A 56,554-nucleotide genomic window follows, 5' to 3' on the forward strand; every position below is an offset into this window, starting at 1 on the left:
GTCCCCAGCGCCGCTTGGTGGACGCGGAAGCCGAAAAGTGCTGGTCAGGCCAGCGGCCCACCTCCGCCCCCGGTGTCGTCGGCCGAGCCGTCTCCGGGCGAACCGGCGTCGGCCGCGCCGGCGTCGGCCGTACCCTCCGCCCGCGCGGCCCGGCCCGGGAAGGCCGGCAGCGGGAAGCCGGGCCTCGGGAGCACCCCGGGCGGGAAGGGCACGCCCCGCTCGACCGTGTCGGCCAGCTCGTCGAACACCTCGTGCGCGCTCATCGGCCGCAGCCGCCCGCCCACCAGCGCCCAGCCCCGCACCGGCGGCCCCTCGGGCCCGGCATCGCCGTGCAGCAGCAACGCACCGTCGCCGCCGACGGCCACGCCCGCCGCCAGCGTCACGCAGAACGCCTCGGTGTCCCGGCCGCCCGGGAACAGCGCGCCCGCCTCGACGCACAGCTCCGCCGCCGCGGTGAGCTGCTCGCCGTCCTCCGGGCCGTGGAAGCGCAGGGTGAGGAGGTGGTATCCCTCCCCCGCGCCCCCGGCCAGCGCCATGTACACCGTCGTGACGTACTCCATCACCGCCAGCAGCCGCCGCCCCGCGAGGTCGTCGCCGACCGCCTCCAGGAGGACGGCGCAGGCGAAGGACATCCGCACCCGGGCCCGGTGGTCCTCCAGCAGCAGCGGGGCCAGCTCGGCCAGCGGCTCGCCCGCGTAGACGAAGGGTTCCCCGGCCAGCTCGGGGTCGCCCGCGTACGCCACCCGGGCGGCGGCCGTGCCCGGATCGAGGCCGAAGGCGTCGCAGTAGTCCGCGTAGTCCGCGGCCTCCATGACCCGCAGGTGCACCTCCACCCCCTGCCCGCGCAGGCCCCTCAGCAGGTCCTCCGTCAGCCGCAGGTACTCCCGGTGCGCGAGCCCGCCGAACAGCCCGTACCCGGCCAGCCCGGCGAAGTCGGCGGCCCCCACCGCGACCGCCAGGGCCACCGGCACCGGCGGCGGCGCCCCGCGCGCCCGGCCGCGCTGTCGCCTCCCCCGGGCCCCGGCACCGCCGTCGGCCCCACCGCCCGGCGGCCGCCCGCCGCCAGGCCCGGCGCCAACGCGCCCGGGCGCGTTGGCGCGAGGCCCGTTCACACGGGACCCGTTCGCGTGAGGTCCGTTCCCACCGGGCCGGGTCCACCGCGCCGCGGACGGGCGCGCCCGCGACTGCCCGCGCGCCCGCCACGCCCCACGCGCTCCCGAGAGCATCTCCGCGAGCGCCCCCGAGCACCGCCCGCGGAGCATCCCCGACACCAACACCCGCACCGACATGCCGAACTCCTCTCTCCGACCGATCACGGACACGACCGTCCGCGACGAGGAACATACACACCGTCACTGACAATCGGCCGTGCGCGATCGGTCACACCCGCCCCGGGGCGCCCGGGTCCCCAGTTCCGGCCGGGATTGTCGGTGCCGGAGGTTAGGGTCGGGGACCATGCGACTGCTGCATACCTCCGACTGGCACCTCGGGCGCTCGTTCCACCGGGAGAGCCTCCACGACGCCCAGCGCGCGTTCCTCGACCACCTCGTGGCGGTCGTCGAGGAGCAGCGCGTCGACGCCGTGCTGGTCGCCGGGGACGTGTACGACCGGGCGCTGCCCGGCCTGGAGGCGGTCGCGCTGTTCGACGACGTGCTGCACCGGCTGGCCGCACTCGGGGTACCGACGGTGTTCGTCAGCGGCAACCACGACTCGGCGCGCCGCCTGGGGGTCGGCGCGGGGCTGATCGGGCGGGCCGGGATCCACCTGCGCACCGATCCGGGCGAGTGCGCCGTCCCGGTGCTGCTGACGGACGAGCACGGCCCGGTGGCCGTCTACGGGCTGCCCTACCTGGAGCCGACGCTCGTGCGCGAGAGCTTCGGACTGGAGCGCGGCGGGCACGCGGCGGTGCTCGGCGCCGCGATGGACCGGGTGCGGGAGGACCTCGCCGCCCGGCCGGAGGGAACGCGCGCGGTGGTCCTGGCGCACGCCTTCGTCACGGGCGGCGCGCCGAGCGACAGCGAGCGGGACATCGCGGTCGGCGGCGTCGCGGCCGTGCCGGCCTCGGTGTTCGACGGCGTGCACTACGCCGCGCTGGGCCACCTGCACGGCTGCCAGACCCTCGCCCCGCACCTGCGCTACAGCGGCTCCCCCCTCGCCTACTCCTTCTCCGAGGCCGGGCAGCGCAAGAGCATGTGGCTGGTCGACCTCGGCGCCGACGGCTCCGTCGCCGCCGAGCGCGTCGACTGCCCGCGGCCGCGCCCGCTGGCCACCCTGCGCGACACTCTCGACGCGCTGCTCACTGAGGAGAAGTACGCGGAACACGAGCAGTCCTGGGTGCAGGCCACCCTGACCGACGCGTCCCGCCCGAGCGAGCCGATGGAACGCCTGCGCCGCCGCTTCCCGCACACCCTGCAGCTGCTGTTCGACCCCGAGGAGACGCCGGCGGAGCCCTCGCAGTCGTACGCGGCCCGGGTCGGCGGGCGGGCCGACCTGGAGATCGCGGAGGGCTTCCTGCGGCACGTGCGCCCCGGCGCCGAGCCGGACGGGGACGAACTCGGCTGGCTGCAGGCCGGCTTCGAGAGCGTGCGGGAGAGCGCCGAGCGGAAGGCGGACCTGCCCCGATGAGGCTGCACCGGCTCACCGTCACCGCCTTCGGCCCCTTCGCGGGCACCGAGACGGTGGACTTCGACGCGCTCGCCGCCGGCGGGCTGTTCCTCCTGCGCGGCGCGACCGGCGCGGGCAAGAGCAGCGTGCTGGACGCGGTCTGCTTCGCGCTCTACGGCGACGTGCCCGGCACCCGCCGGGCCAACCGGCTGCGCAGCGACCACGCCGACCCGCACCGCCTCACCGAGGTGCGGCTGGAGCTGACGATCGGCGGGCGGCGGCTGCAGATCACCCGGCTGCCGGAGCAGCGGCGGCCGAAGAAGGTCGGCACCGGGACGACCGTCGAGCGGGCACAGACCCTGCTGCGCGAGTGGGTGGCGGACGCCGGGGACGGCACCCCGGGCTGGCGGGCGCTCAGCAAGTCGCACCAGGAGGCCGGGGAGGAGATCCACCGGCTCGTCGGCATGAACCGCGACCAGTTCTGCCAGGTCGTCCTGCTGCCGCAGGGCGACTTCGCGCGCTTCCTCAGGGCGGACTCGGAGGAGCGCGGCAAGCTGCTGCGGCGGCTGTTCGACACCGAGCGGTTCCAGCACGTCGAGGCGTGGCTGGCGGAGCAGCGGCGCGCCCAGGAGGCCGCCGTCCAGGCCGGCCGGCGCCGGCTGCGCGACCTCGCCAGCAAGGCCGAGCAGGCGGCCGGCCCGGGCGCCGAGCCCGCCGACGGCTGGGTGCCCGCCGACGACGAGCGCGCCGACCTCACGGCGGGCGTTCTCGGGTGGGCCGCGATCCTGCGGGCCGGCGCGGCCGAGCAGCAGGGCATCGCGGATGCCGCCCTCGCGGGCGCCGAGGCGGCCCACCAGGAGGCCCAGCGGGAGCGCGAGGCCGCCGAGGAGCTGGCCGGGCGCCAGCACCGCCACCGGCAGGCCCGCCAACAGGCTGATCGGCTGGCCGAGTTCGAGCCGGCGGCGGCGCGCGACCGGAAGCGGCTCGCGGCGGCGCAGGCGGCCGTCGGCGTGGAGTCGGCGCTGCGGCTGCGCGCGCACGCCGCCGAGGCGCACGAACGCGCGCAGGACGCCGAGCGACGACAGCGGGCCGCGCTGGCCGGGGAGGTCCACGGAACCACCATCGTCGACCTGGGCGAGGCCGGCACCGCCGAACTGGCCGAGGCCGAAGGGCGGTTGCGGGCCGAGGTGGTCCGTCTGGAGGCAGCCCGGGCCGACGAACGGCGCTGCGCCGAACTCGCCCGCGAGCAGCGGGCCGCCGACGAGGAGCGGGTCCGCACCGAGGATCTCGCCGAGGAGGCCGAGGACTGGCTGGCCGACTTCGACGGCTGGCTGGTCCGCCTCCAGGAGGAGCGGACGGCAGCACGGGAGGCCGGCGCCCGGGTCGAACAACTGGACCGCGAGAGGGCCGAGTTGGCCACCCGACTGAAGGCGGCCCGGGAGCGCGACGGCCTGCGGGCCGAGATCGCCGCCGCCGAACCGCGCACGCACGCGCTGCGCGCCGCCGCGCTGGACGCCCGCGAGCACAGCCAGGACCTCCGCGAGCGCCGACTCGTCGGCATGGCCGCCGAGCTGGCCGAGCAGCTGCAGACCGGCGAGGCCTGCCGCGTCTGCGGCTCGCCCGAGCACCCTGCGCCCGCCCGGACCACCCCCGGTGACCGGGTCAGCGCGGCCGACGAGGACCGGGCGCGCACTGCCCAGAACACCGCCGAGCACGCCGCGGCCGATGCCGAGCAGGCCCTCACCGCGCTGCGGGTCCGCGAGGCGACGGCCTCCGGAGCCGCCGGACCGGACGACGTCGGCACCGTCGCGGACGCCCTCGCGACACTGGACCGGGAACACCACGAGGCGCTGCGGGCGGCCGAGGCGCTCGGCCAAATCGAGCAGGAGATCAGCCGGCTCTCCGACGACCGCGCGCGCCGACACGACGAACTGCGCGAGGCCCGCGAGCGCGGCGCCGTCCTCACCGACCGCCTCCACGCCCTCGACTCCGAGCAGCGGGACCTCGCCGCCCGGGTGGCCGCCGCCCGGGGCGAGGCGGCCTCCGTCGCCGAACGGGCCGCGGCCCTCACCCGGCTCGCCGACGGCGTCGCCGCCACCACCGCCGCCGTCCGGGCCCGCGCGGAATCGGCGGCCCGGCTCGCCGACGCCGAGGACGAACTCGCCAAGGCCGCCGTCGCGGCCGGTTTTCCGAGCGCCGACGACGCGCTCGCCGTCCTGCTCCCCCGCGAGCAGCGCGAGCAGCTGGAGGCCCGGCTGGACCGGCACCGCGCCGAACTCGCCGCCGTCCAGCGCGAACTCGCGCTGCCCGATCTCGTTACCGCCGCGGAGCACCCCGCCGCCGACCTGCCCGCCACCCAGGCCGCGCTCGACGCGGCCACCGGGCGGCTGCGCCGCGCCCACGCCGCCCAGGCCGCGGCCGGCGATCGCCGCGCGGCGCTGGCCGCGATCGGCGCGCAACTCGCCGCCCTGGCCGAGGAACTGGCGCCCGCCCTGGTCCACTACGAGCGGATCAACCGGCTCGCCGCGCTCGCCGCCGGCACCTCCACCGAGAACCGGCTGCGGATGCGCCTGGAGTCGTACGTCCTGGCGGCCCGGCTGGAGCAGGTCGCGGCAGCGGCCAGCGACCGGCTGGTCCGGATGTCCGGGGGCCGGTACACCCTCGTCCACAGCGACGACCGCGGCACCGGCAACAAGCGCTCGGGGCTCGCCCTGCGCGTCGTCGACGCCTGGACCGGCACCGAACGCGACACCGCCTCCCTCTCCGGTGGCGAGAGCTTCTTCGCCTCGCTCGCGCTCGCCCTCGGCCTCGCCGACGTCGTCACCGACGAGGCTGGCGGCATGCCGCTGGACACGCTCTTCATCGACGAGGGCTTCGGCACGCTGGACGAGCAGACGTTGGAGGAGGTCATGGACGTGCTCGACGGACTGCGCGAACGCGACCGGGCCGTCGGCATCGTCAGCCACGTCGCCGACCTGCGCACGCGCATCCCGGCCCAGTTGCTGGTCCACAAGGGGCGGCACGGCTCGACCCTCGTCGCGGCCGGGCGAGAGGACTCCTGAGGCCCGCCCGGGAGGCGGGAAGCGGCCTCAGCCCGAGCAGGCGATCCGCTGGGCCTGCTGCCAGGCACAGACGGGGCAGAGCGTGGCGCCCGAGTGGTCGGCGGGCAGCTCGGTCGGTTCGCCGCACAGGACGCAGTCGGCACGCGGGCCGGTGAGCGCCGGGTCGTGTGCCAGAGCCGCCTCGGCACCCTCTGCAGGGGCCAGCGCACAGACGGCCGCGTCCCTGTTCGTCTTCGTATCGGTCATGCCGCCTTCCTACTCCTCACGCCCGAGGCGCGGCAAGGCGGGACAGCTGACAGACGGCGGCGAACAGATGACAGAAGACAGAAGACAGAAGTTGAAATCTGTCATCCGTTTGCTGCCACATGTTCCTCGCCCCCTCCGGCCGGCGCCTGCCCTCACCCTCACCCTCCCCCACCATCCCCCGCCGCCCTCTGCCCCGACCACCCCCGCTACGGTGACGCCATGGGCCGAGATATCCACCAGCGCCTCACCGCCGCCCGCGCCGCCGCGCCTACGTACCCCGAGGTCGGGGCCACCCGGGGCGGACCGCTCCCGGACGGGTACGCGCACCTGCGGCGGCGGGTGCATCTCGGCCGCGGGCCCGAGGTGCTGGAGCGGGCCGGACGGTACGTCATGGGCTGGGGCAGCCAGTTGGGCACCGGCTTCGCCGTCCACCCGCACGCACCCGCCGAGGAGGGCGCCACGGTGCTGCTACGGCTCAGCCTTCCGGGCAGCCGGTGGCCGCGCCTCGTGATCCCCTGCCGCGTGGTGTGGACGGTGGACGAGCCGGACCGGATCGGCTTCGCCTACGGGACGCTGCCCGGCCACCCGGAGTGCGGCGAGGAGTCGTTCCTCGTGTCGATGGACGCCGACGGCGAGGTGTGGTTCGAGGTGGCCGCGTTCTCCCGGCTGGCCGCCTGGTACGCGCGCCTGGGCCGTCCGGTCGCGGCACTCTGCCAGTACCTGGCCATCGAGCGCTACCTCGCCGCCGTCGCGTCCCGCGCCTGACCTCCGTTCGTTCCGCCGGTGGCTCAGCCGCCCAGGAAGGACAACCGGACCGTCCGGCGCGGGTTGTCCCCGTTGGTGTCGACCAGGACCACGGACTGCCAGACGCCGAGCGCCAGTTGGCCGCCGATCACGGGCAGGGTCGCGTGCGGGGCGACCAGTCCGGGCACCACGTGGTCGCGCCCGTGGCCCGGGCTGCCGTGGCGGTGGCGCCAGCGGTCGTCGGCGGGGAGCAGGTCGCGCAGGGTGGCGAGGAGGTCGTCGTCGCTGCCGGAGCCGGTCTCGAGGACGGCGATGCCGGCGGTGGCGTGCGGGACGAAGACGTTGAGCAGGCCATCGCGGCCGGCGGCCCGCTCGGTGAGGAACGCGGCGCAGCGGTCGGTGATGTCGAGCGCGACCTCGCGGTTGCCGGTGGTGATCTCGAAGGTGGTGGTCTGGAAGGAACCGGTGCGGTGGGAGTGGATGTTGTCCGCCATGGCCGCCATCCTGCCGGAAGGCGCCGGCCGGCTCGCGCAAGCGCCACTCACGCGAGCGTCACCCGCACAAGCCCCACGCGCGCGAGCACCCTCCGGCAGGCGCGTACCCGTCCACGTACACAGGGCCCGGACCGTCCCCGGGTACGCCGAAGACCCGACGGTCCTCATGGTCCGCCGGGCCGGGTGCCGGGGTGTGCGGGGCGGGCCGGAGGCCCTAGCCGCGACCGCCGAACAGACTCCGCCGCAGCCGGCGCAGGGGCGCCAGCAGCGACACCCGAGCGTGGCGACGCGGTTGCATCGGGGCGCCGACGCCGCGCGGCGTCAGCTCCCTTATCAGCCCGAGCGCCTCGGCGGCGTCCACCGCCGGGACGGCGGGCGCGCCGAGCACGGCCAGGTGCCTGTCGATCCGGCGGCCGGTCGCGCCGACACCGCACTGGATCGCCGGCACACGGGGCCGAGTCCGCACTTGCATGTGTTCCATCAGTTTTCCCACCCCTACGAGGCGCCAGGGCCGTGAGGCGAAGACTATCCGTGACGGACGGCCTTCGCGCAACCGTCCTTGGTGTTGTGCCACCGTATCGTGCGGCGTCAACTGACGATGCACCAGGGGCCACCCGCAGCGGTCACGACTAGGCATCAATGATGGTGCGCGACCAGCCGTCCGTCAGCGGTTCTCGGAGGCACGGGCCCGGCGCCCGGCCGAGAGATATGCGCCCGGCGCACGGGATCATCCGGAGTGCCCGGTCGCACAGTCGGTATATAGGGGTCGGCACAGACGGCGTACCAGCGGCGGACCGCGAGCGCTATGAGCGTCACCCGCCGGAGCGGCCATCGAACCACAGCGTTCATGAAGCAGCGCATTCATGAAGTGAACACATTCGAGGGATTGACTCCGGCGTAACCTCCAAGCAATATCTCCTTCTACGCGTAGGGCTCGCACGTTGCCCAGTCGCGTGTTCGAATGATGAAGGACTCCGGCTCCCCCGAGCCACTGCCCGGCCGCCTCGACGCTGCGGCGGCCAGGCTCGGACGGGTGCCCGGACCGGCGGCCGGCCGTAGAGGGTCGGCCGGGCCGCCACCAGGCTGCCGGTGCCGCCCCCATCAGGGCCCGGCACCGGCGGCTCCGGGTCAGGATCGCCGCCCCTCCGCAACCATCCGCAGCCTCTCCGGGGTCCCTTCGCGGCCCCGCCGCAGGCCACGTCCCGCCCCGCCGCAGGACCCCGCCACAAACCCGCCGCAGTGCCATCCCGCAGCTCCCCCACCTCCGACCGAAGCCCAGCTCAGAGGTCACCTCCGGGCGGTCGGTAGACTCGGCCAGCGTGTCACTCCTCCTCAGCATCGTGCTCCCGGTCCACGGCGTGGAGCGGTTCCTGCCGCGCTGCCTCGACTCGATCCTCGGCGACACCCCCGCCGCGGAGTCGCGCTTCGAGGTGATCGCGGTCGACGACCTCTCCCCGGACGGTTGCGGCGCGATCCTGGACGAGTACGCCGCCCGCGACCCCCGGCTGCGGGTCCTGCACCTCGCCGAGAACCAGGGCCTCGGCGGCGCCCGCGCCGCCGCCCTGCCCCTCGCGCGCGGCGAGTACGTCTGGTTCGTCGACAGCGACGACTGGCTGCCCGAGCGCACCGTCAGCGTGGTCCTGGACGAGCTGCGCCACGAGGGCCGCCAGCCCGTCCCCGCCGACGTACTGATCACCGACTTCACCCACGTCTACCCGGACGGCGCGACCGAGCCCAACCCGTGGCGCCACGTGCTGCTCGGTTCCCCGCTCATCGAGGGCTGCACGCTCGCCGAGCACCCGGCGCTGTTCCAGACCGTGATGTCGGTGTGGAACAAGGTGTTCCGCCGCGCGTACCTGGAGGGCCTCGGCGTCTCCTTCGGACGCGGCCACTACGAGGACATCTCGGTCACCTACCCCGCGCTGCTCGCCGCCGAGCGGCTGCGCTACCTCGACCGCCCCTGCTACGTCTACCGCCGCAACCGGGACGGCGCGATCACCGCGACCGCCTCCCCCAAGCACGCCGACGTCTTCGCCCAGTACGACGCGATCTTCGCGTTCCTGGACCGCCCGGACCGCCCGGGCCGGCCTGTCCCGGCCTCGCTGCGCACGATGGTCTTCGACCGGACCGTCCGCCAGGCGCTGAACGTCTACGACGCCCCCGGGCTCGTCCCGGCCGAACGGCGCAAGGAGTTCTTCCGCAGCATCTCCCGGCACATCGCCCGCCACCGCCCGGACGGCTACCAGTTCCCCGGCGGCGTGCGCGGCGTGCAGTACCGGCTGGCGGCGCGCGGTGCGCGGATCGCGTACGCGGAGCTGCGCCGCACCGGACGGCTGCCGCGCGAACTCAGGCGCGGCGCACGGGCGGTGGCCCCGGCGGTGCGCAAGGGCGTGCGCAGCGGCGCCCGGTTCACCGCGTACAACGCGTTCCGTCGGCTGCCGCTGGACGAGAACCTCGCGGTCTACGCGGCCTACTGGCACCGGGGTTACGCGTGCAGCCCGGCGGCGATCTACGAGAAGGCGAAGGAACTCGTCCCGCAGATCCGGGGCGTGTGGGTGGTGGAGAACCGCACGCAGACCGCCACCATGCCGGCCGGGGTGCCGTACGTGATCGTCAACACACCCGCCTACCTGAAGGTGATGGCGACCGCCAAGTACTTCGTCAACAACGTCAACTTCCCGCACACGATGGCGAAGCGGCCGGGCACTGTGCACGTCCAGACCCAGCACGGCACCCCGCTGAAGGCGATGGGCATGGACCTGCGGGGACGCCCCGAGGCCGCCGACGGCATGGACTTCGACCGGCTCCAGGAGGCCGTCGACCGCTGGGACTTCCTGGTCTCCTCCAACCCGCACACCAGCGAGCACTTCGCCCGCGCCTTCCCCGGCCGCTACGAGATGCTCGACACCGGCTACCCGCGCAACGACCGCCTCGCCCTCGCCACCCCGGAGGAGGTGCGCGCGATGCGCGAGCGGATCGGCCTGCGCCCGGGCCGTACGGCGGTGCTGTACGCGCCGACGCACCGCGAGTGCAAGGGCGGCTACGTGCCGCTGCTGGACGTGAAGGACCTGGCCCGGCGGCTCGGCCCCTCGTACACGCTGCTGGTGCGCACGCACTACTTCCACACCGGCGGCCCGGGGGACCTGGTGGCGGGCGAGGACGCGGCGGAGATCGTGGACGTCTCGGCGCACCCGACCGTCGAGGACCTCTACCTCGCGGCGGACGTGCTGGTGACGGACTACTCGTCCATGATGTTCGACTACGCGGTGCTGGACCGGCCGATCGTCGTCTTCGCGCCGGACTGGGACGAGTACCGGCGGGTGCGCGGGGTGTACTTCGACCTGTTCGCGGAGCCGCCGGGCGCGGTCACGGTGGACGCGGACGGGCTGGCCAAGGCGCTGCTCGAGGGCGACGCCGATCCGGCGGCGCGGGCGCGGTTCCGGGCGAAGTTCTGTCCGTGGGACGACGGCGGGGCGGCGGAGCGGGTGGTGCGCCGGGTGTTCCCGGTCTCGGGATGACGCGTCCGTAGGCCCGCCGGACGGCCCACTGGCCGGCCTTGTCGGCAGGCGGACAGGCGGACAGGCGGACAGGCCCAGGCGGACCGGGCCCAAGCGGACGGGGCCGGTGCCGCCGGTACGGCGACCGGCCCCGTCGCGGCGCGCTCAGCCCTGGCGGGCGGCCAGGAACTCGTCGAAGGTCAGGTAGCCCTGGTGGTGGGTGTCCATGGCGTGGATCAGCGCCTCGGCCATCGACAGCGTCACGTCGTGGTCGCCCATCTCGTTCGCGACCAGCGCGTACTCGGCCGGAGTGATCTTGCCGTCGCCGTTCTTGTCGAAACGGTCGAAGAGCGCCTTGATCTCCTCGGTGCTCTGCATGGTTGCCCTCCTGGGAACTGCGGGTTTTGCGGTGTTCGGACGGGCGTACCCTACCCGGCCCCGCCGAAGCGGCCGTGGCACGGGCCACGGCCGGCGGGAGCGGAGGCACGCGCCGGCGGGTGCGATGCCACGGGCGGGCGGAAGTGGACGGGCAGAGGGGCGGGTGGCGTAGTCTGCGGAACCGATACCGGCCCGGGCTCCTCCCGGGCGCTCGTTCGTCCAGGGAGGGACCATGCTCGATCTCGTCACCAGGCTGGTGCTGAAGCCCGTCTCACGCGGCATCTGGCGGCCGGCCATCGAGGGTGTCGAGAACGTGCCGCGCAAGGGCGGGGTCATCCTCGCCAGCAACCACCTGTCGTTCATCGACAGCGTGGTGATCCCGCTGACCGCCCCGCGCCGGGTCCACTTCCTCGCCAAGGCCGAGTACTTCACCGCCTCCGGGCTCAAGGGCCGGCTCTCCAAGGGCTTCTTCGAGGCGATCGGCGCAGTGCCGGTCGAGCGCGGGACCTACCGCTCCGCGCAGGCCTCCCTGGAGTCGGCGCTGGAGATCCTGGAGGACGGCAAGGCCTTCGGCATCTACCCCGAGGGCACCCGCTCGCTCGACGGCCGCCTCTACCGCGGCAAGACGGGCGTCGCGTGGCTCGCGCTGACCGCCGGCGTGCCGGTCGTGCCGGTGGCGTTGGAGGGGCCGGAGCAGATCCTGCCGGTGGGCAAGCGGGTGCCGCGCCTCAAGAAGGTGACCGTCCGGTTCGGCGAGCCGCTGCACTTCGACGAGTTGCACGGGCAGGCCCGCTCGGCCAAGGCCCGTCGGCAGGTGACCGACGAGGTGATGGCGGCGATCCAGCGGCTCTCCGGGCAGGAGGTCGCGGAGGGCTACAACGAGGTGCCGAAGGCGGCATAACCGGCCGCCCGGGCACAACCCGCCCGTTGGACGTCGGGTGCTGGGCGCCGGGGGCCGGGTGCCGGGTGCCCGTCAGACGTGCCCGAGCGTGGCCGGTTCCGGGGCGTCCGGCGTCTGCGGTGCCTCGCGGCGCAGCAGGGCCGCGTACCGGCCGTCCAGCTCCATCAGCTCGTCGTGGGCGCCGAGTTCGACGACCTCGCCGTGGTCGAGGACGGCGATCTGGTCGGCGCCGCGGACGGTGGAGAGCCGGTGGGCGATGGTGATCGTGGTGCGGCTGGCGGCCAGGGTGTCGACGGCCTCCTGGACCGCGCGCTCGGTGCGGTTGTCGAGCGCGCTGGTGGCCTCGTCGAGGATCAGGACGGGCGGGTTGCGCAGGATCGTGCGGGCGAGCGCGAGGCGCTGCTTCTCGCCACCGGAGAAGCGGTAGCCGCGTTCGCCGACCAGGGTGGCGTAGCCGTCGGGCAGGCCGGCGATGGTGTCGTGGATCTGGGCGGCGCGGGCGGCCTCGACGAGTTCCGCGTCGGTGGCCTCCGGCTTGGCGAAGCGCAGGTTCTCGGCGACGGAGGCGTGGAAGAGGTAGGTCTCCTGGGACACCACGCCGACCGCGCGGGCCAGGGTGTCGAAGGAGAGGTCGCGCACGTCCTCGCCGTCGATGGTGACCCGCCCGCCCGTGACGTCGTAGAGGCGGGGGACGAGGTAGCTGAGGGTGGTCTTGCCCGAGCCGGTCTCACCGACCACGGCGAGCGAACTCCCGGCTGGGACGGTGAGTTCGATCCCGGAGAGCGTCGGGCGCTCCTGGCCGCCGTCGTAGCGGAAGTCGACGCCCTCGAAGCGGACCTCTCCACGGATCCCGTCCAGGGCGACGGGGCTCGGCCGCTCGGCGATCTCGACCGGGAGGTCGAGGTACTCGAAGATGCGCTGGAACAGCGCGAGGGAGGTCTGGACGTCCACACCGGTGGAGAGCAGGCCGACGGTCGGGCGGAACAGGCCCTGCTGGAGCGTGGTGAAGGCGACCAGGGTGCCGACCGAGACGATCGGCGCGCCGCCGGCCGCGGTGAGGCCTGCGGCCCAGTAGATGACGGCGGGCATCGCGGCCATCACGATCTGGATGGTGTTCATCCGCCAGCGCCCGGCCATGTTGGCCCGCACCTCCAGGTCGGCGAGGCGGTCGGACTGCTCGGTGAACTCCCGGGCGAGGGAGTCGGATCGGCCCATCGTGCGCCCGAGCAGGATGCCGCTGACCGACAGCGACTCCTGGACCACCGAGCTCATCGCGGCCAGCTGCTTCTGCCGCTCGGTGGTGATCTTCTTGCGCTCATTGCCGACCCGGCGGCTGATCCAGACGAACAGCGGGAGCAGGAGCAGCGAGACGACGGTCAGCCGCCAGTCGAGCGCGACCATCGCGACGACGGAGGCGACGACGGCGGTGAAGTTGGAGACCAGGCTGGTGGCGGTGGACGTCACCGTGGACTGCATGCCGCCGATGTCGTTCGCGATCCGGGACTGCACCTCGCCGGTGCGGGTGCGGGTGAAGAAGGCGAGGGACTGCCGCTGGAGGTGACCGTAGACGGCGGTGCGCAGGTCGTGCATGACGCGCTGGCCGACCGTGGTGGAGATCAGCGTCTGGAGGACGTTGAACACGCTGTTCACGACGGCGGCGGCGATCATGCCGAGCACGAGCAGGCTCAGCAGGCCGGTGCGGCCGTGCGGGATCGCGGTGTCGAGGACGGCCCGCAGCAGGAACGGCGAGACGACCGAGACGACGGCGGAGGCGCCGACCAGCAGTCCGACGGTGGCGAGGCGGCCCGCGTAGGGGCGGAAGAGGGCGAGGATGCGCCGCCACTGCGCGGGCGGGCGGGGTTCGCCCTCGTCGCGCGGGGGCGGGGTCCAGTCGATGGCGTCGGGCCTCAAGGGCGGGCCTCCCTGGGTCGGGCGGTCGGGCAGCCGACAGCATAGCGAGAATAGCTCATAGTTAGGCAAGCTAATAATGAGGGTTGCTCTATTCCTGCGCTCTGCGGACTCTGCGGCCGGCCGACCGCCCCTCCCTTCGCGTCAGTGCGTCCGGCCGGTCAGTCCGTCCGGTAGGTGCGCGCCGCCTTGGAGGAGAGCCCGCCCAGCTTTCCGGACGGCAGCACCCGGGCGAGCGCCACCGCGACCTTGTACCGCTTGCCCGGCACCGACACCGACCGGCCGCGCCCGAGGTCGCGCAGCGCCTCCTCCACGACCCGCTCGGCCGAGAGCCAGGACCAGGACGGGATGTTGCCCGTACCCATGCCGGCCCGCTGGTGGAACTCCGTCCGCGTGAAGCCCGGGCAGAGCGCCATCATCCGCACCCCGCTGCCACCGAGGTCGCGCAGCACCCCCTGGGTGAAGCTCACCACCCACGCCTTGCTCGCGCCGCACGTGCCGCGCGGCAGGAAGGCCGCCACGGAGGCGACGTTGACGATCGCGCCCCGGCCGCGGTCCCGCATCCCGGGCAGCGCGGCCGTCGTCAGCCGCAGGATCGCCTCGACGTGCACCTTCAGCATGTCCAGCTCGTCCCGGAGCGGGACGGTCAGGAAGGCGCCCCGGTTGCCGAAGCCCGCGTTGTTGACGAGCAGGTCCACCGGGCGGGCGGCATCGGCCAGCCGCGCCTCGACGGCGCCGATGCCCTCGTCGGTCGCGAGGTCGGCCGTCAGCACCTCCGTCTCCACGCCGTACTTCCCCTGGAGGTCAGCGGCGGTGCGCTCCAGGCGCTCGGTGTCCCGGGCCACCAGGACGAGCCGGTAGCCGCCGCGGGCGAGCCGGCGCGCGAACGCGGCTCCGATGCCGGCGGTAGCGCCGGTGATCAAGGCTGTGGTCATACCCCCGACCGTACCGACTCGCCGCAGCCGGGCCCACACCCAGCACAACGTCCCTGCTCAGCGGACTGCGGATGCAGGACCCCGGCCCGGCGGTTCCCAGGGGTCGGACGGGGGCATCGCCCAACCGGGTGATGCCATCCGCGCGAGTTCGCGGTCTCCTCGACTTCGCCCGACAGCAGGTGCGCGAGGGCGACCTGATGCACGAACAGCAGTTGCGCCACCTCACGATGACCGACCCACTGGAGACCTACGCCCACCTACTCCAACTCTCGCCGCAGACGGAGACCCTCGTCGCCGCGCTCGCCAACACCGGGCCGACGACGGACGGGCGATTCGTGCAGGCCGGGTGCGACGTGCCGACAGGGGCGGCTCACAGGCGATGAGCAGGCGCAACGAGGAATGGGGCGACCGACCACCAACAACCAACAGACAACAACTAACAGATGACAGATTTCGAACTCTGTCATCTGTTAGTTGTTAGCCGCTACCCGCCCCCACCCGGCACTCAGACCGCCACCGCCTTCGCCCGGTCGGCCGCGATGTGCAGGGCGAGGCCGCCGAGGACGCCGCCCATCGCGTAGCGCTGGATCCGGAGCCAGGCCGGGCGGCGGCCGAGGAAGGACGCGATGCTGCCCGCGCTCACCGCTATCAGCCCGTTGACGGTGACCGCCACGACGATCTGGGCCAGGCCGAGCACCAGGCTCTGGGCCGCGACGTGGCCGCGCTCCGGCTCCACGAACTGGGGCAACAGGGACAGGTACATGATGGCGATCTTGGGATTGAGCAGGCAGGTCAGGAAACCCATCGTGAACAGCTTGCGCGGCGAGTCGGGCGGCAGCTGCTGCGGCGCGAAGACCGGCGCGCCACCCGGCTTGACGGCCTTCCAGGCGAGCCACAGCAGATATCCGGCCCCGGCGAGCTTGATCGCCGTGTAGAGCGCCGGCACCACCGTGAACACGGCGGCGACGCCCACCGTCACGGCCCCGAGGTAGACCAGGAAGCCGGCCGCGACACCGACCAGCGACACCAGCCCGGCGCGACGCCCCTGGGCGATCGAGCGCGAGACCAGGTAGATCATGTTGGGCCCGGGGGTGAGCGCCATGCCCAGCGCCACGGCGGTGATTCCGAGCAGGGCGTGCGGGGCGACGGCGGGGATGAGCAGATCCATGCGAGGAGGCTAGGCCTCGCCGGCACCTCGATGCAATGATGACTTTGCACTCGGCGCAATCCAGGAGATCCCGCCGACCGACCCGAAGGGCCCGCCGATGGACGACTACCGGCTCATCGCCGACGAGATCGCCACCGCCATCACCGACGGACGGCTGCGGCCCGGCGAACAGCTCCCCACCCAGCGCGCCTTCGCACGTCGCCGCGGTATCGCCGCCTCGACAGCCGGACGCGTCTACCGGGAGCTGGCCCGGCGCGGGCTCACCACCGGCGAGGTCGGCCGCGGCACCTTCGTGCGGGCCGACCAGCGGGCGCCCGGCACACACGTCCCGCTGGCCGAACCGGCCGGCGCGCCCGTCGACTTGGAGCTCAACTACCCTGTCGTTCCCGAGCAGTCGACGCTGCTCGGCGCCGGCCTCGCGCCGATGCTGCGGGCGGACGCACTCGAGGCCGCGCTACGCCCGGTGGGCGCCGCCGGGACGGCCGCGGCCCGCCGCGCGTTCGCCCAGCTGGCGTCCGGGCCGCGCAACTCGCCTTCGTGGCGGGCACATCCCGAGGACGTGCTCTTCGCCGGCAACGGCCGGCAGGCAGCCGCTGGGGCACTCTCCGCGCTCGTACCGCCCGGCGGGCGAGTCGGCGTCGAAGCGCTCACGTACCCCGTGGTCAAGGCCGTCGCGCAGCGGCTGGGCATCACGCTCGTGCCGCTGGCCGTCGATGAGTCCGGCCTACGGCCCGGTGCCGTCGCCGCCGCACACCATGCCGCACCGCTCAGCGCCGTCTACCTCCAGCCCCGCGTGCAGAACCCGCTCGGCAGCAGTCTCCCGCCCGAGCGCCGGGCCGCCCTCGCGGACGAGCTCCGCCATCTCGACCTGCCAGTCGTCGAGGACGCGATCTGGTCCTTCCTGCGGCCCGACCTCGCACCCCTCGCAGCCCTGCTGCCGGAGCGCACGATCCTGGTCGACAGCGTCTCCAAGCGCCTGGCCCCGGGCCTGACCGCCGGGTTCGCCGTCGTGCCCGCCGTGTTCCGCGACCGGATGGCCGCCGCGCTGCGCTCCGGCGGCTGGACGCCCAGCGGGTTCGCGCTGGAGGCGGTCGTCCGCTGGATCGCGGACGGCGCCGTCGCGGCGGTCGAGGCGGCGAAGCGCGCGGACGCCACGGAGCGTCAGCTGCTGGCACGGGACCTGCTGGCGGGACAGCAGCTGCGTTCCGACCCGTGCTCGTACTACGTGTGGTGGGAGCTGCCACCGGCCTGGCGGGCGGAGACCTTCGTCGCGGCCGCGGCACGCGAGAGCATCGCGATCACGCCTGCCGCCGCCTTCGCCGTCGACCCCAGGGTCTCCCCGTCCGCCGTCCGGGTCGGCCTGGCCTCACCGCCGCTCCCGGTCCTGACCCACGCCTTGGTGGCGCTCGCCCGGATCGCGCGAAGCACGCCAGAGGAGCTGCACGAGTGACGGCGGACGGGCGACGGCGAACAGCTGACAGCTGACAGCTGACAGCTGACAGATTTCGAAATCTGTCAGCTGTCATCCGTCACTCCCCCGACCCCGCTCCCTCCTACGAGCCGACCGTCACCCGTCCGCCCGCGCACCGCTGTCGGTGCTGCGCGCCGCCGTGTCGGCCGCTCCGCCGGCGCCGACCGCACGGAGGCGGGAGGCCGCGGTCGCGGCGAGCTGCGGGGCCATCTTGGCCACGTCGCGGGAGCCCACCAACGCGATGAGGCTCGGCAGCAGCCAGCGGACCGGCTGCATGCCGCGCAGCCACGCCTGGGCGTAGACATGGGCGGAGCGGCGGGCGATGCCCGCCACGATCCGGTCCACGGCCGGCTCCAGCGGGTAGGTCTTGTTGGCCGGCCACGGCAGGCGGCTGCGCATCTGCTTGAGGACGGCGTCCTCGTCGGCGCCGCGCACCATGTCGGTGTCCGTCCAGCTCAGGTATCCCACACCGACCTTGACGCCCCGGTAGGCGACCTCGGCGCGGATCGAGTGGGCGAACGCCTCCACCCCCGACTTGCTCGCACAGTACGCGCTCATCAGCGGCGAGGGCGTCAGCGCGGCGAGCGAGGCGATCTGGAGCAGGTAGCCGCGACTCTCGGTGAGGGCGGGCAGGAAGGCTCGCGCGGTGGCCACGCTGCCGAGCAGGTTGACCTCGATCACCCGGCTGAACGCCCGGTGGTCGCTGTCCACCAGCGGGCCGCCGATGGCGATCCCCGCATTGGCGACGACGGTGTCGATCCGGCCGTAGTGCTCCTTGATCCGCCGGGCGGCGTCGGTGAGCGCGTCGAGGTCGGTGACGTCGACCTCCCACGTGGTCGCGGACGGGCCGCACTGGGCGGCGACGCCCTTGAGCTCAGCCGGTTCCAGCCCGAGCAGCGCGACCTTCGCCCCGCGCCGCGCGAGCTTGCGCGCGAGCGACGCGCCGACACCGCGGGCGGCCCCCGTGACGACGACGACCTGGGCGGACAGCGGCGGGATGGCGTTCATGCGACGACACTCCTCTCGGAGACGGAATCGGACGCGGCGCCAGAGACGGAGCCAACGGCGGAACCAGAGCCGGAACCAGCGACTGGGCCTCGCCCGGCGGCCAGGTGGGCCACGGCCATCCGGTGGATCTCGGCCGCGACCTCGACGGGCCGTTCCAGCGGCGACATGTGACCGACCCCAGGCAACAGCAGCAGCCCTTGTGGGTCCGCGAGTTCGGCGACGATTCGGTGGGCGTGCACTGGCGGGGTCAGCCGGTCCGCGGTGCCGACGATGACGGAGGTCGGCGCGGCAAGGCGGGCGAGCCCGGCGAAGACGTCCAGCCGTCCGAGGACACCGGCCCAGCGCGCCCGGACGGTCGTCGGGCAGGCGTGCACGATCCGGGCCATCGCCTCGACCCGTCCGGCCGCCGAATCGGGCCCCATCGTCGCGTACTTGAGCGCGACACGGCTGACCGCCGAGACCGGCCCGAGCGGCATCCGGGAGTAGAGCAGTCGGCGGTGCAGGAAGCTGCGCAGCCCGGCCGGGCGCAGCGACTCGGGCAGGACGGCGAGTTCGTCGAGCAGCCGACCGGGGCCGGTGGAGACGAGGACGGCGGCGGCGGTCCGCTCGGCGACCTCGGGGCGTCCGCCGGCGGCCATGATGGTCATCCCGCCCATGCTGTGCCCGGCGAGGACGGCCTGCTCCCCCGCCGGGACGGTCCGGACGAGTACGGCGGCCAGGTCCTCGGCGAGCGCCCGGGTGGAGTAGCGGGCCGCGCTCGGTGGGATCTCGCTGTGTCCGTGGCCGCGCTGGTCGTAGGCCACCACCCGGTAGCGGTCGGAGAGTTGGCGGATAACCGGGGCCCAGAAGGCGGTTGAACAGGCCCAGCCGTGGGCGAGCACGATGGTCGGCGCGCCCGGCTGCCCGTGGATCTCAACGTGCAGACGCATCCCGTCGGCGGAGCGGACGGCCAACTCGTCGACGGGCGTGGGCGGCACGCAGTCGGGAGACAGGTGCGGACTCACGCGGACACCCCCTGGACGGCCGATGCGGACGCAGTGGCCGGGGCCGGGGCCGTGCGCATGATGAGCTCGTACTCGCCGAGGTCGACCCTTCGGGTGGCACGGCGGAAGGCAGTGGTGGAGCCGGGCCACAGCACGGTGTTCTTGCCGTTCTGGTCCTGGTACCAGCTGCGGCAACCGCCGGTGGACCAGACGGTGCGGTCCATCCGGTGCTGGAGTTCGAGGTTCCACTGGCGCTGGGCGCGGACGGTCGGCTGCATGGCTGCGGCGCCGATCGAGTCGAGCGTGGTGAGCGCGTCGATGACGTAGTTGAGCTGGGACTCGATCATGAGGATCATCGAGCTGTTGCCGAGGCCGGTGTTGGGGCCGATCACGAAGAACAGGTTCGGGAAGCCGTGCACGGTCGAGCCGCGCAGCGCCTCCATGCCGTCCTTCCACTCCTCGGCGAGGCTGGTTCCGTTGGCCCCGAACACCCGTGCGCCGATGGGCATGTCGGTGACGTGGAAACCGGTGCCGAACACGATGGCGTCCACCTCGTGCTCGCTGCCGTCGGCCGCGACCACCGTGGAGCCGCGCACTTCGCGCAGGCCGGAGGCGACGACCTCGGTGTTGGCGGCGGCGAGCGCCGGGTAGTAGGTGTTGCTGAGCAGGATGCGCTTGCAGCCGATCCGGTAGTCCGGGGTGAGCTTGGCGCGCAGCGCCGGGTCGGCGACCCCTTGGGCTATGTGGCGTTCGGCGAGCCGCTGGACGGCGCGCAGGAGCCCGGGTCGGCGGACGAAGGCGTCGACCTGGATCTCGCGGAGCGCGAAGAGCGTCCCGCGGCGGACCTTGCCGGTCGCCGGGAACCGGCCGTGCAGCCACTTCTCCACCTGGGTGATCTCGCGGTCGCGGCGCGGCAGGACCCAGGCGGGCGTGCGCTGGAAGACCGTCAGTTTGCCGACCTGCGGCTGGATCGACGGGATGATCTGGGCGGCGGAGGCACCGGTGCCGACCATGGCGACGCGCCTGCCGGCCAGGTCGTAGTCGTGGTCCCAGCGGGAGGAGTGGAACACCTTGCCGGGGAAGCCGCTCAGACCGGGCAGGTCAGGGATCTGCGGGTCGGCGAGCGGTCCGGACGCCGAGACGACGGCGTCGGCGGTCCACTCTCCGGCCGAGGTGGTGATCCGCCAGCGCGCGTGCTCGGCCTCCCAACGGGCCTCCAGCACCTCCGCGTTGAAGCGCAGGTGGGGGCGGAGACGGAAGACGGTGGCGACCTTCTCCAGGTAGGCGCGGATGTCGGGCTGGCCGGAGAAGCTGCGCGGCCACTCCGGGTTGGGCGCGAAGGAGAAGGAGTAGAGGTGCGAGGGGACGTCGCAGGCGCACCCGGGGTAGCTGTTGTCGCGCCAGGTGCCGCCGATCGAGTCGGCGCGCTCCAGGACGACGAAGTCCGTGATCCCGGCCCGGCGCAGCCGGACGGCGGCGCCGAGGCCGCCGAAGCCGGCGCCGACGACCGCCACCCGCACGTGCGGGACGGCCCGGGCGGCGACGGCGGCGACCTCCGCAGCCTCGGTGGATGCGGACGCCTCGGGGGCAGCCTCTGCGGATGCGGACGCCTCGGGGGCGGCGGACGCGCCGGGACGGGGGCGCTTGCTGCTGGATGCCATGCGGCGTCCTCCTGAGGGTGGGGGCGGTGGTGTGCTCTCCGCCAAGAGGAACTCTCCCGGACGTTCTGCCCGGAATCCCGATAACCATGCCAGCAATCACTGGCATGGTTCGCAGGGTAGCCCCTACCGACAGCGGAGGGAAGAAGTCCGGCCACCCGGACTCCGGCGGCATCCCCAGCGGACGGTCCTATGCTGATCGCCGTGGACAAGGGCAGAGCTGCTGCGGACGACAGAAAACGCGAGTACCGGGTGGAGGAACTGGCCGAAGCGGCCGGCATCACCACCCGGACGCTGCGCTTCTACCGCGAGCGCAAACTGCTCCAACCGCCGCGCAAGGAGGGCCGGATCGCCTGGTACGGCGAGGAGCACCTGACCCGGCTCCGCATGATCGGCGAACTGCTCGACCGCGGACACACCCTCGGCGGCATCGCCGAGCTCATCGGCGCCGGCGAGAGCGGGCGGGACGTCGCCGAGCTGATCGGCCTGGAGGCGGCCATCGTCGCGCCCTGGTCGGACGAGACCCCGGTGCGCCTGACCTGGGACGAGCTCAAGGACACCTTCGGCGACCAGCTCACCGAGGAGAACACCGCCGAGTCCCTCGCCCAGGGCTACATCACCCTCACCGACGACGGCATCACCCACGTCAGCCGCCGCCTGATGGACGCCACGACGGCGCTGGTCGCTCAGGGCGTGCCACTGTCGGCCGTCCTGGACGCCAGCCGGCGCACGCAGGCGCACGTCGACGCCATCGCCGAAATCTTCATCGACGTGGTCACCGAGCACATCCTCGGCGCGCTGTCCGCCGACTCCCCGCTGCCGCCCGGCGAGGCCGCCCGGCTCACCGAACGCATCCTGCGGGTCCGGCCGCTGGCCCGGACGGTCGCGGACGCCCAGTTCGCGCTCGCGATGGACCGCCGGGTGCACGCCGAGTACGACGAACTGCTGCGCCACCGACGGGAGAACGGCGTCGAGAGCGGGGACGGCGACGAGGGCAGCGGCAAGGGCAGCAGCGAGGAAGGCGACTCCGAGGTGTAGCGCCCACACGCGACGGGCAGGCATTCCCGCACCCCGCCCGCTCGATGGCCCGCCACTGGAGGAACCGTCGACGCCCGGACACCTGACCCGCCGGGCCGCTCTCGACCTCACCTCCGGGCTCGCCCCGGGCCTCGCGCCGGCCGCTGCGGGTCCGGCGCTGCTTCGGCAGCGGGAAGTTCGGCCGGCACGCGGACACGGGGGCCGGCTTGATTTTCGACCGGACCCGGAAGGACCTCACGGGCGGCTGACGAACCGCGGCCAGTGGCCAGGGCAAACGGACGACGGACGACGGACGACGGCGAACAGATAACAGATTTCAACATCTGTCATCCGTTATCTGTTCGCCTCCGGTCCACCCACCCTCTGGCTACTCGTCCCAACCACCCCCCCACCCCCAACTCCACCAGGCGATCGATCGATTGCCCTCGCCCCGCCCGCACCCCTACCGTCTAGGCTCACCCGCAGGTCGCTGTCGCCTGGTCGGGCCGGAGACGGGAGGCGGGCGCCCGTACCTGTTCCGCAAAAGGAGACCCGCACCGTGTCCGTGGTCGTGAACTTCCGCATGGCGAAGCAGTTGACCGGCGGCCGGGTGCTGCTGTGGTCGCTGCTCGGCCGGCTGCCGAACGCGATGAGCCCGATCGGCACACTGCTGCTGGTCAGCCGGAACACCGGCAGCGTGTGGTCCGGTTCGCTGGTGGCCGGGGCACTGGCGGGCGGTCAGGCGATCGGCGGTCCGATCGTCGGCCGGCTGGCGGACCGGCGCGGGCAGCGGACGGTCGGGGCGGCCGCCGCCCTGGTCAACGCGGCGGCCCTGGTCGCCCTGGTCGCCACCTCCGAGCGCGGGCTCGCGCTCGGCTGGCAGCTCGCGCCCGCCGCGCTGACCGGCCTGTCGGTCCCGTTGGTCGGCCCGCTGTCACGCAGCCGATGGGTCCGACTGGCCTCCGGCGACCCGGCGCTGACCTCTGCCATGCTGTCGCTGGACGGGATCGTCGACGAGGTCGGTTTCACCGCCGGCCCGGCCCTCGTCGGCACGCTCGCCACCACCGTCTCCCCCGCCGCCGGGATGCTCACCGCGGCCGCGCTGTCCGGCATCTGCGCCAGCCTGTTCGCGCTGCACCCGACCGCCGCACCGGGCGTCCCGGCTCCGTCCCACGTCCAATCCCAGTCCGCCGGGCGGCTGTTGAGCACGCCGTACGTCCTCCTCATGGCCGGGATGGCACTGCTGGGCGCGTGCTTCGGCTCGGTCCAGGTCGGCATCACCGCCACCACCGAGGCACTGGGGCGGCCGGGCGCCGCCGGGCTGCTGTACGGCTTCCTGGGCTGCACCAGTTCCCTCGCCGGCGTCGCCACCGCCTCGCTGCCCGCCCGCTGGGGCCTGCCGCCGCGCCTGCGGGCGGGCACGGCCCTGCTGTTCGCCGCCTCGTGCGTCCTGCTCTTCGCGGACGGGAGCCTGGCGGCGCTCACCGCGGCCGTCGGGTTCCTCGGGGTCGCCGTCGCGCCGCAGATGATCACGATGTTCGGCCTGGTCGAGCGCACGGTGCCCGCGGCCCGCCTCGGCGAGGCGATGGCGGCGCTGGTCAGCGCGCTCATCCTGGCCCAGTCGGCGGGCACCTTCCTCAGCGGCTGGGCGGCCGACCACTTCACCCCGGGCGCCCCCTTCGCGGTCACGTCCGCGGCCGCGGCGACCACCCTCGTCCTCACCGCCTGCACCGCGACGGAGCGTCGCTACCGCCGCCGGCACACGCCGCCACAAGCGCCCGTTTCCGCGAAGGCCGCGTCACCCGCCGCATGAAGGACGGCGGGGGCGCGGTGGAAGTCCCACCGCCGCCCCCGCCGGGAACACCGCGTTCCCTCCTGCGTCACTGCACCACGGTCACCGCACCGAGGTCACCGCGCTCCCTGATGATGCGTCAGTTGACGTTCACCGCGGTCCACGTCGCCGCGACCGCGTTGTACTCGGCACTGCCCGAACCGTACAGGTCCGTCGCCGCGCTGAGGGTGGCCGCACGGGCACCCGCGTAGTCGGTGGTGGAGGTGAAGTAGGTGGTCAGCGCGCGGTACCAGATCTGGGCCGCCTTGTCGCGCCCGATGCCGGCGAGCGTCGAGCCGTCGTACGTCGGGCTGTTGTAGTCGAACCCGTTGATCGACTTCGCCCCGCTGCCCTCGGACAGCAGGTAGAAGAAGTGGTTCGCCACGCCCGACGAGTAGTGCACGTCGAGGTTGCCCACGTCCGCGGACCAGTAGTCGGCCGAGGAGCCGTCCTTGCTCGGCTGGTCCATGTAGCGCAGCGGGCTGCCGTCGCCGCGCAGGTTGACGAGCTCGCCGATCCAGTAGTTCGGCGGGTTCGAGGGCAGGTTGGCGTAGAACTCCACCATCGTGCCCATGATGTCGGAGGTGGCCTCGTTGAGGCCGCCGGACTCGCCCGAGTAGTTGAGCGCGGCGGTCGCGGCGGTGACGCCGTGCGTCATCTCGTGGCCGGCCACGTCGATCTCGGTGAGCGGGTGGCTATCGCCCTGGCCGTCGCCGTACGTCATGCAGAAGCAGTCGTCGCTCCAGAACGCGTTGACGTAGTTCGAGCCGTAGTGGACGCGGCTGGCGGCGCCGACGCCGTCGTTGCGGATGCCGTTGCGGCTGAAGGTGGTCTTGTAGAAGTCCCACGTGGTCGCGGCGCCGAACTGGGCGTCCACGGCGGCGGATTCGCGGTTGGCGGCGGTGCCGTCGCCGAAGCTGTTGGTGTTGTTGGCGAACAGCGAGCCGCTGCCGGCGGTGCCGTTGCTCATGTCGCTGGTGGACTGGCCGCCGCGCGAGTCGTCCTTCAGCTGGTACGAGCCGCCGCTCTGGGCGGTGTTGAGCGCGACGTTGCCGACGAAGACGCCGTTGCCGGTGCCCGCTGCCGTCTCGATCTTCTCGTGGGTGGACAGCACCTGGCCGGTGGCCGCGTCGGTGACCAGCACCTGGCGGCTCGGGGTGCCGTCGGCGCGGGTGCCCTCGACCTGGACCCGGTAGGCCAGGCGCGGGTTGCCGTCGGTCGCCCAGACGACCAGTTCGGCGGCACCGGCCTGGTGCACGTCGGCCATCGGGGACTCGTCGGAGTCCAGCGTGACACCCACGGTCGCACGGACCGCGCCGGCCGCGTTGTCGGCGGCCCGGTCGGCCGGGATCTTCGGGGTGAGGCTCGGCAGGCTGAGCCGGGCGGCGACCGCCTTGTTCACGGACTTGACCGAGCCGTCCTTGGCCTGGTGGACCACCAGGTCACCGCCGATGACGGGAAGGCCCGCGTAGGTCCGTTCGAAGCGGAGGTGGCGGGTGCCGTCGGCGTCGACCACCGCGTCCTTGGCGACCAGCTTCTCCTGGTCGCCCAGGGCCAGCTGCTCGGCCAGCGGCGCGGCCTCGCCGTTCGCCAGCGCGAGCACGGCGGCGTGCTGCCGGGCGGCCTGCGCCTGGAGCGCGGGGGTCGGGGCGGCCTGCGCGGCCGTGGTGCTCACCTGGATCACGCCGGTCAACAGGGCCGTGGCCGAGAGCACGGCGACGGCTGCGAGCTTTCGCTTCACGTACGAGTCCTTCCGGGAAACCGCGTCTGCGCGCGGTCGCACCGCGTCCCGGGGGCCGGGGTCGGCACCTGTGGGGCGGGACGGGCGCTGGCGTGCTGTGCCCCGTTGCGATGCGAACGGCAGGCCACCGAGGGGTGGGGGTGGGGGCTGCCGGCGGGGGGCTGACAAAAAGCATGACAACCCGACAGGAATTTTGACAGGTCTACTTCAGCAAGTGGCCAGGTCCCGCCAGTCGGACGGACGTTCAGAGACACGGACAAACCCGGGCGATTCACCCGCCCTTGCAGTGGGTTACCACCCGAACAATGCCTGTTGGCCTGCGCCGACACCGCACCGACTGCCCCGCGGCAGCGAGATGACAGGCCGTCGGCCGGGTTTTACACGCCTGTAAAACTTCCAATACGGAGCCTTGATGTCCGCTTGGCGAGGTCCCGCCACCGGCCGCGCTTGTTCGCGGTCGAGGCGTCTGCTAGCAACCGGGACTTCTGTGGTCGCCCGACTCCGTTGCGCAGTCGGCGAGTTGGGGATTGACGGACATCGCTTCCAATGGTCCGTACCAACGGGGGCGCCAGGGTGCCCGGAGGTTCCACTGCCCGGCCGGGTGTAGCGGCGCGGGGAGGTCCCGTCCGGTCACTCGGTCGGCGGGAGCGCGAACAGGTCCTGTTGCTCGGCGAGTTGAAAGAGGACGATGTCCTGCAAGGGCTGCGGGTCGTCGACGACGATCCGCTGGAGCTCGCCCGCCGGGGAGAGGCCGTCGGCGCGGTCGAGGACGCGGCGGCCGGGGAACGGCCCGCAAGCACCGGCCCCCGCGTCCCGCACACCGGGGACGAGGACACCGTCCCGGTCCAGCAGGACGGCGGCGGCCGCGGTCACGTCGCGGACGTGGCAGCGGGCGTCCTCCTCGGTCACGTCGGGGTACAGCTCGCGAAACGCCGCCCGGGCCGCGGCCAGGAAGCGCTCCGGGTCGACGACCACCACGTCCCGGCGGGTGCGCACGCTGATCGTCATCCCGGCCACGGGCGGCCGCCGGTCGTCGCCGTCCACGGCCTCAGCGCAACCGCCACTGCTGGGCCGGGTTGCTCGGGTCGCAGGCGACCATGGTCACGGCGCCGCCGACGCCGCTGGCGGTCATGCACGACTGGTTCATGTAGTCGGCCAGTGTGTACGTGCCCGGCGTCGACGCCCCGGTGAGGGTCCAGTTGGTCAGGAAGCTGGCCCAAGTCCCCAGCGTCACCTTGCCGTCCGTGGTCTGGACGAGGCGCGGACCGCCCTTGTTGCAGGCGTTGATCCCGTACCAGCCGCCCGGGCCGGGGGCGCGCACCCAGCCGTACTGGGAGGCCCCGCCGAGGACGATCGGGGTGTCGCCGTTGAGGGTGTCGCTCGCCATCCCGATCGGCACGCCGAACCTCTCGTTGACGATCGTCGACCAGCTGTCGCCGCCGCAGTCCGCGGGCCGGGCGGGCGTGTTGCCGCCGCCGGACGGCGAGCCGCCACCCGAGGGCGAGCCGCCGCTGCCGGCCGGAGGTTTGGGGTTGTTGGGGGGCGGCTGGTCGTTCGTACCGCCGCCCGCTCCCCCACCCCCGCCCGACGGGCTGGACTGGCCTCCCGGCGCTCCGCCGCCGGAGGCCGTCCCACCACCGCTCGACGGGTTGCCGCCGGTCGTACCGCCGTTGCCCCGGTTGCCCGAGGTGCCGGTGCCGCCCGTCCCCGCAACCGCCGCGCCGTTCCCGCCCGAGACGGGCGGCGGCGGAACCTGCTGCTGCGGCTGCGCCTGGGTGCCCTGCGGCTGGTTGGCGGCGGTCGAGGCGCCCGCCTGATCTGGCGGGGCCGGGGTGGCGGCGGGGGCCGTCGTGGCCGTGGTCGCCGGGGCTTCGGTGCCCGGCGTCACCGAGGCCGTCGCGACGGTCGGCTGCGCGCCGGGCGGTGTGTGCGCGTCCGCGCTGCCCGGCCCGCGGTCGATGAGCAGGACGGTCGCCGTGCCCATCGAGATGACGACCGGGATGATGACCGGCACCAGCAGCGCGCGCCGAGACCTCCGCCGGCCCGGCTCGGTGGCCTGCTGCGGGCCCACCTTCGCGACCTCGTCGGGCGCTGCGCCGCCGGTGTCCGGGCCCGCCTTGCCGTCCGCCTTGCCGCCTGCCTTGCCGCCTGCCTTGCCGCCTGCTTTGCCGGCCGAGTCCGCCATGTCGGCGTCCGCCGCAGCCGCGGCAGCAGCAACCGCGGCGGCCACGGCCGCGGCACGGGCCAACACCTCCTGCGGCACCACGTCCGCGCCCGGCGCGCCGATCGCCGACCGGGCCGCTGCGGCCATGGCGGCGGCGTCGGCGTAGCGGTCCTCGGGCTTCTTCGCGAGCGCCCTCGTCACGAGGAGGCGCACCGCGGGCGGGAAGGCGACGGGCAGCTCCGGCGCGGGATCGCGCACGTGCTTGAGCGCGACCTCCAGCACGCTCTCGCCCTCGAACGGCGGCCTGCCGGTGAGGAGTTCGTAGCCGACCACGCCGATCGAGTACAGGTCGGAGGCCGGGACGACGCCGCCCTTGCCCTCGGCCTGCTCGGGCGCCATGTACAGCGCGGTGCCGATGATCGCGTGCGAGGCGGTGATCTTGGTGCTGGCGATCGCGCGGGCGATGCCGAAGTCGGTGATGGTGACCCGGCCGTCGGCGCGCACCATCAGGTTGGACGGCTTGATGTCGCGGTGGACGATGCCCTGCCGGTGGGCCGCCTGCAGGGCGTCCAGCGCGGACGCGAGCAGGGTGAAGGCGCGCTCGGGGGCCATCGGACCGTCGGCGGCGAGGACCTGGTCGAGCGGGCGGCCCTCGATCAGCTCCATGACGATGTAGGCGCAGCGCTCCCCCTCGTCGTCGGCGCCGGGTCCTTCGCCGTCCGAACCGTCGGAGCCTCCGGAGCCGTCCGAACCGTCGGAGCCGCCCGAACCGCCCGAACCGTTCTCGCCGTAGTCGTACACGTCGACGATCCCGGGATGGTCGATCGCGGCAACCATCTGCGCCTCGCGCCGGAAGCGGCGGACGAACGTGCCGTCCTCGAACAGCGCCGAGTGCAGGACCTTGACGGCGACCTGGCGTGCCAGCACCGCGTCGTCGGCTCGCCAGACGGTGCCCATGCCCCCGCCGCCGATCCGCTCGGTGAGCGTGTACCGCCCGCCGAGCACGGCCCCCCGACCCGTCATCCCCTGCTCCCAGATGTCACGGCCCTCCCCAGCGGGCCTTCCGGCACACAGTGTGCCAGAGGGTGCCGCGCGCTCATCACCCGCCGTCCGGGCCGGTTTTGGCCGATTCCAGGGGCGTTTCGTGCACGCTCGGCATATCGGGACGCGCGGGTTGCTCCGGGAGCCACCGGGCGCACCGGGGCGGACCGGGGCGCACACGACGCCACGGCCACGCCCGGCGCACCGAGCCGCTCGATGCGCCGGGCGCGCCCTCCGACTCAGGCCCGTCCGGACTGCCGGGCGTGCTCGGCGACCTCCAGCACGGCCGCCGTGACGGCCCCGGGGTCGTCGACATGGATGGCGTGGCCGGCGCCGCGCACGACGATGTGGGTGCCGCGGGTCGCGCGCTCGGCGACGCGCGACTGCAGGATCGTCCAGCGGGTGCGCAGGACCGTCGGCAGGCCCTCGGTCGCGCTCAGGACGGCCACCGGCACGTCGGGCAGCCTCGCGGCGGAGCGGCGGCGCCGGACCTCGGACGCGGCGAGGGTCATCAGCCGGTTCTCGGCGACCGCGGCGTGCCACTGGTGGCGGCCCGGGCGGACGGCTCCGGCGCCGGGCGCGAGCGCCGACCGGAGCAGGCCGATCCGCACCATCGCGGCCTCGGCGGCGCGGACGGCCGGGGAGTGGAACTCCTCGTGCGCCGGGTCCACCAGCACCAGGCCCCCGACGAGCCCCGGCCGCTGCCAGCAGACGAGTTGGGCGAGCAGGCCGCCCCAGCCGTGCCCGGCGAGGACGCACGGTCCGTCGCCGAGGTGCTCCACCAGCGCGGCCAGGTCGGCGAGTTGGGTCTCCAAGGTGAGGCCCGCGTCAGGGTCGCTCGCCCCGAGGCCGGCCCGGTCGTACGCCACGACCCGTCCGTACCGGGCGAGTTCGGAAAGCACTGGCATCCAGGTGAGCGCCGACGCGCCGCTGCCGGCCACCAGGACGACGGTCGGACCGCCCCGGCCCGCCTCCGCCCAGCGCAACGCCCGTCCGCCGCGGTCGAGTTCGCCCCGGCGGATCTCGCCAGGGACGTTCTCCGACGCCGCCGACAGCGCCGTCGCGATGCCCGCGCGCCGCGCCCGCGAGGCCGTCCGCGTGCGCGCGGCCCCCTGGGTACGCGCAGCCCCCACAGTCATTTCGTGCACAGTCCGGTTCCCCCCTGGAACTCTGGAACGTGGATTGTCATGGCTCGCCACCCGCTCGCGCGGACCGCCCTGCGACCCCGGTTCTGCGGCGCCGGATGCGCGGGTCGGTCCTCTCCGCTCGGGCGGCGCCGGGCGCCTCCCCGGCCGCCCGTCCGTACGACGGCCCCGGTGGCCCGGACGGCGTGCGCCGCCGGACCCCGACCTTGGCCGCCCGGGCACACCGTAACCCGAACACTTCGTGTCCGTCGCGTGAGTAATGCGCAAAGAGAGGGTGCGAACAGCCCGGATCGGACATACGCGGCAACGGACCGTAGGCTCCGGGCATGCACAGCACCCTGACCGAGCACGCGCGGTGCCTCTACGGCGACGAGTACCGGCCGACGCCGACCACCGCGCCGCTCCCGTGCGCCGAACCGGACCACGACGAGGGCTACTTCATCGAGGAGCTGACCTTCGCGGACTCCGACGCGATCCTGGCCATGCTCCGCGAGCTCTGCCCGCACCTCTGCGACGGCTACCTGCCGGTGCGGATCCGCAACCTCGCGTACCGCCTGGTGCTCCTCCAGCGCCCGGACGAGCCGGACCTGCTGCGCGAGGCCGCGACGAGCCTGCTCTTCCACGGGCCGGACTGGGATCACATCGCGGCCGAACTGCAACGGCGGGCCGACGCGCTGGAGGAGTGCGCCGACGTGCCGGGGCCCCGGGCCGTCGCGCCCGACGATCACACCTGACGGCCCGGGAGGAGGCCGGGATCAGGCGGATCTCAGGCGAAGCTCAGGCTCGGGCGGGGCTCAGGCGGGGCTCAGGCGGGGAGCGTGCGCTTCAGCAGGTCGAGCAGCGCCTCCCAGTGCCGCGCGTCGCCGGCCTCGTGGTAGCGCGTGGTGTCGGCCTGCGTGTAGCCGTGCCGGGCGCCCTCGTACACCTCAGCCCGGAAGCGGACGCCGGCCCCGGTGAGCGCCTCGGCGAGGCGGGCGATCTGCTCGGGCGGCAGCGCCGGGTCCTCGTCGGCGTGGCCGAAGTACAGCTCGGCGGTGATCCGGTGGGCGCCGAGGTGCGGGCTGTCCGGCGTCTCGCGCGCGAGGTTCCCGCCGTGGAACCCCGCAGCGGCGGCGACCCGGTCCGGGTTGGTGGCGGCCATGCGCAGCGCGTGCACGGCGCCCCGGCAGTACCCGGTGAGCCCGACGGGGCCGTCCTGGACGAACGGGGACTCCTCGAGCCAGCGCAGGTAGGCGTCCGCGTCGCGCTCGTTCACCTCGGGGGTGAGGGTGTCGAGCAGCGGGCCGAGCTTGTCGAAGATGGCCGGGTCGTTGTCCGGGTCGATGACCTCGGGGTAGTCGATGACCGGCGCGCGCCCGTGCCGGTAGTAGGCGTTGGGAACGAGGACGGCGTACCCGGCCCCGGCGAGCCGGTCGGCCTGGGCCATCAGGTGGGGCCGGAGCCCGAAGGCGTCCATGTGGATGATGACGGCCGGGTGGGCCCGTCCGTCGCCGGGGTGGACGAAGTAGGCGTCAGCGACGCCGTCCGCCGTCGGGATGTCCACGGTGGTGCCAAGCACGGTCATGGTGATCACTCTCTGTTCCCTCGGTCGTTCCCGCTCTCGGGTTCGGGCGGCAGGGTAACCGGTGGCCCGGGTTTCCGCCCGCGGGCTCCGGCCGCCGGCCGTTCCGGCGGCCCCCTTTCCGGGCGGCGGGCCGGGCGGGAACGCCCCTGCGAGCTGAGCGCGTTGATTCGACATGGGAATGATCGTGGGGACGGCGGCACTGGTGGCCGCGATCGCGGGGCTGGTGCTGCTGGCGGCGTGGCAGATCCGGGGCGAGGCGGCGCCTCGACGTGGCTCGAAGTCAGGCGCCGGGGGCAAGGGCGGCAGTGCCGGTGGCGGGTTCGGCCCGGGCCTCGCCGGCATGGAGGAACTGCACGCGCTCTTCAGCTCCGGCAAGCAGGTGCAGATCGAGCAGCGTCGGGAGCAACTGGCGCTGCGTGACGACGCGCAGGCCGGGGCGCCGCCGCACTTCGGCGTGGACCTGGAGGCGGGCGTGGCGGTGCTCCGGGGCATGCCGACGGCCCCGGGCGCGGCGCCGGTGGGCGGCACGGCGGGCCTGGATGCCCTGGCGGCCCCGGGCGGGGACCGGCCGCCCGGTCAGGCGCCCCAGGTGCGGGAGCAGAGCACCAGCCGGTAGCCGTCCGGGTCGGCTATCGTCACGCCGTGCACGTCCCAGTAGGGGTTGTTGGCCGCGACCCGGGTGCCGCCGGCGGCCTCCAGCCGGGCGACGAGCGCGTCGTCCACGGGCGTGCCGAGGTAGACGACGAACAGGTCGTCGACGGTCGGGGCGGGTTCCAGCGGGTGTTCCGGGTCACGGGTGAGCTCGAAGTGCCAGCCGCCGCCCGGCGGGCCGACCATCAGCAGGTCGTGCTCCCCAAGGACGCGCTCGGTGGTGCGCCAGAGCACGTCGAGGCCGAGGCCGCCGGCGTAGAAGCGCTCGGCCGCCGCGAGGTCCCGGGAGGGGCGGGCGATCCGCACCCGCGTCGTCGCATCGATGATCATGCGTGCGAACGTAGCAGGTGCCACTGACACAGCCACCGCGACGGGCGCACCGCGACGGACGGTGCGTCAGAGCCTAGACACGCGTTCCTCGTCCGAGGTGCGCGGGCAGGTCAGACAGGCGACGGCGTCCGGCGCGACGGCGTAGTAGAGGCAGCACCCGAGCCGCGTCCGGGTGGTATGACACCGGCCGTCGGGGGTGTGCAGGCGGCGGAAGTCGGCCGCGCCGGGGAGCGGGAGGGTGCCGCCGGGCAGGACGGCCTCGGCAGCGGCGACCGCCGCGTCCTCCTCGCCGAGCATCCGGCCGAGGTGCCAGATCGCCGAGGCCAGGTCGTCGGTCACCATGCCCCAAAGCGCGCGGTCCCGGCGGCGGGTGGGCCCGGCGAAGGCGGCGACCAGTGGTTCGGCGTGGGCCACGACGGCGGCGCGCAGCTCGGCCCGGAGCTCGTCCTCACCGAGCCGTTCGCCGCCCGGGGGGCGCTCCGGGATCCCCCCGGGAAGGCCGGCATACCCGCGCGGGCGTAGCGCGAGGTCGCCGGTTGGGGCGTGCAGCCAGAGGTCGGCGGGGTCGATGCGCGGGACGCGCCGGGCGAGGTGCCAGGGGCCGGCGATGAGCAGGCAGGCGGACCACAGGTAGTGGTGCAGCAGGCGCGACGCGGTGACGTGTGGCCGGACGGCGCGGCCGTGGCGCTCGGCGATGCGGGCCTCCTCGCCGGCCAGTGCGGCGGCCAGGGCCCGTTCGCCGCCAGCCAGTTGGGCGCCGGAGTACCAGTCGCCAGCGTCTGACGGGTCGGGGTCGGCCGGGTCGAGCACACGCAGGCCGAGCACGGGGCAGAGGTCGCGCAGGCGCCGGTAGTCCGCGGAGAGCACTGATGGCGTGGATGGCACGGACGACACGGACGGCGCCGCGGGCATGGGTGGTCCGGGGATCATCGAAACTCCCGAGCTCTGCTTCCCGAGGTCGAATAAGGTGAGGCTCACCTTACATACATTCAGACAGTCCGCGACACGCCGCTCCGGGCCACCCGCGACCCGCCCAGAGCGCCCGAAGCGGCCCTCCACCGCACCCCGTGTGCGACATGCCCGAATTGTCAACGGTTGACGAACTTAGGTAAAGCTAACCTAAGATATCGACTCGTGTTGAGAACCGACCCACCGACCGCCACGGCCCCGGCGACGCCCCGGCGCCCGGCGCTCCGGCAGCCCCTGCTGCTGGCCGCCGGCCTGTGCACGCTCGTACTGTGCGCCGCGCTGAGCCTCGCGCTCGGCTCCCGCTCCATCCCGCTGTCCACCGTGGCCGACGCCCTGACCGGCACCGTCCACGGCGGCGACGCCGACGTGGTGACGGGCCTTCGGGTCCCGCGCACGCTCATCGGGCTGGCGGTCGGGGCGGCACTCGGCGTGGCCGGGGCGGTCGCCCAGGGCGTCACCCGCAACCCGCTGGCCTCACCGGTCACCCTCGGCATCAACGCGGGCGCGAGCCTCGCCGTGGTCGCCGCGATCTACGCGCTCGACCTCGCCCGACCCGCCCAGTACGTCTGGTTCGCCTTCGCCGGCGCCGCCGTCGCCGCCGTCGCCGCGTACGCGATGGCTCGGCGCGGCGGGGACCTCGACCCGGTCCGGCTCGCCCTCGGCGGCACGGTGCTCACCGTCGTGCTCACCTCGTGGACCTCCGCACTGATGCTGGCCAGTCACCGCACCCTGGACGAGGCCAGGTTCTGGCTGGCCGGCTCGATCGCCGGGCGGCAGTTGGACACCCTCACCCCCGCCCTGCCCTTCCTCGTGGTCGGCCTGCTGGGCGCGTTCGCGATCTCGCCCGCGCTCAACGCGCTGGCGCTCGGCGACGAGGCCGCCCAGGCGCTCGGCGTGCCGGTGGCCCGGATCCGGATGGCCGGCGGGCTCGCCGTCGTCCTGCTGGCGGGCGGCGCGGTCGCCGTCGCCGGACCGGTGGCGTTCATCGGGCTCGCGGCGCCGCACCTGGTCCGCCCGCTCCTCGGCAACGACCACCGCTGGCTGCTGCCCGGCTGCCTGATCGCCGGTCCGCTGCTCCTGCTCGCCGCCGACGTGCTCGGGCGGCTCGTGGTCCGCCCGTCCGAGATCGAGGTCGGCATCGTCACCGCCTTCCTCGGCGCACCGCTGCTCGCGGTGCTGGCGCGGAGGGTGGCCCGGTGATCGCGCTCGCCGCCACCCCGACGCGCGCACTCGCCCGCCGCCGCGTGCGGACCGCCGCCTGGTCGGTGCTGGCCGCAGCCCTGCTCGTACTCCTGACCGGCGTCGCCCTCGGCACCGGGCAGGTCAGCATCTCCGCGTGGAACGCGCTGCGCGCACTCGTCGGCCAGGGCGCGCCCGGGGACGTCCTCGTCGTGCAGGAGTTCCGGGCACCGCGCGTCGTGTCCGCGCTGATCGCGGGCGCCGGGCTGGCTATGGCCGGCTCGGTGCTCCAGCGCCTCTTCCGCAACCCGCTGGCCTCCCCCGACACCATCGGCGTCACCGGCGGCGCGTCCTTCGGCGCGGTGCTGATGCTCGCCACCGGCGCCTCGCAGCAGCTGATCCCGCTCGCCGCGCTCGGCGGCGGCCTGCTCGCAGCGCTCCTGCTCGGCGGCTTCGCCTGGCGCTCCAGGATGGCCGTGACCCGCCTGGTCCTGGTCGGCCTGGCGGTCCAGCAGGGCCTCGCCGCCGCCGTGAACCTGATGATCGTACGGTTCCCTGCCGAGCTCGCCTCCTCCGCGATGCAGTGGACCACCGGCTCCCTCTACGGCCGCACCTGGACCGAGGTGTCGATCGGCGGCACCGCCATCGGGCTCACCTCCGCCGCCGTCGTGCTCAGCCGGCGGCGCGTCGCCGTCCTCGACCTCGGCGACGACTCCGCCGGCGGCCTCGGGCTCAACCCCGGCCGCGACCGCATGTGGCTGCTGCTGCTCACCATCACCCTCGCCTCGCTCGCCGCCGCCCTCACCGGGCCGGTCGCCTTCGTCGCCCTCGCCGTCCCGCACCTGGTCCGGCTGCTCGCCGGTCCGCCCACCCTCGGCACGCTCGGCCTCACCGCCCTCACCGGCGCCGTCCTGCTGCTCGGCGCCGACCTCCTCGTGCTCCACGTGATCCCCGTCCACGGCCTGCCGGTCGGTGCCGTCACCGCCACCCTCGGCGCGCCCTGGCTCCTGGTGCTGATGATCCGCCAGGGCCGGCTTCCCCAGAGGAGCAGCTGATGACCGCCTCCGACCCGAACCGCCTCGCCACCCACGGACTCGACCTGCGCTACGGCGACCGTGTGATCGTCGACGGGCTCGACCTCGAACTGCCCGGCGGCGCGGTCACCGCCATCGTCGGCCCGAACGCGTGCGGCAAGTCCACCCTGCTGCGCGGACTCGTGCGCCTCCTCGACCCGGCGGCCGGGACCGTCACCCTCGACGGCTCCGACATCCACCGGATGCCCTCCCGGGCACTCGCCAAGCGGCTCGGCCTCCTGCCGCAGCAGCCGCTCACGCCCGAGGCGATCACCGTCGAGTCGCTCGTGCGGCTGGGCCGGTACCCGCACCAGCGGATGCTCAGCCCGTGGTCCAAGGCCGACCAGGCCGCCGTCGAGGACGCCCTCGCCCGCACCGGCACCGCCGAACTGCGCGACCAGCAGGTCGACCGGCTCTCCGGCGGGCAGCGCCAGCGCGCCTGGATCGCGCTCGCGCTCGCCCAGGACACCGACCTGCTGCTCCTCGACGAACCGACAACCTTCCTCGACCTGCGCCACCAGCTCGACGTCCTCGACCTCGTCGCCGACCTGCACGAGGAGGCCGGGCGCACCGTGGTGATGGTGCTGCACGACCTCGGGCAGGCCGCCCGGTACGCCGACCACCTCGTCGTCCTCAAGGACGGGCGACTCGCGGCGGCCGGGGCGCCGTCGGAGGTGCTGACGGCCGAGCTGGTGGAGGCCGTCTTCCAGGTGCCGTGCCAGGTGGTGCCCGACCCGGAGACGGGCACGCCGCTCGTCGTGCCGCGGGCGCGGGCGCGGGCGCGGGCGCGGACCCGCGCCTCCGCGGAGGTCTGAACTCCGCTACGCGCCTCGTCTTTCGGTCCTCTTCTCCCGTCCCCCGTTCCCCTCCCGTTCTCTTCCCCGTTCTCTGCTCAACCCGATCCAAGGAACTCCGATGAACCGCCGACTCCCCGCCGCCGTCCTCGCCGCCACGCTCTCCACCGTGCTGCTCGCCGCCTGCGGCAGCAGCGAGGACGGCTCCAAGGCGGGTGGCGACTCCGCCTCCGTGTCCGCGTCCTCCGGCACCGCCGCGGGCTTCCCGCGCAGCGTCAAGCACGCGGCCGGCACCGCCGAGATCAAGAGCGAGCCCAAGCGCGTCGTGGTACTGGACAGCGGCGAGCTGGACGACGTCACGCTGCTCGGCATCACGCCGGTCGGCGCCGTCTCCCCGCACATGAAGACCGAGGGCGGCTTCCCGAACTACCTCGCGGACAAGATCAAGGACACCAAGGACGTCGGCCCGATGAACGAGCCGAACCTGGAGCTGATCGCCTCCCTCAAGCCCGACCTGATCCTGTCCTCCAAGGTCCGCCACGCCAAGGTCTACGACCAGCTGAACGCGATCGCGCCGACCGTGCTCGCCGAGACCACCGGCTTCCCGTGGAAGGAGAACCTCGCCCTCTACGCCCAGGCCCTCGGCAAGGAGGACGAGGCGAAGAAGGCGCTCGCCGACTACGAGGCGCGGGCGAAGAAGCTGGGCGAGGAGATCAAGGCGAAGAACGGCGGCGCGATGCCGACCGCGTCGGTGGTCCGCTTCGTGCCCGGCCCGACCCGTCTGTACGCGAAGTCCTCCTACAGCGGCGTCGTGCTCAAGGACGTCGGCCTGGCCCGCCCGGCCTCGCAGGACGTCGACAAGAACATCGTCGAGGTGAGCGCCGAGCAGATCAACCAGGCCGACGCGGACCTGGTGTTCGTCACGACGGCCGACGACCCGTCGAAGACCAAGGAGGGCGAGGTCCAGCAGACCCCGGTCTGGCAGGGCCTGAACGCCGTGAAGAACAACAAGGTGTTCACCGTCCCGGACGAGACCTGGATGTCCGGCATCGGCGTCCAGGCCGCCGACGCGATGCTCGTCGACATCGCCAAGGCCATGGGCGTCGAGACCCCGAAGTAGCCGCCGACCGGCCGGCCCTGGGCACAGGGCCGGCCCGACGGCAGCGGACAGCGGGCAGGTGACAGATAACAGCGAACAGATAACAGATTTCGAAATCTGTTATCTGTTACTCGCCGGCTGTCACTCGTCGACCGTCCGCCACCACTCGCCCGCCATCCGTCCACCACTCGCCCCGCCATCACCCCGCGAGGACCTCCACGACATGCGGCTCTACCTGCTCGCCCTCAACCCCACCGACTCGGTCACCGCCGGCTTCCTGCCCGCCGCCGCCCGGCTCGGGCTCGATGTGACCGTGCTCACCGACCGCGCCGAACCCCACCGGCAGGACTACGCCTCGCTGCCGTTCGCATCGCCCGAGGTGCTGGAGTGCGACGTCCGGGACTTCCGCGCCGTGGTCAGCCTGATCTCCCGCCACCACGCCCCGGACGCGGTGTTCAGCAACAGTGACCACCTGCAGACCCAGACCGCCCTGGCCGCCGAGTACTTCGGCCTGCCGGCCAAGGACTGGAAGGCCGCGCTGCGGGCCAAGGACAAGGGCCAGCTGCGCCGCCACCTCGCCCTCACCGGCCAGGACACCGTCTGGTCCGCCGAGTTGGCGCCCGGCCAGGACCCGGCCGAGCTGAACCCGCCGTTCCCGTGCGTGGTCAAGCCCCGCGAAGGCGTCGCCAGCGAGGACGTCACACTCGCCGCCGACGCCGCCGAACTCGCCCAGCGCTGCAAGGAGATCCAGCACCGCCGGGCCGGCGCCGCCCTCGTCGTCGAGGAGTTCCTCGACGGACAGCTCTGCACCCTGGAGACCCTCGGCGACGGCCGCCGCCGCCACGTCCTCGGCGGCTTCCGCACCCGACTCTCCCCACCCCCGGACTTCATCGAGGAGGTCCTGGAGTTCGTCCCCGCACACCCTGCGGACGTCGTCGACCAGGTTCTCCCCCAGCTCGATGCGCTCGGCGTCGGACTCGGCGCCTGCCACACCGAATTCGTCCTCCAGCCCGACGGCCGAGCACGGATCATCGAGGTCAACTACCGCGCCATAGGCGACCAGTGCGACCTGATGCTCGCCGAGATCCTCGGCATCCCGCTCTTCGAGTACATCCTCAGTGTCCACCTCGGCCGCGAACTCCCGGAAAATCTCCGCGAGTTGTGCGCGGCTACCCCGCGCCGCGCCCGCAACGAGGCCGTCTGCGCCGACCGCGCCGGCGCCCTCACCGCCGCCCCCGACCCGCACGACGAGGAGCGCGACGGTGTCCGGCTCGCCTACCGCCCGCTGCGCCCGCTCGGCGAGTGGCACGAGCACTACCGCACCAACCGCGACTACCTGGGCGTCATCTGGGCCATCGGTGAGGACCAGGGCGCCGTCGACGCCGCCGTCGCCCGCTTCCGCGCCGCCAACCGCTGGGAGATCACCCCGTGACCGCCGCCGAGCAGCTCACCCTGCGCCTGCTCTCCGCTCTCGTACGCGAGGACGTCCTCGGCCTGCGTACCCGTGGCACGATCGAGCACCGGCCGGACGGCCCCTGGCTCGTCCTCGCCGACGCCGCGCTCGCCGTGCCCGTCGCCCCCGAGGGCTTCCAGTCCGAGTACGCGGCCCGCCTCCCCCTCGTCGACCTCGCCGGACACCGACTCGCGGTCCTGGACGCCATCGTCGCGCACCTCGCCGAGCTGGCCGACCCAGCGGACCGGCCCGGCTGGGCCGCCCTCGCCGAGGAGTGCCGCCAGACCCTCGCCACCATGGAACTCCACGAGCGGGTCCGACCCGAGGTGCACGCCCGGCTCACCGACCTCTACGGCGCCGACCCGGCCGCCTGGAGCGGCCCCGCCGCCGCGCTCGGCCACGACACCCTGGCCGCCTACCTCGACCACCCGGTCTACCCGACCGCGCGCGGCCGGGCCGGTCTCGGCGAGGCCGAACTGCGCGCGTACGCCCCGGAGTTCCACCCTGCCTTCGAGCTGCGCTGGCTGGCCGTGCCGACCGAGGCCCTCACCGCCCACGGCGAGGAACCGCTCCCCAGCTGGTGGCCCACCCCGGCCTGGCTCGGCCTCGCAGAGACCTGCCCCGGCGACGGCTGGACCACCCTGCCCGTTCACCCGCTCACCGTCGGCGCCCCGCTCGACGAGGCGCTGGCGGCCACCGGCCTGACCGGGCGCGCAATGCTCGCCGACCGCACGTACCTGACAGTCGTGCCCACGCTCTCCATGCGCACCGTCGCCGTCGCCGACGACCCCGCGTGCCACCTCAAGCTCCCGCTCGCCACCGCCAGCCTGGGCCGGCTCAACCGCCGCACCATCAAGCCCGGCACGCTGGTCGACGGCGCCGCCGGACAGCGCCTGATCGAGACCGTCCTGGCCCGCGAACCGCGCTTCGCCGGACGAATCCTGCATGCCGACGAGCAGACCTTCGCCCACGCCGGGCACGAGCTGCTCGCCGTGCTGCTGCGCCGCTACCCGGCCGGGCTCGACCGGGCCGTCACCGTTCCGCTGGCCGCCCTGCTGGCGCCCGCACCCGGCGGCCGGCTCGTCATCGACCACCTCGCCGACCGGTTCCACGGCGGCGACCCGATCGCCCTCTACGACGACCTGCTGGAGCTGCTGCTCGACTGGCAGACCACGCTGTTCGGCTACGGGATCGCGCTGGAGTCGCACCAGCAGAACACCTCCCTGGTCCTCGACGGGAACGGCCTCCGGCTCCTCTACAAGGACGACGACGGCCCGCGCGTCCACACCGGCCGCCTGGCCGAGACACTCGGCGAACTCGCGCCACCGTCCGGCGAGTTCGCCGACGCGCGGATCTTCGGCGAGGACGACCGGGCGCTCACCGACCTGTTCACCACCATCACCGGCCACCTCTGCACCGCCTCCCTCGCCTTCGGCCTCGCCGACCACGGCCGGGCCGAACTCGCGGACACCCTGGCCCTGTTGCGCAAGCGCCTCGCCGAGGCCGTCGACCGCCTCGGACCGGTGGGCGAGCCGCTGCGCACGAGCCTGCTGGACGCCGAACGGCTGCCGGTCAAGGCCATGGTCACCGCCGGGACTCTGCTCAACAAGCGCCGATCGGGCGCCGCCGACATCAACAAGCACTACACGGTCGGCCCCAACTACCTTCTGGCGAAAGGTCTTCCGCAGTGACCGCGAACGTGGAGACGCTGCCGCGGCGGACCGCCGTCGAGGCCGACCGCTCCGGCGGGCTCGGCCGCCGCCAGGTGCACGCCGTCGCCGCCTGCTACTTCGTCGCCTCCTTCGCCGCGCTCGGCCTGCCGCCCTACCTGACCGCGATCCTGCCCACGCTGGGCGACCCGCAGGCCCGGTGGGCCGGCGTGCTCTACATCGTGCCGACGGTGTTCAGCGCGCTCGGCGCCCCCCTGTGGGGTCGGCTCGCCGACCGGTTCGGCCGCAAGCGGCTGCTGCTGCGCGCCCAACTGGGGCTCACCGTCTCGTTCCTGCTGGCCGGTGCGGCCGACAGCCTGCCCGCCTTCACCCTCGCGCTCGTCCTCCAGGGCTTCCTCGGCGGCACGTTCGCGGCCACCAACGGCTACCTCGCCTCCGCGCTCGACGGCCCCCGGCTCTCCCGGGCGCTCACCCTCATGCAGGGCAGCGCACGGGCCGCGCTCGTGGCCGCGCCGATCCTGGTCGGCGCGCTGTCCCCGTGGATGGACCCGCACCGCCAGTACCTGGTGATGGCCGTACTCCCGCTCGCCGCGGCCCTGTCGCTGTCGCTGCTGCCCGAACCCAGGCCCCGCCCGGCCGCCGATCTCGCCGAGGTCACCACCACCGCCTCGGCGAACGAACCCGAGCACGGCGCTCCGGCCTCCCTCCGGCCGCTCTACGCCTTCGAGTTCACCTTCGTCTTCGCCACCGTCATCTCCTTCCCCTACCTGATCACGCTGGCCCAGCAGCGCCTGCCCGGCGTCTCCGGCATCACCAGCGGCGTGCTCTTCGCCCTGCCGCACCTGTGCTACGTGGCGTTCGCGGCCCGCATCCACACCCTCTTCCACACCCGCCCGCACACCGGGATCGCCCTCGGCTTCGGCTGCGTCGCCCTCGGCCTCGCCGGGCACGCCGTCGCCCACTCCCTGCCGGTGTTCGTCGCGGTCCGGCTCCTGCTCGGCGCCGGCCTCACGCTCGGCCTGGTCAGCCTCGCCGTCCTCGCCGCCGGGGCCGCCAAGGGCCGCCCGCCCGGCCGGATGTTCGGCACCCTCGAACTCGTCTCCAAAGGCGGCGCCGTCGCCGCCGGCGCCGTCGCCGCGCTGGCCAACGACCGGTTCGGCGCCGCCGCGCCCGTGGTGGCCGGCACCGCCGCCGCCCTGCTCGCCGCCCTCGCGGCCACCGCACTCACCGTCCCGTCCGCCCGCCAGCGTTGGAATCGCCGATGACCCACGAACTGCCCACCCCCGACGACGCGGTGGCCCACACCCTCCTCAACTGCCTGCTGCGCGAGGTCTCCGCCCCCGAGCGCCAGACCGCCGTCACCGACAACCGCCTCCAGATCCGCCTGCCCCGCCGCGGCGTCCTCCTGCGGGCCGCCCTGCGCCGCACCTCGCTGCTCGGAGCGCACCGCTTCACCGGCCCCGTTGAGATCGAACGCTCCGGCGGCTGGAAGGAGCTGGGATGGCGCGAGCTCGCCGAACACGTCCAGGGAGAACTCGAACTGCGCACCGGCACGGTGAACGAGGAGTTCGCCGGCCAGGTCGCCTCCAGCCACGCGGGCGTGCGCGCGGGCCTGGAGGCGAGGCCGGCTCCCGGACGGGACCGCTACCTCGAGTCCGAGCAGGCCCTGCTGTTCGGCCACCGCTTCCACCCCGCGCCCAAGTCCCGTTCCGCCACCCGGGGCGACTGGCGCACCTACGCCCCGGAATCACGCGGCGCGTTCCGGCTGCGCCACCTGGCCGTCCGCGAGGACCTGCTGGCCGAGCAGTCGCTCGACGGCACCGCGACCGCACTGCTCGACGGGCTCGGCGAGGTGCCGGCCGGCTACCGCCTGCTGCCCGCCCACCCCTGGCAGTACCAACTCATCGGCGACCACCCCTCGTTGCGCGGCGCCCTGGCCCGCGGCGACGTGCTCGACCTCGGCCCGCGCGGCGAGGAGTTCGCCGCCACCGCCTCGGTGCGCACCCTCTACGGCGCGGACGCGTTCCTCAAGTTCAGCCTCAACGTCCGCATCACCAACTGCCTGCGCAAGAACGCCGCGTACGAGCTGACCGGCGCCGTCACCCTCAGCCGGCTGCTCGCCCCCGCGCTCGCCGACCTCGCCCGGCGGTTCCCCGACGCGGCGATGCTGCGCGAACCCGCCTACCGCACCCTGGCGTTGCCCGGCACCGACGGCCGCCCGGAGCTGCCGCTCTTCGAGGGCTTCGGACTCATCGTCCGCGAGGGCCTCGGCGGCGTGCTGCGGCCCGGCGTCACCCCGCTGCTCGCCGCGGCCGTCGCCGACGAGCACCCGACCAGCTCGGCGCACATCTCCCGCTTGCTGGACGACGGTTCGGACGGAAGTTCGGACAGCCGCGAGGCACTCCACTGGTGGCGCGGCTACCTGCGCCTGCTCGTCCCGCCGGTACTGGCCGCCTACTTCGACCACGGCGTCGTCCTCGAACCGCACCTGCAGAACGTGCTCATCGGAGTCGACGCCGCCGGCCACCCGGCGCAGGTGCTCTTCCGCGACCTGGAGGGCACCAAGCTCGTCCCCGAGCAGAACGCCGCCCTGCTCGCGGCCCTGCCGCCCGAGGTCGCCGGACCTATGACGTACGACGCCGAGCGCGGCTGGGACCGGGTCGTCTACTGCCTGCTGGTCAACCACGTCGCCGAACTGCTCGCCGCGATTGCCGACCGCCACCCGGAGCTGGAGAGCGCCCTCTGGCAGGCGGTCCGGGACACCCTGGAGGAGTACGCGGCCGCCCACGGCCGCCCGCCGCGCCTGCGCGCGCTGCTCGCCGGCGTCCCGCTGCCTGCCAAGGCCAACCTGCTCACCCGCTGGGAGCGCAAGGCCGACCGCGACGCCGGGTACGTTCGACTGCCCTCGCCGCTCGCCGGGTCCGTCCTCGCCGAAGCCGCCCGGATGCCCTTCACCGTCCCCGTCGGGAGCGCCCGATGACCGAGTCCGTCCGCCGGCACGTCGCCGAGCTCGCCCCCGACGAACTTCCCGCCTACGTCTACGACCTGGCCGCACTGCGCGACCACGCCGCCGCCGTGCGGGCCGCGCTGCCGGACCGGGTCGAGCTGTACTACGCCGCCAAGGCCAACCCGCAGACGCCGGTGCTGGCTGCTCTCCGCGAGGCCGTGGACGGCTACGAGGTTTCCAGCGGAGGCGAGTTGGCACACGTGCGGGCAGCCGTTCCCGGCGCTCCGCTCGCCTTCGGCGGGCCCGGCAAGACCCCCGCCGAGATCGCGGCCGCCGTCGACGCGGGTGTGCACCGGTGGCACGTCGAGAGCGAGCAGGAACTCCACCGGCTGGCCGCCGTCCTCGCGCAGCGGCCGGGAACAGTGGTCGACGTGCTGCTACGCGTCAACCTGCCGGTCGGGACGGGCACGTTGGACACCGTGGCACTCGCGATGGGCGGGTGTCCGACGCCGTTCGGACTCGACCCGGAACGCGCCGAGGAGTGCGCCCGTCTCCTCACCGGCGACGAACCGCTCGGGCGGCAGCTACGCCTGCGCGGGGTGCACGCCCACCTCGCCAGCGGTCTTGCGGCGGTGGAACAACTCGCGGTCGCGGAGCGGATCGTGGAGTGGTCGGCCGCACTGGCCGCCCGGCACGGCCTCCCGCTCGACGAGGTCAACGTCGGCGGCGGCATGGCCGTCGACTACGACGACCCGGCCGACCGCTTCGACTGGACGGCCTTCGGCGAAGGACTGACCGAGCTGCTCGACGCCCACCCCGGACTGACCCTGCGGATCGAGCCAGGCCGCGCGCTCACGGCTTACTGCGGCTGGTACGCGACCGAGGTGCTGGACGTGAAGCGCAGCCACGGCGAGGACTTCGCGGTCGTCCGCGGCGGCACCCACCACTTGCGCACCCCGGCCACCCGCGGCCACTCGCAGCCGTTCGAGGTCCTGGCGGTGGACGCGTGGCCGCACCCGTGGCGGCGACCCGCGGTGACCACCGGCCGGGCGACCCTGGCCGGCCAGCTCTGCACCCCGAAGGACATCCTCGCCCGCGCCGCCGAGGGCGCCGACGGCCTGCGGTCGGCGGACCGGGTGCTGTTCGCGATGGCGGGCGCCTACGCGTGGAACATCTCGCACCACGAGTTCCTGATGCACCCCCACCCAGGCTTCCACCACCTGGACGGCTGACGCACCGCCGGAAGGCCTTCCGGCCGGGCCGCCATGCCGGACGGCCGACGGCGAACAGACAACAGCTGACAGATAACAGATTTCGAAATCTGTTATCTGTCAGCTGTCACTTGTCACCCCCGCAGGTCACCCCCGCACGGCCGTGCGAAAGTGGTAGGCAGCGAAGGGAGCGCGGACGTGCTGATGGACAAGGTGGCGGAGATCCTCGCCGAGGCTTCGGCCGAGGCGGTGGAACCGCGCTTCCGGGCGCTGGCCGCCGGCGAGGTGCTGGAGAAGGCTCCCGGCGAGCTCGTGACGATCGCCGACCGCGAGGCCGAGGCGATCATCGAACGGCGGCTGCGCGAGCTCCTGCCCGTCCCCGTGGTCGGCGAGGAGGCCGTCGCCGCCGACCCCTCGCTCGCCCTCGCCCTGCACTCCGAGCCTGCCGTCTGGCTGGTGGACCCCGTCGACGGCACCTCCAACTTCGTCGCCGGCCGCCCCGACTACGCCGTCATGTGCTCCCTCGTCCGCACCGGCCAGACCGTCGCCTCCTGGATCTGGCAGCCCGCCACCGCCACCGCTTACCGCGCCGAACTGGGCGCCGGAGCCTGGCGCAACGACGCCCGCCTCACCCGCGCGCCGGCCCCGCGCGACCCCGACAAGCTGCGCGGCATCATGAAGAGCCGCTTCCTCGACCCCGACCACCGCCGCCGCCTCGAAGCCAACGCCGCCGTCTTCGGCGAGCTCTCCCCCGGCCGCAACGCCGCCGGCATCGAGTACCCGGACGTCGCCGACGGCCACACCGACTTCGTCTTCTACTGGCGCACCCTTCCCTGGGACCACGCCCCTGGCAGCCTGCTCCTCGCCGAGGCCGGCGGCGTCGCCGCCCGCATGGACGGCAGCCCCTACCGTCCCGAGGCCCCAGACTGCGAGGACGGCCTGCTGATCGCCGCCGATCCCGCGACCTGGGAGCTCGCCCGCGACGTCCTCATGGGCGGCTGACAGCCTGAACGACTCGCCGGACACCCGGTCACCACACCACCGGCAGCCGCTCCGGCAACCGCTTGATGAACCCCGACTGCCCGACCGACCGGCGAACCGGCCGACTGACCCTAGCCGGCCCGCTCCCCGGCGACCTTGCGTCCCGCCTTGACCACCTCGCGCAGCAGCGCGCCGACCTCTCCCGGCGTGGTGTGCGGATTGAGGAGCGTCAGCTTCAGCCGGACCCTCCCCGGCCCCTCCCCCGGCAGTTCGGTGCGCCCGACCACGGCCCGCCCGGTGCGCAGCAGCAACCGGCGCAGCTGCCCGTTGAGTTCGTCGATCGCGCCGCCGTCCGTGAGGCCGCTCGGCCGGTAGCGGAACAGGACCGTGGTGAGGACGGGCTCGCCGTGGAGTTCCAGGGACGGTTCGGCGCGGACGGCGTCGGCGGTGGTACGGGCGAGGTCGTGGCAGGCGTCGACGAGCCGGCCGAGTCCGTCCCGACCGAGGGTGCGCAGCGTGACAGCGATCTTGAAGGCGTCGGCGCGGCGGGTGGTGCGCAGCGAGCGGCCGAGCAGGCTGGGGTAGCCGGCGCGTTCGTCGTCGACGGGGTTGAGGTATTCGGCGCGGCAGGCCAGGGAGACGTAGGTCTCGGCGCGGCGGACCAGGAAGACGCCTGCGGCGGCGGGCTGCCAGCCGAGCTTGTGCCAGTCGAGGGAGACGGAGTCGGCGCGGGCGATGCCGTCGAGGAGCGGGGCGAGCCGGTCGGAGAGGAGGGCGCCGCCGCCGTACGCGGCGTCGACGTGCAGCCAGGAGCCGTAGCGCGCGGCGAGGTCGGCGGCGGTGTGCAGCGGGTCGATCGCCCCGGTGTCGGTGGTGCCGGCGGTGGCGACGACGGCGATCGGGGTGTGTCCGGCCCAGGCGGTCTCGGCCAGCGCGCGTTCCAACGCGTCGGGTGCCATGCGCAGTTGGCGGTCGACGGGGACGGCGACGACGGCCCGTTCGCCGAGGCCGAGCAGGGCGGCGGCGCGCTGGACGGAGAAGTGGGCGGCCTGGGAGGCGATGATGCGGGGGCTGGCGTCGGCCGGGATGCCGTCCAACTCGACGATGCCGTCGAGGCGTTGGTCGCGGGCCAGCATGAGGCCCATCAGGTTGGACTCGGTGCCGCCGGAGGTGAGGACGCCGGCCGCGCGGGCGGGGTCGTAGCCGACGAGAGCGGCGAGTTCGGCGAGGACCGCGGTTTCGAGGGCGGTGGCGGCGGGGGCCTGGTCCCAGGAGTCTTGGGAGGGGTTGAGGGCGCTGACGGCGAGGTCGGCGGCGGCCGCGACGGCGAGCGGCGGGCAGTGCAGGTGGGCGGCGCAGGCCGGGTCGGCGGGATCGGCGGCGCCGTAGGCGAGGAGTTCGGTGAGGCGGGCGAGGGCGCCGCGGCCGTGGGCGCCGGCGAGGCCGTCGGCGACGAGGGCGGTGAGCTCGGCGGGGCTGCCGGCGGGCAGCGGCCCGGCGCGCAGGCCGGTGCCGGCGTCGAGGGCGTCGAGCACGGTGGCGAGCAGCGGGCCGAGCGCGCCCGGCCCGCCGGCGCCGCCCGCGAGGACGTCCAACGGGGCTGCGGCACCGGGGAGTTCATGATCGGCCCCGTGGTCGTCCGACTGATCGATCGAGTGGCCGGTCAAGTGACTGGTCAAGTGGCCTGTCGAGCGGCCGCCCTCGTGGTCGCGCTGGTGCGCGGACCGGCACTCGGGCCCGTACACACTCTCGTCCCCGGGCTCGTGCTCGTGCCCGTGCTCGCACCCGGAGCCGGCCCCCGCGCCGCCGGTCATCTGCCCTCCCGCACGGTCGCAGCGCCCGCGGCAGCGCCGTCGCGGCCCGCGGCGGCGGCCGCCGCGATCGCGTCGGCGAGCCGGTCGAACACGGCGACGGCCTGCTCGTCCGTGATGGTGAGTGGCGGGAGGAGCCGCAGGACGGCGTCGTGGCGCCCGCCGAGTTCGACGATCAGGCCGCGCGCCAGGCAGGCCTCGCGGACCCGGACGGCGAGCGCCGGGTCGGCCGGGCGCGCGCCGCAGGCGTCGGGTTCGGCCGTGGGGTCGACGAGTTCGAGGCCGAGCATCAGGCCGCGCCCGCGGACGTCCCCGATGACGGGCAGCCCGGCGGCGAGGTCGCGCAGCCGGGCCGCCATACGCTCGCCGACGGCGGCGGCGCGCTCGACGAGGCCGTGGGCGGCGACGTACCGGAGGGTGGCGGCACCGGCGGCCATGGCGAGGGTGTTGCCGCGGAAGGTGCCGGTGTGGGCGCCGGGCCGCCAGCCGTCGTAGTCCTCACGGTAGACGACGACGGCGAGCGGAAGGCTGCCGCCGATGGCCTTGGAGAGCACCATGGCATCCGGGAGGATGCCGCTGTGCTCGACGGCCCACATCCGGCCGGTGCGGCCGACACCGGTCTGCACCTCGTCGACGATCAACGGGATGCCACGCTCGGCGGTGATGCGGCGCATCGCGCCCAGCCAGCCGTCGGGGGCGGGCACGACGCCGCCCTCGCCCTGGACGGCCTCCAGGACCATCGCGGCGGGGGTCGTGACGCCGCCGGACGGGTCGTCCAGCAGCCGTTCGACGTAGGTGGCGGAGAGGTCGGCGCCCGCGGAGCCGCCGACGCCGAAGGGGCAGCGGTAGGCGTAGGGGTAGGGCAGCCGGACAACCTCGCCGCCGCTCGGCAGGGGTTCCTTGACGGCCGTGTTGCCGGTGAGGGCGAGGGCGCCGGCGGTCATGCCGTGGTAGGCGCCGGTGAAGGCGAGGGCGCCGGAGCGGCCGGTGGCGGTCTGCATCAGCTTGAGCGCGGCCTCGACGGCGTCCGTCCCGGCCGGGCCGCAGAAGTGCACCCGGGCACGGGCCGCGAACTCCGGGGGCAGGCTCTCGAACAGGGCGGTGGTGAAGTCGTCCTTCTCGGCGGTGGCGAGGTCGAGCAGGTGCAGCGGCGCGCCGCTGTCGAGGGTGCGGCGGATCGCCTCCAGCACCACCGGGTGGTTGTGTCCGAGGGCGAGTGTCCCGGCGCCGGAGAGGCAGTCGAGGTAGCGCCGCCCGTCCGCACCCTCGACGGTCATGCCGTTCGCCCGGACGGGGACGATCGGGAACGAGCGGGCGTACGTCCGGGCGGAGGACTCGCGGACGCGCTGGCGGCGCAGCACGGCCTCGCCGGGCGCCTGGGCGGGAATGGCGGCGAGCGACAAGACGAACCCCCCACAAAGAAGCTAGGTAAGCCTAACCTTATTACCTTTGACCTGGCCGGACGTTCCGGGGCGCCCGGAGTCACCCGACCGGGTGAACCGCCCCCACCTCCCCAACGAGCGCGCGGGCAGGAGGTCACGGCCGCGCGGCAGATCCTCTTCCCGGGGCTTCACGCACGACACCCTCCGAGAGGTTCACGCACGAACACCTTCCCGAGGCTTCACGCGCGGCGCCCGGCCGGTCCGTCCCCCGCCTTCCAGCGGTAGCAGAGCTCCGGCCGCCCGACGCTCCCGTACTGCGGCTCGCGCACCGCGAGCCCGGTGTCGACGAGGTGTTCGAGGTACCTGCGCGCGGTGATCCGCGAGACCCCGGCGGCGGCGGCCGCGGCGGCGGCCGACAGCCCGGACTCGGCCTCGCGCAGGACGCCCGCGACCGTGTCCAGGGTCGGCGCGCTGAGGCCCTTGGGGAGGGCGGTGCGCTCGGGCGTGCGGAGCAGGGCGAGCGCCTGGTCGACCTCGTCCTGACCGGTCGCCTCGCCGGTGCGGCCGAGGCTGTCGCGGTAGCGGGCGTAGCGTTCGAGGCGGTCGTGCAGGGCGGCGGCGGTGAACGGTTTCAGCAGGTACTGGACGACCCCCGCCGAGACCGCCTGCCGCACCATGGCGAGGTCGCGGGCCGAGGTCACCGCGATGATGTCGGTGGTGTGGCCGGCGGCGCGCAGCGCGCGGCAGAGCTGGAGGCCGTGGCCGTCCGGCAGGTAGAGGTCGAGCAGGGTGAGGCCGACGGGCGTCCCGGCGGCGCGGGCGCGTTCCAGGAAGCGCAGCGCGTCGGCGCAGCTGTGGACCGTGCCGGCGGCGCGGAAGCCGGGCTCGCGCTCGACGTAGAGGCTGTGCGCGGCGGCGGCGACGGGGTCGTCCTCGACGATCAGCACCGGGATACCGGAAGCCGCGGCGGGGGCAGCGGAGGCGTCCGGCGGCCCGAAGCCCGTGGTCACGAGACCGCTCCCGTTCTCTGCGGGGATGCGGCCGTCTGCGGGGACGTGCTCCCCGCCCTCCCGGTGAGCGGCAGCCGGACGGTCAGCACCGCGCCGCGATCGCGGCCGACCTCGACCGTGCCGCCGTTGCGCCGCACGGCCTGGGCGACGAGCGCCAGCCCGAGGCCGCGGCCCCGGCCGTCCTGCTTGGTGCTCCAGCCGCGCCGGAACACGTCCTCGACGGCTGCCGGGGCGATGCCCGCCCCGGTATCGGCGACGCGCAGCACCAGGTACTCGTCCGCTTCGTCGATCCGCGCCGTCACGGTGACCTCCGGCGGAACGGGGCTCTCGGCGGCCCCGGCGATCGCGGCGTCCACGGCGTTGTCGATCAGATTGCCGAGCACGGTGATGAGGTCGCGGGCGCAGAGGCCGGGCGGCAGGACGCCGTCGTCGATGCGGCTGTCCTCGGTGAGGGTCAACTCCACTCCCCGCTCGGACGCTTGGGCGGCCTTGCCGAGCAGCAGCGCGGCCAGGACCGGTTCGCTGACGGCGGCGACGACCCGGTCGGTGAGCTGCTGGGCGAGCGCGAGTTCGGCGGTCGCGAACTCCACCGCCTGTTCGTGGCGCCCGAGTTCGATGAGCGAGACGACGGCGTGCAGCCGGTTGGCAGCCTCGTGCGCCTGCGCGCCGAGCGCCTCGGTGAAGCTGCGCACTGAGTCCAACTCGCCGCTGAGCGACTGCAGTTCGGTGTGGTCGCGAAGGGTGACGACGCGACCGAGACCGGTGCCGATGGTGGAGGTGTTGAGCACCACGACCCGCTCGGCGGTCAGGTGGACCTCGTCGCGGACCGGCTCCTCACCGAGCACGGACGCGACGAGCGCCTTCGGCAGACCGAGCCCGGTGACCGGCCGGCCGTCCACCGCCCCCGCCAGACCGAGGAGTTCGCGGGCGGCGTCGTTGCACAGCACCACCCGGTGCGACCGGTCGAGCAGGACCAGGCCCTCGCGCACCGAGTGCAGGGTCGCCTGGTGGTACTCGTAGAGGTGGCTGAGCTCGGCCGGCCCCATGCCGTGGGTGTGCCTGCGCAGACGGGAGTTGGCCAGGTACGTGCCGGCCCCGCCGACCGCGAGTGCGGCCACCGCGACCCCGACCAGGGCCAGCAGCGGGCCGGTCAGCTGCTTCGAGATGCTCTCCAGCGTGATGCCCGCGCTCACCAGAGCGATCACCCGGTGCCGGTCGTCCAGGACTGGCGTGACCACGCGCACTGACGGGCCGAGCGTGCCGGTGTACGTCTCGCTGCGGGTCTGCCCGGCGAGGGCCCAGTCGATGTGCCCGAGGAAGCGCTTGCCGATCTGCTCCGGCAGGGGGTGGGTCCAGCGCACGCCGTCGGTGTTCATGACGGTGATGAACGAGACCCCGGTGTCCACGCGGACCTGCTCGGCGTACGGCTGGAGGACGGCGGTCGGGTCGGGCCCGGTGACGGCGACGCGGACGGTCGGGGAGTCGGCGACCGCGCGGGCGACGGCGGTCACCTCGCGGCGGGCCGCCTCCTCGGTGCGGTCGGCGGTGAAGAGGTACGCGAGCACGGCGCCGCCCGCCACCACGGCGGCCACGATGACGACCTGGACGGCGAACAGCTGCCCGGCCAGGCTGCGGACCAGTCGGCGCGGGTCGGGGAGCAACCGGCGCGGCGCGGTGGCGGTGGGGGTGCGCACGGACATGCCTGCCAGTGTGCACCACACTCGCGTGCGCCCCCAGGGGTCCGCCCACCCCCGCCGCGCGTGAACCGACCGTGAACTCTATGAACGCAAACGTGACCTCCGTCACTCCCGGGCCCGATAGTCGGAGCGGCCCACCACCCGGGGCCGCCAGGACTGCAGGGCGAAGGAGCCGCAGATGTCGATCGCTGGAGCCGCACAGCCGACGGGGGGCAGACGCGAGGAGGAGCCGGACGGGCACCGCGCACCGGAGGGGGCCGTGCAGCCTCCCGCCGTGCAGCCCCCCACCGCGAAGCGGGACCGCACCCACTTCCTCTACCTCGCCGTCATCGCCGCCGTGATCGCCGGCGTGGTGGTCGGCCTGGCCGCCCCCGGTTTCGCGGTCGAGCTGAAGCCGGTCGGGACGGGCTTCGTCAACCTCATCAAGATGATGATCAGCCCGGTCATCTTCTGCACCATCGTGCTCGGCATCGGCTCGGTCACCAAGGCCGCCAAGGTCGGCAGGGTCGGCGGGCTGGCCATCGGCTATTTCCTCGCCATGTCAACGGTCGCGCTCGCGATCGGCCTCGCGGTCGGCAACCTGCTGGAGCCCGGCGACGGCCTGCACCTGACCGCCGCGCTGGCCAAGTCCGGCCACGCGCAGGCCGCGGCGGGCGGCGCCCAGTCCACCTCCGACTTCCTGCTCGGGATGATCCCGAACACGCTGCTCTCGGCCCTCACCGAGGGCAAGGTGCTGCAGACGCTGCTGGTCGCACTGCTCGTCGGCTTCGCCCTGCAGGCGATGGGACCGGCCGGGGCCCCGGTGCTGCGCGGCGTCGAGCACGTGCAGCGGCTGGTGTTCCGGGTCATGGCGATGGTCATGTGGGTCGCGCCGGTCGGCGCCTTCGGTGCCATGGCGGGCGTGGTCGGGGCGACCGGCACGGCGGCGCTCAAGAGCCTCGCCGTCATCATGATCGGCTTCTACCTCACCTGCGCCCTGTTCGTGGTGGTCGTGCTGGGCGCGCTGCTGCGGCTGGTCACCGGGGTCAACGTGTTCGCGCTGCTGCGCTACCTCGGCCGCGAGTTCCTGCTGATCCTCTCCACGTCCTCGTCCGAGAGCGCGTTGCCTCGCCTGATCGCCAAGATGGAGCACCTGGGCGTCAGCCGCCCGGTCGTCGGCATCACCGTGCCGACCGGCTACAGCTTCAACCTCGACGGCACCGCGATCTACCTCACCATGGCGTCGATCTTCATCTCCGAGGCGATGGACAAGCCGATGTCGATCGGCGAGCAGCTGTCGCTGCTGGTCTTCATGGTGATCGCCAGCAAGGGCGCGGCCGGGGTCACCGGCGCCGGGCTCGCCACCCTGGCCGGCGGGCTGCAGTCGCACAAGCCCGCACTGGTGGACGGGGTCGGGCTGATCGTCGGCATCGACCGGTTCATGTCGGAGGCCCGGGCGCTGACCAACTTCGCGGGCAACGCCGTCGCCACCGTCCTGATCGGACGCTGGACGGGCGAGTTCGACGCGGAGCGGGCACGCCGGGTACTCGCGGGCGAGCTGCCGTTCGACGAGCGGACACTCATCGACACGCACGATGGGCAGGGCGGGCAGGGCGCGGCACCGGCGGCCGCGAGCCCGGTGCCGGTGTCGACGCCCGAGCACATCCCCGCGGCGGCCGCCTGACACCCCCTCCCCGACTCTCCCCGTCCGGCGCCGCGCGACCAACCCCCGGAACGGCGCCGGGTCGGAGGACGCCGCCGAGGGCTGACCGGCGGCAAACGACAGCCGACAGATGACAGATTTCAAAATCTGTCATCTGTCGGTTGTTATCTGTTCGCCGCCCGTTGTCAGCCGTCACCCGCCCGCCCCGTCGACCCGCGCTGACCCGCGTCGCCCCGTCCGCGCACCGTCCGCCCCGCCGTCACAACTCCTCGGACCCGCTGATCGCCCACGCGAGCCCGCACGCCGGATCCTCCAGGGCCACGTGCAGGTGCCGCAGCCCGTCCGCCGGCTCGCACCACGTGAAGCACCGCATCCGGGCGACCAGCGCATTCACCTCGCTTCGGTCCGGGCCGTCCACCCCCGCCATCGAGCCGAGCGCCCGCCACAGCGCGAGCCGCCCGTGTGCCGCACCGCGCGCCGGGTCGACCGCCCCCGCCTGCACCAGCGCCGGCACGGCGAGCGCGAACGGCAGGTACCCGCCGGTCACCAGCGCACTGCGGGCCAGGTGGGCGGCCGCCTGCGGCGCCTGGCCGCGCACGCACGCCACCTCCGCCCAGTCCACCAACTCGGCGAGCACCCGGGTGGCCCGCTGCCCGCGCAGCCGCCGCCCGGGGTCGGGAAGCGCCACCGGCCCGAGGTCCTCCCGGCTCACGGGCAGCGTCAGCAGCGCGCTGCGCGCACCCCCACCGGGCAGGTAGTCGCGGACCCGCACCCCCTCATTCCATCCCGCCGCCTCCCACGACTCCAGGACCAGCGGCACGCCCTCCGGATCCGGCTCGGCGCCGTAGGACAGGTCCTCCCCGATCAGCACCCGCGTGTGCGCGACCAGTCGGCGCACAGCCGCCGGGACCAGCAGCGGCGCCAGCCGCAGCCACGAGTGCCGGGTCGCCAGCACCTCCCACAGCGGCCCGGCGTCGTGGTCGGCCACCCCGGCGGCGCCCGGGCCGCCGTCCTGCTCAAACAGCCGCACGGCCACCTCCGGCGGCGCCGCGTACGCGATCAGGTGGCCGAGCGGCGCCGCCTCCGCCGCCCCGAAAAGCTCGCCGCAGCGCTCCATCGCCTCCGCCCGGGCCCGCCGGTAGGCGGCCAGCAGTTCGAGCCAGCGACCCTCGCCGGCCAGGGCGCGCAGGCGGCGGTCCTCGTACGTGATCACGATTTTCAGCGTACGGGCCGGGAGGTCACATCAGTTGACTTGCCGTCAGTCCGGTGCGTCGGCCCCGTCCGCACGCCCCCGCGCCCGCCTCCACCGCCGGCCCTGCGCCCACCACCGCCGACGCCACCGCCGACGCCACCACCGCCAGCGCCATGACCACGCTCGCCCGCCGCCGCACGTTCGCGCTCCACGACGGTGCGCAGGCGGACGTGGGCGCGGCGCCGGGTGACCGCCAGCGTGCTGCGGTGCAGGCCCAGGAGCTCTGCGGCCTCGTCGACGCTGTAGCCGTCGAGGTCCACCAGGACCACCACCCTGGCCTGCTTGGCGGTCAGGCAGCCCAGCAGCCGGGCCACCTCCCACCGCGCCTGGAGCTCGGCCATCCCGCCACCGAACGGATCGGCCACCGCCCGCTCGCGCTCCCGCTCCACCGGCTCGGGCAGGGCCACCCGACGCCGCTCCCGCCGCCACTGGTCGCGCAGGATGTTCGCCATCGTCGTGAACACGTAGGCGTACGGCTGCGGATGGCCGAGGAACCGCTCCGGGCGCCGGGCGATCCGCAGGTACGCGTCGTGCACGATGTCACCCGCCGCGAACGGGCTCCCAGTGAGCGAAGCGGCCGCCCGATGGAGCCTCGGCAGCATTTCCGTGAACACCCGGTTGAAGTCGGTCGGTTCGCCACCCGGATCGCGCCCGCCGGTACATCGATCGGTCAATTCCGCCATGCCGTTCTCCCCGGAAATCGGCACTCCGAACCCCCAGTTGAGGCCGCCCCAACCAGGCGCACGCATGTGACTCGGCTCACATCATAGTTCGTCGTCTCACTGTACGCGCCCAATCGTGTGCACTGCGTCATCGTCCGCACGGGGATCGGAAATTCGGCACAGAACGCCGGCTCCCACCGGCGCCCGCCGGCTCCGGACGGCCGGGACGCTCCGCCCGATGAGAATCGTTGAGCGAGGAGAACCACCATGTCGGGTTGCATCGCCAGGAAGATCGCCACGTTCGGGGTCGCGGCCGCCGCCGCCCTCGGCATCCTCGGAACGACCGCCCTGCCCGCCGCCGCCGCGCCCGCGGCCGACCAGACCATCACGGCCGGCCCGAACGCCCCCACCAGCGCCATCACCGCCTCCTACCACTGCGTCATCACGGCGGACTACGGCTGGCGCTGGGTGGGCAAGTGCAACATCTACTCCGGCGAGCTGCGCACCATCACCTACTGCGCCAACGGCACGTACACCGTCGGCCTGTGGATCGGCGCGCGGCCGGCGGCGTGGGACGTGTGGGGCAACTGCCCGGGCTCGTCCTGGACCCGCATCGTGTTCCAGACCCGGGGTTGAACCCCCGAGCGCGAGCGTGACCGTGGGTGCCGCCCGCCGGGGCGGCACCCCGCCCGCGCACGGGTCCCGTCAGGCCGCCTGGTCGTGTTTGCCCGGGTCGACGGGCGCGGGCTCGGCGGCCACCGGGAACTCCTCGATGGCGAGCTCGCCCGCCGAACGGCGGCCGGCCCGGTCCTGGGCGGGCGGGGAGAGCGCGACGAAGGCCGAGGCGAGGAAGAGGAAGGAGCCGAGGCCGACGGCGAGCGGGAAGATGAACTCCATCGGGCTCACGCCGTCCAGGCCGGTCCGGGTGGGCTCGGGGTGGATGTGGACGGCGGCCATGCCGGTGTAGTGCATGCAGCTCACGGCGAGGCCCATGACCAGCGAGGCCGCGGCTGCCGCGTAGCCGTTGCGGATCGTGACGGCGGCCCAGAGCGCGGCGGTGGCGGCGCCGACCGCGATCAGGACGGACAGCGCGACCGTCCCGGAGTCGTAGCGCAGGCCCGCGCGCATCCGCAGGGCGGCCATGCCGAGGTAGTGCATCGCGGCGACGCCGAGTCCGGTGG

Annotated in this window: 48 protein-coding genes (1 of these 48 running past the window's edge); 23 read left to right on the top strand and 25 right to left on the bottom strand. The window is 74.0% G+C overall.

Annotated features, from left to right (window positions below; all coding sequences use genetic code 11):
* Window positions 1-44: 44 nt before the first annotated feature.
* A complete protein-coding gene (locus ACWCXH_RS09565; RefSeq protein ID WP_449800790.1) occupies window positions 45-971 on the bottom strand; it encodes a hypothetical protein in 927 nt (308 codons plus the stop codon).
* A 484-nt stretch (window positions 972-1,455) separates the two neighbouring features.
* On the opposite strand from ACWCXH_RS09565, the gene ACWCXH_RS09570 reads away from it, so the two are divergent.
* Window positions 1,456-2,625, top strand: coding sequence for an exonuclease SbcCD subunit D (locus ACWCXH_RS09570; protein ID WP_449800791.1), 1,170 nt, complete (start codon window positions 1,456-1,458; stop codon window positions 2,623-2,625).
* Window positions 2,622-5,666, top strand: a complete 3,045-nt coding sequence (locus tag ACWCXH_RS09575) for an AAA family ATPase (RefSeq protein ID WP_449800792.1) — start codon at window positions 2,622-2,624, stop codon at window positions 5,664-5,666. Before ACWCXH_RS09570 ends, ACWCXH_RS09575 begins: the two co-directional genes overlap by 4 nt.
* A 27-nt stretch (window positions 5,667-5,693) precedes the next feature.
* Here the strand turns inward: ACWCXH_RS09575 and ACWCXH_RS09580 are convergent, their stop codons facing one another.
* Window positions 5,694-5,912 (bottom strand): hypothetical protein, encoded by a 219-nt coding sequence (locus tag ACWCXH_RS09580; protein ID WP_449800793.1) that lies wholly within the window; start codon window positions 5,910-5,912, stop codon window positions 5,694-5,696.
* A 219-nt stretch (window positions 5,913-6,131) separates the two neighbouring features.
* Here ACWCXH_RS09580 and ACWCXH_RS09585 point away from each other — a divergent pair, with 219 nt between their 5' ends.
* The gene (locus ACWCXH_RS09585; RefSeq protein ID WP_449800794.1) at window positions 6,132-6,677 is read left to right on the top strand and encodes a DUF1990 family protein; all 546 of its coding nucleotides are present in this window, start codon (window positions 6,132-6,134) and stop codon (window positions 6,675-6,677) included.
* 23 nt (window positions 6,678-6,700) lie between these two features.
* On the opposite strand, the gene ACWCXH_RS09590 is transcribed toward ACWCXH_RS09585, so the two are convergent.
* Window positions 6,701-7,150 (bottom strand): YjbQ family protein, encoded by a 450-nt coding sequence (locus ACWCXH_RS09590; RefSeq protein ID WP_449800795.1) that lies wholly within the window; start codon window positions 7,148-7,150, stop codon window positions 6,701-6,703.
* A 214-nt stretch (window positions 7,151-7,364) separates the two neighbouring features.
* Window positions 7,365-7,631, bottom strand: a complete 267-nt coding sequence (locus ACWCXH_RS09595; protein WP_449800796.1) for a hypothetical protein — start codon at window positions 7,629-7,631, stop codon at window positions 7,365-7,367.
* Between the two features lie 838 nt (window positions 7,632-8,469).
* Here ACWCXH_RS09595 and ACWCXH_RS09600 point away from each other — a divergent pair.
* Complete coding sequence (locus ACWCXH_RS09600) at window positions 8,470-10,668, top strand: bifunctional glycosyltransferase/CDP-glycerol:glycerophosphate glycerophosphotransferase (RefSeq protein WP_449800797.1); 2,199 nt, start codon at window positions 8,470-8,472, stop codon at window positions 10,666-10,668.
* Window positions 10,669-10,812: 144 nt separating this feature from the next.
* Here the strand turns inward: ACWCXH_RS09600 and ACWCXH_RS09605 are convergent, their stop codons facing one another.
* Window positions 10,813-11,025 (bottom strand): EF-hand domain-containing protein, encoded by a 213-nt coding sequence (locus tag ACWCXH_RS09605; protein ID WP_449800798.1) that lies wholly within the window; start codon window positions 11,023-11,025, stop codon window positions 10,813-10,815.
* Window positions 11,026-11,257: 232 nt separating this feature from the next.
* On the opposite strand from ACWCXH_RS09605, the gene ACWCXH_RS09610 reads away from it, so the two are divergent.
* Window positions 11,258-11,926, top strand: coding sequence for a lysophospholipid acyltransferase family protein (locus tag ACWCXH_RS09610; protein ID WP_449800799.1), 669 nt, complete (start codon window positions 11,258-11,260; stop codon window positions 11,924-11,926).
* 72 nt (window positions 11,927-11,998) lie between these two features.
* Here ACWCXH_RS09610 and ACWCXH_RS09615 read toward each other — a convergent pair whose 3' ends face one another.
* Together ACWCXH_RS09615 and ACWCXH_RS09620 are read right to left on the bottom strand one after the other, a co-directional pair.
* Window positions 11,999-13,837, bottom strand: coding sequence for an ABC transporter ATP-binding protein (locus ACWCXH_RS09615; RefSeq protein WP_449800800.1), 1,839 nt, complete (start codon window positions 13,835-13,837; stop codon window positions 11,999-12,001).
* 158 nt (window positions 13,838-13,995) lie between these two features.
* Window positions 13,996-14,769: an SDR family NAD(P)-dependent oxidoreductase gene (locus ACWCXH_RS09620; RefSeq protein WP_449800801.1), complete on the bottom strand. Its 774-nt coding sequence runs from the start codon at window positions 14,767-14,769 to the stop codon at window positions 13,996-13,998.
* 131 nt (window positions 14,770-14,900) lie between these two features.
* On the opposite strand from ACWCXH_RS09620, the gene ACWCXH_RS09625 reads away from it, so the two are divergent.
* Window positions 14,901-15,152 (top strand): hypothetical protein, encoded by a 252-nt coding sequence (locus tag ACWCXH_RS09625; protein ID WP_449800802.1) that lies wholly within the window; start codon window positions 14,901-14,903, stop codon window positions 15,150-15,152.
* A 122-nt stretch (window positions 15,153-15,274) separates the two neighbouring features.
* On the opposite strand, the gene ACWCXH_RS09630 is transcribed toward ACWCXH_RS09625, so the two are convergent.
* The gene (locus ACWCXH_RS09630) at window positions 15,275-15,937 is read right to left on the bottom strand and encodes a LysE family translocator (protein ID WP_449800803.1); all 663 of its coding nucleotides are present in this window, start codon (window positions 15,935-15,937) and stop codon (window positions 15,275-15,277) included.
* A gap of 97 nt (window positions 15,938-16,034) precedes the next feature.
* Here ACWCXH_RS09630 and ACWCXH_RS09635 point away from each other — a divergent pair, with 97 nt between their 5' ends.
* Entirely contained in the window at window positions 16,035-17,387 is a 1,353-nt protein-coding gene (locus ACWCXH_RS09635; RefSeq protein WP_449800804.1) for an aminotransferase-like domain-containing protein, read from the top strand.
* A 117-nt stretch (window positions 17,388-17,504) separates the two neighbouring features.
* On the opposite strand, the gene ACWCXH_RS09640 is transcribed toward ACWCXH_RS09635, so the two are convergent.
* The 3 genes from ACWCXH_RS09640 to ACWCXH_RS09650 all read right to left on the bottom strand — a co-directional run bounded on the left by ACWCXH_RS09640 (window position 17,505) and on the right by ACWCXH_RS09650 (window position 21,060).
* On the bottom strand, window positions 17,505-18,416 hold the full coding sequence (locus tag ACWCXH_RS09640; protein WP_449800805.1) for an SDR family oxidoreductase: 912 nt from the start codon (window positions 18,414-18,416) through the stop codon (window positions 17,505-17,507).
* The gene (locus ACWCXH_RS09645) at window positions 18,413-19,345 is read right to left on the bottom strand and encodes an alpha/beta fold hydrolase (protein WP_449800891.1); all 933 of its coding nucleotides are present in this window, start codon (window positions 19,343-19,345) and stop codon (window positions 18,413-18,415) included. Before ACWCXH_RS09645 ends, ACWCXH_RS09640 begins: the two co-directional genes overlap by 4 nt.
* 71 nt (window positions 19,346-19,416) lie before the next feature.
* Window positions 19,417-21,060: a flavin-containing monooxygenase gene (locus ACWCXH_RS09650; protein ID WP_449800806.1), complete on the bottom strand. Its 1,644-nt coding sequence runs from the start codon at window positions 21,058-21,060 to the stop codon at window positions 19,417-19,419.
* 189 nt (window positions 21,061-21,249) lie between these two features.
* Between ACWCXH_RS09650 and ACWCXH_RS09655 the strand changes: the two genes are divergently transcribed.
* Both ACWCXH_RS09655 and ACWCXH_RS09660 read left to right on the top strand, forming a co-directional pair.
* Window positions 21,250-22,095 carry a MerR family transcriptional regulator gene (locus ACWCXH_RS09655; RefSeq protein WP_449800807.1) on the top strand — a complete coding sequence of 282 codons (846 nt, stop codon included), beginning with the start codon at window positions 21,250-21,252 and terminating at the stop codon, window positions 22,093-22,095.
* 538 nt (window positions 22,096-22,633) lie between these two features.
* Complete coding sequence (locus tag ACWCXH_RS09660; protein WP_449800808.1) at window positions 22,634-23,887, top strand: MFS transporter; 1,254 nt, start codon at window positions 22,634-22,636, stop codon at window positions 23,885-23,887.
* Window positions 23,888-24,005: 118 nt separating this feature from the next.
* Here the strand turns inward: ACWCXH_RS09660 and ACWCXH_RS09665 are convergent, their stop codons facing one another.
* The 4 genes from ACWCXH_RS09665 to ACWCXH_RS09680 all read right to left on the bottom strand — a co-directional run bounded on the left by ACWCXH_RS09665 (window position 24,006) and on the right by ACWCXH_RS09680 (window position 29,990).
* Complete coding sequence (locus ACWCXH_RS09665; protein ID WP_449800809.1) at window positions 24,006-25,646, bottom strand: M4 family metallopeptidase; 1,641 nt, start codon at window positions 25,644-25,646, stop codon at window positions 24,006-24,008.
* A gap of 630 nt (window positions 25,647-26,276) precedes the next feature.
* Window positions 26,277-26,690: a hypothetical protein gene (locus tag ACWCXH_RS09670; RefSeq protein ID WP_449800810.1), complete on the bottom strand. Its 414-nt coding sequence runs from the start codon at window positions 26,688-26,690 to the stop codon at window positions 26,277-26,279.
* Between the two features lie 4 nt (window positions 26,691-26,694).
* The gene (locus ACWCXH_RS09675; RefSeq protein WP_449800811.1) at window positions 26,695-28,833 is read right to left on the bottom strand and encodes a protein kinase domain-containing protein; all 2,139 of its coding nucleotides are present in this window, start codon (window positions 28,831-28,833) and stop codon (window positions 26,695-26,697) included.
* Window positions 28,834-29,090: 257 nt separating this feature from the next.
* A complete protein-coding gene (locus ACWCXH_RS09680; protein ID WP_449800812.1) occupies window positions 29,091-29,990 on the bottom strand; it encodes an alpha/beta fold hydrolase in 900 nt (299 codons plus the stop codon).
* Window positions 29,991-30,322: 332 nt separating this feature from the next.
* Between ACWCXH_RS09680 and ACWCXH_RS09685 the strand changes: the two genes are divergently transcribed.
* Entirely contained in the window at window positions 30,323-30,730 is a 408-nt protein-coding gene (locus ACWCXH_RS09685) for a hypothetical protein (RefSeq protein ID WP_449800813.1), read from the top strand.
* Between the two features lie 71 nt (window positions 30,731-30,801).
* Here the strand turns inward: ACWCXH_RS09685 and ACWCXH_RS09690 are convergent, their stop codons facing one another.
* Window positions 30,802-31,560, bottom strand: coding sequence for a dienelactone hydrolase family protein (locus ACWCXH_RS09690; protein WP_449800814.1), 759 nt, complete (start codon window positions 31,558-31,560; stop codon window positions 30,802-30,804).
* 172 nt (window positions 31,561-31,732) lie between these two features.
* Between ACWCXH_RS09690 and ACWCXH_RS09695 the strand changes: the two genes are divergently transcribed.
* A complete protein-coding gene (locus ACWCXH_RS09695; RefSeq protein WP_449800815.1) occupies window positions 31,733-32,176 on the top strand; it encodes a DUF6191 domain-containing protein in 444 nt (147 codons plus the stop codon).
* Here ACWCXH_RS09695 and ACWCXH_RS09700 read toward each other — a convergent pair.
* Window positions 32,137-32,541 carry a VOC family protein gene (locus tag ACWCXH_RS09700; protein WP_449800816.1) on the bottom strand — a complete coding sequence of 135 codons (405 nt, stop codon included), beginning with the start codon at window positions 32,539-32,541 and terminating at the stop codon, window positions 32,137-32,139. The two genes, ACWCXH_RS09695 and ACWCXH_RS09700, sit on opposite strands and share 40 nt — an antisense overlap.
* A gap of 66 nt (window positions 32,542-32,607) precedes the next feature.
* Window positions 32,608-33,408 carry a (2Fe-2S)-binding protein gene (locus tag ACWCXH_RS09705; RefSeq protein ID WP_449800817.1) on the bottom strand — a complete coding sequence of 267 codons (801 nt, stop codon included), beginning with the start codon at window positions 33,406-33,408 and terminating at the stop codon, window positions 32,608-32,610.
* A 336-nt stretch (window positions 33,409-33,744) separates the two neighbouring features.
* Between ACWCXH_RS09705 and ACWCXH_RS09710 the strand changes: the two genes are divergently transcribed.
* The 10 genes from ACWCXH_RS09710 (at window position 33,745) to ACWCXH_RS09755 (ending at window position 45,938) form a co-directional block, all read left to right on the top strand.
* Window positions 33,745-34,710: a FecCD family ABC transporter permease gene (locus ACWCXH_RS09710; RefSeq protein ID WP_449800892.1), complete on the top strand. Its 966-nt coding sequence runs from the start codon at window positions 33,745-33,747 to the stop codon at window positions 34,708-34,710.
* Entirely contained in the window at window positions 34,707-35,744 is a 1,038-nt protein-coding gene (locus ACWCXH_RS09715) for a FecCD family ABC transporter permease (protein ID WP_449800818.1), read from the top strand. Before ACWCXH_RS09710 ends, ACWCXH_RS09715 begins: the two co-directional genes overlap by 4 nt.
* Entirely contained in the window at window positions 35,744-36,577 is an 834-nt protein-coding gene (locus tag ACWCXH_RS09720) for an ABC transporter ATP-binding protein (protein ID WP_449800819.1), read from the top strand. Before ACWCXH_RS09715 ends, ACWCXH_RS09720 begins: the two co-directional genes overlap by 1 nt.
* A 100-nt stretch (window positions 36,578-36,677) precedes the next feature.
* Window positions 36,678-37,676 carry an ABC transporter substrate-binding protein gene (locus ACWCXH_RS09725; protein WP_449800820.1) on the top strand — a complete coding sequence of 333 codons (999 nt, stop codon included), beginning with the start codon at window positions 36,678-36,680 and terminating at the stop codon, window positions 37,674-37,676.
* 202 nt (window positions 37,677-37,878) lie between these two features.
* Window positions 37,879-39,087 carry an ATP-grasp domain-containing protein gene (locus tag ACWCXH_RS09730; RefSeq protein ID WP_449800821.1) on the top strand — a complete coding sequence of 403 codons (1,209 nt, stop codon included), beginning with the start codon at window positions 37,879-37,881 and terminating at the stop codon, window positions 39,085-39,087.
* The gene (locus tag ACWCXH_RS09735; protein WP_449800822.1) at window positions 39,084-40,799 is read left to right on the top strand and encodes an IucA/IucC family protein; all 1,716 of its coding nucleotides are present in this window, start codon (window positions 39,084-39,086) and stop codon (window positions 40,797-40,799) included. Before ACWCXH_RS09730 ends, ACWCXH_RS09735 begins: the two co-directional genes overlap by 4 nt.
* The gene (locus tag ACWCXH_RS09740) at window positions 40,796-42,043 is read left to right on the top strand and encodes an MFS transporter (protein ID WP_449800823.1); all 1,248 of its coding nucleotides are present in this window, start codon (window positions 40,796-40,798) and stop codon (window positions 42,041-42,043) included. The genes ACWCXH_RS09735 and ACWCXH_RS09740 overlap by 4 nt, the downstream gene beginning before the upstream one ends.
* Window positions 42,040-43,758, top strand: coding sequence for an IucA/IucC family protein (locus tag ACWCXH_RS09745; protein ID WP_449800824.1), 1,719 nt, complete (start codon window positions 42,040-42,042; stop codon window positions 43,756-43,758). Before ACWCXH_RS09740 ends, ACWCXH_RS09745 begins: the two co-directional genes overlap by 4 nt.
* On the top strand, window positions 43,755-44,957 hold the full coding sequence (locus ACWCXH_RS09750; RefSeq protein WP_449800825.1) for a type III PLP-dependent enzyme: 1,203 nt from the start codon (window positions 43,755-43,757) through the stop codon (window positions 44,955-44,957). Before ACWCXH_RS09745 ends, ACWCXH_RS09750 begins: the two co-directional genes overlap by 4 nt.
* A 183-nt stretch (window positions 44,958-45,140) precedes the next feature.
* Window positions 45,141-45,938, top strand: coding sequence for an inositol monophosphatase family protein (locus tag ACWCXH_RS09755; protein WP_449800893.1), 798 nt, complete (start codon window positions 45,141-45,143; stop codon window positions 45,936-45,938).
* Between the two features lie 110 nt (window positions 45,939-46,048).
* Here ACWCXH_RS09755 and ACWCXH_RS09760 read toward each other — a convergent pair whose 3' ends face one another.
* The 4 genes from ACWCXH_RS09760 to ACWCXH_RS09775 form a co-directional block, all read right to left on the bottom strand.
* A complete protein-coding gene (locus ACWCXH_RS09760) occupies window positions 46,049-47,512 on the bottom strand; it encodes a pyridoxal phosphate-dependent decarboxylase family protein (RefSeq protein WP_449800894.1) in 1,464 nt (487 codons plus the stop codon).
* A 215-nt stretch (window positions 47,513-47,727) separates the two neighbouring features.
* Complete coding sequence (locus ACWCXH_RS09765; protein ID WP_449800826.1) at window positions 47,728-49,131, bottom strand: diaminobutyrate--2-oxoglutarate transaminase family protein; 1,404 nt, start codon at window positions 49,129-49,131, stop codon at window positions 47,728-47,730.
* A gap of 218 nt (window positions 49,132-49,349) precedes the next feature.
* Window positions 49,350-50,120, bottom strand: a complete 771-nt coding sequence (locus ACWCXH_RS09770) for a response regulator (RefSeq protein WP_449800827.1) — start codon at window positions 50,118-50,120, stop codon at window positions 49,350-49,352.
* Window positions 50,117-51,820 (bottom strand): sensor histidine kinase, encoded by a 1,704-nt coding sequence (locus ACWCXH_RS09775; protein ID WP_449800828.1) that lies wholly within the window; start codon window positions 51,818-51,820, stop codon window positions 50,117-50,119. The genes ACWCXH_RS09770 and ACWCXH_RS09775 overlap by 4 nt, the downstream gene beginning before the upstream one ends.
* Window positions 51,821-51,995: 175 nt before the next feature.
* Between ACWCXH_RS09775 and ACWCXH_RS09780 the strand changes: the two genes are divergently transcribed.
* Window positions 51,996-53,480 carry a cation:dicarboxylate symporter family transporter gene (locus ACWCXH_RS09780; protein ID WP_449800829.1) on the top strand — a complete coding sequence of 495 codons (1,485 nt, stop codon included), beginning with the start codon at window positions 51,996-51,998 and terminating at the stop codon, window positions 53,478-53,480.
* 238 nt (window positions 53,481-53,718) lie between these two features.
* On the opposite strand, the gene ACWCXH_RS09785 is transcribed toward ACWCXH_RS09780, so the two are convergent.
* Window positions 53,719-54,672, bottom strand: coding sequence for a hypothetical protein (locus ACWCXH_RS09785; protein ID WP_449800830.1), 954 nt, complete (start codon window positions 54,670-54,672; stop codon window positions 53,719-53,721).
* Between the two features lie 5 nt (window positions 54,673-54,677).
* Window positions 54,678-55,394, bottom strand: a complete 717-nt coding sequence (locus ACWCXH_RS09790) for an RNA polymerase sigma factor (RefSeq protein ID WP_449800831.1) — start codon at window positions 55,392-55,394, stop codon at window positions 54,678-54,680.
* A 246-nt stretch (window positions 55,395-55,640) separates the two neighbouring features.
* On the opposite strand from ACWCXH_RS09790, the gene ACWCXH_RS09795 reads away from it, so the two are divergent.
* Window positions 55,641-56,009 (top strand): hypothetical protein, encoded by a 369-nt coding sequence (locus tag ACWCXH_RS09795; RefSeq protein ID WP_449800832.1) that lies wholly within the window; start codon window positions 55,641-55,643, stop codon window positions 56,007-56,009.
* A gap of 69 nt (window positions 56,010-56,078) precedes the next feature.
* Here ACWCXH_RS09795 and ACWCXH_RS09800 read toward each other — a convergent pair whose 3' ends face one another.
* A protein-coding gene (locus ACWCXH_RS09800) for an MHYT domain-containing protein (protein ID WP_449800833.1) crosses the window boundary here: on the bottom strand, window positions 56,079-56,554 show its 3' portion. 349 nt of this gene lie beyond the right edge of the window; 476 of the gene's 825 nt are visible here — the last part of the coding sequence; its start codon lies beyond the right edge, outside the window — the gene reads right to left on this strand; its stop codon occupies window positions 56,079-56,081.

The sequence above is a fragment of the Kitasatospora sp. NPDC001660 genome, from assembly GCF_053596725.1.

What these genes read in the sequence shown, in the direction of transcription:
- ACWCXH_RS09635 (WP_449800804.1), top strand. Translation starts at nt 16,035, where the DNA reads ATGGACGACTACCGGCTCATCGCCGACGAGATCGCCACCGCCATCACC.
- ACWCXH_RS09700 (WP_449800816.1), bottom strand. Translation starts at nt 32,541, where the DNA reads ATGATCATCGATGCGACGACGCGGGTGCGGATCGCCCGCCCCTCCCGG.
- ACWCXH_RS09610 (WP_449800799.1), top strand. Translation starts at nt 11,258, where the DNA reads ATGCTCGATCTCGTCACCAGGCTGGTGCTGAAGCCCGTCTCACGCGGC.
- ACWCXH_RS09580 (WP_449800793.1), bottom strand. Translation starts at nt 5,912, where the DNA reads ATGACCGATACGAAGACGAACAGGGACGCGGCCGTCTGTGCGCTGGCC.
- ACWCXH_RS09570 (WP_449800791.1), top strand. Translation starts at nt 1,456, where the DNA reads ATGCGACTGCTGCATACCTCCGACTGGCACCTCGGGCGCTCGTTCCAC.
- ACWCXH_RS09675 (WP_449800811.1), bottom strand. Translation starts at nt 28,833, where the DNA reads ATGACGGGTCGGGGGGCCGTGCTCGGCGGGCGGTACACGCTCACCGAG.
- ACWCXH_RS09625 (WP_449800802.1), top strand. Translation starts at nt 14,901, where the DNA reads ATGCCATCCGCGCGAGTTCGCGGTCTCCTCGACTTCGCCCGACAGCAG.
- ACWCXH_RS09595 (WP_449800796.1), bottom strand. Translation starts at nt 7,631, where the DNA reads ATGGAACACATGCAAGTGCGGACTCGGCCCCGTGTGCCGGCGATCCAG.
- ACWCXH_RS09645 (WP_449800891.1), bottom strand. Translation starts at nt 19,345, where the DNA reads ATGCGTCTGCACGTTGAGATCCACGGGCAGCCGGGCGCGCCGACCATC.
- ACWCXH_RS09630 (WP_449800803.1), bottom strand. Translation starts at nt 15,937, where the DNA reads ATGGATCTGCTCATCCCCGCCGTCGCCCCGCACGCCCTGCTCGGAATC.
- ACWCXH_RS09780 (WP_449800829.1), top strand. Translation starts at nt 51,996, where the DNA reads ATGTCGATCGCTGGAGCCGCACAGCCGACGGGGGGCAGACGCGAGGAG.
- ACWCXH_RS09790 (WP_449800831.1), bottom strand. Translation starts at nt 55,394, where the DNA reads ATGGCGGAATTGACCGATCGATGTACCGGCGGGCGCGATCCGGGTGGC.
- ACWCXH_RS09725 (WP_449800820.1), top strand. Translation starts at nt 36,678, where the DNA reads ATGAACCGCCGACTCCCCGCCGCCGTCCTCGCCGCCACGCTCTCCACC.
- ACWCXH_RS09720 (WP_449800819.1), top strand. Translation starts at nt 35,744, where the DNA reads ATGACCGCCTCCGACCCGAACCGCCTCGCCACCCACGGACTCGACCTG.
- ACWCXH_RS09650 (WP_449800806.1), bottom strand. Translation starts at nt 21,060, where the DNA reads ATGGCATCCAGCAGCAAGCGCCCCCGTCCCGGCGCGTCCGCCGCCCCC.
- ACWCXH_RS09750 (WP_449800825.1), top strand. Translation starts at nt 43,755, where the DNA reads ATGACCGAGTCCGTCCGCCGGCACGTCGCCGAGCTCGCCCCCGACGAA.
- ACWCXH_RS09730 (WP_449800821.1), top strand. Translation starts at nt 37,879, where the DNA reads ATGCGGCTCTACCTGCTCGCCCTCAACCCCACCGACTCGGTCACCGCC.
- ACWCXH_RS09575 (WP_449800792.1), top strand. Translation starts at nt 2,622, where the DNA reads ATGAGGCTGCACCGGCTCACCGTCACCGCCTTCGGCCCCTTCGCGGGC.
- ACWCXH_RS09690 (WP_449800814.1), bottom strand. Translation starts at nt 31,560, where the DNA reads ATGACCGTGCTTGGCACCACCGTGGACATCCCGACGGCGGACGGCGTC.
- ACWCXH_RS09640 (WP_449800805.1), bottom strand. Translation starts at nt 18,416, where the DNA reads ATGAACGCCATCCCGCCGCTGTCCGCCCAGGTCGTCGTCGTCACGGGG.
- ACWCXH_RS09620 (WP_449800801.1), bottom strand. Translation starts at nt 14,769, where the DNA reads ATGACCACAGCCTTGATCACCGGCGCTACCGCCGGCATCGGAGCCGCG.
- ACWCXH_RS09695 (WP_449800815.1), top strand. Translation starts at nt 31,733, where the DNA reads ATGGGAATGATCGTGGGGACGGCGGCACTGGTGGCCGCGATCGCGGGG.
- ACWCXH_RS09775 (WP_449800828.1), bottom strand. Translation starts at nt 51,820, where the DNA reads ATGTCCGTGCGCACCCCCACCGCCACCGCGCCGCGCCGGTTGCTCCCC.
- ACWCXH_RS09745 (WP_449800824.1), top strand. Translation starts at nt 42,040, where the DNA reads ATGACCCACGAACTGCCCACCCCCGACGACGCGGTGGCCCACACCCTC.
- ACWCXH_RS09655 (WP_449800807.1), top strand. Translation starts at nt 21,250, where the DNA reads ATGCTGATCGCCGTGGACAAGGGCAGAGCTGCTGCGGACGACAGAAAA.
- ACWCXH_RS09755 (WP_449800893.1), top strand. Translation starts at nt 45,141, where the DNA reads ATGGACAAGGTGGCGGAGATCCTCGCCGAGGCTTCGGCCGAGGCGGTG.
- ACWCXH_RS09585 (WP_449800794.1), top strand. Translation starts at nt 6,132, where the DNA reads ATGGGCCGAGATATCCACCAGCGCCTCACCGCCGCCCGCGCCGCCGCG.
- ACWCXH_RS09685 (WP_449800813.1), top strand. Translation starts at nt 30,323, where the DNA reads ATGCACAGCACCCTGACCGAGCACGCGCGGTGCCTCTACGGCGACGAG.
- ACWCXH_RS09680 (WP_449800812.1), bottom strand. Translation starts at nt 29,990, where the DNA reads ATGACTGTGGGGGCTGCGCGTACCCAGGGGGCCGCGCGCACGCGGACG.
- ACWCXH_RS09795 (WP_449800832.1), top strand. Translation starts at nt 55,641, where the DNA reads ATGTCGGGTTGCATCGCCAGGAAGATCGCCACGTTCGGGGTCGCGGCC.
- ACWCXH_RS09590 (WP_449800795.1), bottom strand. Translation starts at nt 7,150, where the DNA reads ATGGCGGACAACATCCACTCCCACCGCACCGGTTCCTTCCAGACCACC.
- ACWCXH_RS09605 (WP_449800798.1), bottom strand. Translation starts at nt 11,025, where the DNA reads ATGCAGAGCACCGAGGAGATCAAGGCGCTCTTCGACCGTTTCGACAAG.